The organism is Lentzea alba, from assembly GCF_011067745.1.
Classification (GTDB): Bacteria; Actinomycetota; Actinomycetes; order Mycobacteriales; family Pseudonocardiaceae; genus Lentzea; species Lentzea alba.
Map to the genome: position 1 here is coordinate 461287 of NZ_JAAMPJ010000007.1, position 57022 is coordinate 518308.

At 69.2% G+C, this 57022-nt stretch carries 56 protein-coding genes and 1 pseudogene (2 of these 57 running past the window's edge); 30 read left to right on the plus strand and 27 right to left on the minus strand.

Going from position 1 to position 57022, the window contains the following annotated elements:
• From G7043_RS26780 to G7043_RS26785, 3 genes are all read left to right on the plus strand, one after another.
• On the plus strand, positions 1 to 1074 hold the final stretch of the coding sequence (locus G7043_RS26780) for an ATP-binding protein (RefSeq protein ID WP_166050041.1). The gene continues 1257 nt to the left of window position 1, outside the view; 1074 of the gene's 2331 nt are visible here — the last part of the coding sequence; its start codon lies beyond the left edge, outside the window; the stop codon is at positions 1072 to 1074.
• Positions 1075 to 1146: 72 nt separating this feature from the next.
• Entirely contained in the window at positions 1147 to 1278 is a 132-nt protein-coding gene (locus tag G7043_RS49510; protein WP_278185854.1) for a hypothetical protein, read from the plus strand.
• 119 nt (positions 1279 to 1397) lie between these two features.
• A complete protein-coding gene (locus G7043_RS26785; protein ID WP_207311742.1) occupies positions 1398 to 2324 on the plus strand; it encodes an NADP-dependent oxidoreductase in 927 nt (308 codons plus the stop codon).
• Between the two features lie 7 nt (positions 2325 to 2331).
• On the opposite strand, the gene G7043_RS26790 is transcribed toward G7043_RS26785, so the two are convergent.
• The 3 genes from G7043_RS26790 to G7043_RS26800 are packed head-to-tail and all read right to left on the minus strand — an operon-like array spanning position 2332 to position 5747.
• A complete protein-coding gene (locus tag G7043_RS26790; protein ID WP_390828084.1) occupies positions 2332 to 2727 on the minus strand; it encodes a MerR family transcriptional regulator in 396 nt (131 codons plus the stop codon).
• A 49-nt stretch (positions 2728 to 2776) separates the two neighbouring features.
• Positions 2777 to 3454 carry a hypothetical protein gene (locus G7043_RS26795; RefSeq protein ID WP_166050043.1) on the minus strand — a complete coding sequence of 226 codons (678 nt, stop codon included), beginning with the start codon at positions 3452 to 3454 and terminating at the stop codon, positions 2777 to 2779.
• Positions 3455 to 3509: 55 nt separating this feature from the next.
• A complete protein-coding gene (locus tag G7043_RS26800) occupies positions 3510 to 5747 on the minus strand; it encodes a hypothetical protein (protein WP_166050045.1) in 2238 nt (745 codons plus the stop codon).
• Positions 5748 to 5911: 164 nt separating this feature from the next.
• Between G7043_RS26800 and G7043_RS26805 the strand changes: the two genes are divergently transcribed.
• Positions 5912 to 6112, plus strand: coding sequence for a hypothetical protein (locus tag G7043_RS26805; protein WP_166050047.1), 201 nt, complete (start codon positions 5912 to 5914; stop codon positions 6110 to 6112).
• A 14-nt stretch (positions 6113 to 6126) separates the two neighbouring features.
• Here G7043_RS26805 and G7043_RS26810 read toward each other — a convergent pair whose 3' ends face one another.
• The 8 genes from G7043_RS26810 to G7043_RS26845 are packed head-to-tail and all read right to left on the minus strand — an operon-like array spanning position 6127 to position 14791.
• Positions 6127 to 6774 (minus strand): class I SAM-dependent methyltransferase, encoded by a 648-nt coding sequence (locus tag G7043_RS26810; RefSeq protein ID WP_166050049.1) that lies wholly within the window; start codon positions 6772 to 6774, stop codon positions 6127 to 6129.
• Positions 6771 to 7985, minus strand: a complete 1215-nt coding sequence (locus tag G7043_RS26815; RefSeq protein WP_166050051.1) for a hypothetical protein — start codon at positions 7983 to 7985, stop codon at positions 6771 to 6773. The genes G7043_RS26810 and G7043_RS26815 overlap by 4 nt, the downstream gene beginning before the upstream one ends.
• Positions 7982 to 9160 (minus strand): glycosyltransferase family 4 protein, encoded by a 1179-nt coding sequence (locus tag G7043_RS26820; RefSeq protein WP_166050054.1) that lies wholly within the window; start codon positions 9158 to 9160, stop codon positions 7982 to 7984. Before G7043_RS26820 ends, G7043_RS26815 begins: the two co-directional genes overlap by 4 nt.
• On the minus strand, positions 9160 to 10095 hold the full coding sequence (locus G7043_RS26825) for a UbiA prenyltransferase family protein (RefSeq protein ID WP_166050056.1): 936 nt from the start codon (positions 10093 to 10095) through the stop codon (positions 9160 to 9162). The genes G7043_RS26820 and G7043_RS26825 overlap by 1 nt, the downstream gene beginning before the upstream one ends.
• Positions 10092 to 11228: a glycosyltransferase family 4 protein gene (locus G7043_RS26830; protein ID WP_207311743.1), complete on the minus strand. Its 1137-nt coding sequence runs from the start codon at positions 11226 to 11228 to the stop codon at positions 10092 to 10094. The genes G7043_RS26825 and G7043_RS26830 overlap by 4 nt, the downstream gene beginning before the upstream one ends.
• A 20-nt stretch (positions 11229 to 11248) precedes the next feature.
• Entirely contained in the window at positions 11249 to 12334 is a 1086-nt protein-coding gene (locus G7043_RS26835) for an endonuclease/exonuclease/phosphatase family protein (RefSeq protein WP_166050058.1), read from the minus strand.
• 1 nt (position 12335) lies between these two features.
• Positions 12336 to 13373: an NAD-dependent epimerase/dehydratase family protein gene (locus G7043_RS26840; protein ID WP_166050060.1), complete on the minus strand. Its 1038-nt coding sequence runs from the start codon at positions 13371 to 13373 to the stop codon at positions 12336 to 12338.
• Positions 13367 to 14791 (minus strand): aspartate aminotransferase family protein, encoded by a 1425-nt coding sequence (locus G7043_RS26845; RefSeq protein ID WP_207311744.1) that lies wholly within the window; start codon positions 14789 to 14791, stop codon positions 13367 to 13369. Before G7043_RS26845 ends, G7043_RS26840 begins: the two co-directional genes overlap by 7 nt.
• 119 nt (positions 14792 to 14910) lie before the next feature.
• Between G7043_RS26845 and G7043_RS26860 the strand changes: the two genes are divergently transcribed.
• A complete protein-coding gene (locus G7043_RS26860; protein WP_207311745.1) occupies positions 14911 to 17259 on the plus strand; it encodes an ATP-binding protein in 2349 nt (782 codons plus the stop codon).
• Positions 17260 to 17284: 25 nt separating this feature from the next.
• Positions 17285 to 18106 carry an SDR family NAD(P)-dependent oxidoreductase gene (locus G7043_RS26865; RefSeq protein ID WP_166050064.1) on the plus strand — a complete coding sequence of 274 codons (822 nt, stop codon included), beginning with the start codon at positions 17285 to 17287 and terminating at the stop codon, positions 18104 to 18106.
• 64 nt (positions 18107 to 18170) lie between these two features.
• Here G7043_RS26865 and G7043_RS26870 read toward each other — a convergent pair whose 3' ends face one another.
• The gene (locus G7043_RS26870) at positions 18171 to 18509 is read right to left on the minus strand and encodes a hypothetical protein (protein ID WP_166050066.1); all 339 of its coding nucleotides are present in this window, start codon (positions 18507 to 18509) and stop codon (positions 18171 to 18173) included.
• A 150-nt stretch (positions 18510 to 18659) separates the two neighbouring features.
• On the opposite strand from G7043_RS26870, the gene G7043_RS26875 reads away from it, so the two are divergent.
• On the plus strand, positions 18660 to 21455 hold the full coding sequence (locus tag G7043_RS26875) for an AfsR/SARP family transcriptional regulator (RefSeq protein WP_166050068.1): 2796 nt from the start codon (positions 18660 to 18662) through the stop codon (positions 21453 to 21455).
• On the opposite strand, the gene G7043_RS26880 is transcribed toward G7043_RS26875, so the two are convergent.
• Complete coding sequence (locus G7043_RS26880; protein WP_166050070.1) at positions 21445 to 22107, minus strand: hypothetical protein; 663 nt, start codon at positions 22105 to 22107, stop codon at positions 21445 to 21447. The two genes, G7043_RS26875 and G7043_RS26880, sit on opposite strands and share 11 nt — an antisense overlap.
• Positions 22108 to 22282: 175 nt before the next feature.
• Entirely contained in the window at positions 22283 to 24022 is a 1740-nt protein-coding gene (locus G7043_RS26885; protein ID WP_166050072.1) for an ABC transporter ATP-binding protein, read from the minus strand.
• Positions 24023 to 24310: 288 nt separating this feature from the next.
• On the opposite strand from G7043_RS26885, the pseudogene G7043_RS26890 reads away from it, so the two are divergent.
• Positions 24311 to 24523 (plus strand): annotated as a pseudogene (locus tag G7043_RS26890) (cbb3-type cytochrome c oxidase subunit I); the annotation flags it as partial.
• 25 nt (positions 24524 to 24548) lie between these two features.
• Complete coding sequence (locus G7043_RS26895; RefSeq protein ID WP_166050074.1) at positions 24549 to 25343, plus strand: PIG-L family deacetylase; 795 nt, start codon at positions 24549 to 24551, stop codon at positions 25341 to 25343.
• 111 nt (positions 25344 to 25454) lie between these two features.
• Here the strand turns inward: G7043_RS26895 and G7043_RS26900 are convergent, their stop codons facing one another.
• Positions 25455 to 25874 (minus strand): barstar family protein, encoded by a 420-nt coding sequence (locus G7043_RS26900; protein ID WP_166050076.1) that lies wholly within the window; start codon positions 25872 to 25874, stop codon positions 25455 to 25457.
• A 221-nt stretch (positions 25875 to 26095) separates the two neighbouring features.
• Here G7043_RS26900 and G7043_RS26905 point away from each other — a divergent pair, with 221 nt between their 5' ends.
• The gene (locus tag G7043_RS26905; protein WP_166050077.1) at positions 26096 to 26554 is read left to right on the plus strand and encodes an SMI1/KNR4 family protein; all 459 of its coding nucleotides are present in this window, start codon (positions 26096 to 26098) and stop codon (positions 26552 to 26554) included.
• Positions 26555 to 26748: 194 nt separating this feature from the next.
• On the opposite strand, the gene G7043_RS26910 is transcribed toward G7043_RS26905, so the two are convergent.
• The gene (locus G7043_RS26910; protein ID WP_166050079.1) at positions 26749 to 27177 is read right to left on the minus strand and encodes a hypothetical protein; all 429 of its coding nucleotides are present in this window, start codon (positions 27175 to 27177) and stop codon (positions 26749 to 26751) included.
• A gap of 250 nt (positions 27178 to 27427) precedes the next feature.
• Between G7043_RS26910 and G7043_RS26915 the strand changes: the two genes are divergently transcribed.
• Positions 27428 to 27793, plus strand: a complete 366-nt coding sequence (locus G7043_RS26915) for a hypothetical protein (protein WP_166050081.1) — start codon at positions 27428 to 27430, stop codon at positions 27791 to 27793.
• A gap of 336 nt (positions 27794 to 28129) precedes the next feature.
• Here G7043_RS26915 and G7043_RS26920 read toward each other — a convergent pair whose 3' ends face one another.
• Positions 28130 to 28657 carry a DUF4232 domain-containing protein gene (locus G7043_RS26920; protein WP_166050083.1) on the minus strand — a complete coding sequence of 176 codons (528 nt, stop codon included), beginning with the start codon at positions 28655 to 28657 and terminating at the stop codon, positions 28130 to 28132.
• A gap of 450 nt (positions 28658 to 29107) precedes the next feature.
• Here G7043_RS26920 and G7043_RS26925 point away from each other — a divergent pair, with 450 nt between their 5' ends.
• Positions 29108 to 29470: a hypothetical protein gene (locus tag G7043_RS26925; RefSeq protein ID WP_166050085.1), complete on the plus strand. Its 363-nt coding sequence runs from the start codon at positions 29108 to 29110 to the stop codon at positions 29468 to 29470.
• Positions 29471 to 29654: 184 nt separating this feature from the next.
• Here G7043_RS26925 and G7043_RS26930 read toward each other — a convergent pair whose 3' ends face one another.
• Complete coding sequence (locus G7043_RS26930) at positions 29655 to 29888, minus strand: hypothetical protein (protein ID WP_166050087.1); 234 nt, start codon at positions 29886 to 29888, stop codon at positions 29655 to 29657.
• A gap of 341 nt (positions 29889 to 30229) precedes the next feature.
• Between G7043_RS26930 and G7043_RS26935 the strand changes: the two genes are divergently transcribed.
• The 4 genes from G7043_RS26935 (at position 30230) to G7043_RS26950 (ending at position 33422) form a co-directional block, all read left to right on the plus strand.
• Positions 30230 to 31033 carry a hypothetical protein gene (locus G7043_RS26935; RefSeq protein ID WP_166050089.1) on the plus strand — a complete coding sequence of 268 codons (804 nt, stop codon included), beginning with the start codon at positions 30230 to 30232 and terminating at the stop codon, positions 31031 to 31033.
• 493 nt (positions 31034 to 31526) lie between these two features.
• Entirely contained in the window at positions 31527 to 32189 is a 663-nt protein-coding gene (locus G7043_RS26940; protein WP_166050091.1) for a TasA family protein, read from the plus strand.
• 58 nt (positions 32190 to 32247) lie between these two features.
• On the plus strand, positions 32248 to 32808 hold the full coding sequence (locus tag G7043_RS26945) for a hypothetical protein (protein ID WP_166050092.1): 561 nt from the start codon (positions 32248 to 32250) through the stop codon (positions 32806 to 32808).
• 8 nt (positions 32809 to 32816) lie between these two features.
• Entirely contained in the window at positions 32817 to 33422 is a 606-nt protein-coding gene (locus G7043_RS26950) for a signal peptidase I (protein WP_166050094.1), read from the plus strand.
• A gap of 49 nt (positions 33423 to 33471) precedes the next feature.
• Here G7043_RS26950 and G7043_RS26955 read toward each other — a convergent pair whose 3' ends face one another.
• Positions 33472 to 33987, minus strand: a complete 516-nt coding sequence (locus tag G7043_RS26955) for an IS110 family transposase (protein WP_313888083.1) — start codon at positions 33985 to 33987, stop codon at positions 33472 to 33474.
• An 863-nt stretch (positions 33988 to 34850) separates the two neighbouring features.
• On the opposite strand from G7043_RS26955, the gene G7043_RS26960 reads away from it, so the two are divergent.
• The 3 genes from G7043_RS26960 (at position 34851) to G7043_RS26970 (ending at position 37582) form a co-directional block, all read left to right on the plus strand.
• Complete coding sequence (locus G7043_RS26960) at positions 34851 to 35084, plus strand: hypothetical protein (protein ID WP_166050095.1); 234 nt, start codon at positions 34851 to 34853, stop codon at positions 35082 to 35084.
• A gap of 85 nt (positions 35085 to 35169) precedes the next feature.
• Positions 35170 to 36342 (plus strand): hypothetical protein, encoded by a 1173-nt coding sequence (locus G7043_RS26965; protein ID WP_166050098.1) that lies wholly within the window; start codon positions 35170 to 35172, stop codon positions 36340 to 36342.
• Complete coding sequence (locus G7043_RS26970; RefSeq protein ID WP_166050100.1) at positions 36335 to 37582, plus strand: aldo/keto reductase; 1248 nt, start codon at positions 36335 to 36337, stop codon at positions 37580 to 37582. The genes G7043_RS26965 and G7043_RS26970 overlap by 8 nt, the downstream gene beginning before the upstream one ends.
• 194 nt (positions 37583 to 37776) lie before the next feature.
• Here G7043_RS26970 and G7043_RS26975 read toward each other — a convergent pair whose 3' ends face one another.
• Positions 37777 to 38133, minus strand: a complete 357-nt coding sequence (locus G7043_RS26975) for an SCO4402 family protein (protein WP_313888084.1) — start codon at positions 38131 to 38133, stop codon at positions 37777 to 37779.
• A 177-nt stretch (positions 38134 to 38310) separates the two neighbouring features.
• Here G7043_RS26975 and G7043_RS26980 point away from each other — a divergent pair, with 177 nt between their 5' ends.
• Positions 38311 to 38883, plus strand: a complete 573-nt coding sequence (locus tag G7043_RS26980) for a DUF3885 domain-containing protein (RefSeq protein ID WP_207311802.1) — start codon at positions 38311 to 38313, stop codon at positions 38881 to 38883.
• A gap of 222 nt (positions 38884 to 39105) precedes the next feature.
• On the opposite strand, the gene G7043_RS26985 is transcribed toward G7043_RS26980, so the two are convergent.
• The 3 genes from G7043_RS26985 to G7043_RS26995 form a co-directional block, all read right to left on the minus strand.
• The gene (locus G7043_RS26985) at positions 39106 to 39747 is read right to left on the minus strand and encodes an FMN-dependent NADH-azoreductase (RefSeq protein WP_166050102.1); all 642 of its coding nucleotides are present in this window, start codon (positions 39745 to 39747) and stop codon (positions 39106 to 39108) included.
• 198 nt (positions 39748 to 39945) lie between these two features.
• On the minus strand, positions 39946 to 40383 hold the full coding sequence (locus G7043_RS26990; RefSeq protein WP_207311746.1) for a MarR family winged helix-turn-helix transcriptional regulator: 438 nt from the start codon (positions 40381 to 40383) through the stop codon (positions 39946 to 39948).
• A 177-nt stretch (positions 40384 to 40560) separates the two neighbouring features.
• The gene (locus G7043_RS26995; protein WP_166050104.1) at positions 40561 to 41091 is read right to left on the minus strand and encodes a hypothetical protein; all 531 of its coding nucleotides are present in this window, start codon (positions 41089 to 41091) and stop codon (positions 40561 to 40563) included.
• 167 nt (positions 41092 to 41258) lie between these two features.
• On the opposite strand from G7043_RS26995, the gene G7043_RS27000 reads away from it, so the two are divergent.
• Complete coding sequence (locus tag G7043_RS27000) at positions 41259 to 44159, plus strand: tetratricopeptide repeat protein (protein WP_207311747.1); 2901 nt, start codon at positions 41259 to 41261, stop codon at positions 44157 to 44159.
• Between the two features lie 148 nt (positions 44160 to 44307).
• Here the strand turns inward: G7043_RS27000 and G7043_RS27005 are convergent, their stop codons facing one another.
• Entirely contained in the window at positions 44308 to 46449 is a 2142-nt protein-coding gene (locus G7043_RS27005; RefSeq protein WP_166050108.1) for a DEAD/DEAH box helicase, read from the minus strand.
• 314 nt (positions 46450 to 46763) lie between these two features.
• On the opposite strand from G7043_RS27005, the gene G7043_RS27010 reads away from it, so the two are divergent.
• Complete coding sequence (locus G7043_RS27010; RefSeq protein WP_166050110.1) at positions 46764 to 48254, plus strand: non-reducing end alpha-L-arabinofuranosidase family hydrolase; 1491 nt, start codon at positions 46764 to 46766, stop codon at positions 48252 to 48254.
• Between the two features lie 46 nt (positions 48255 to 48300).
• Here G7043_RS27010 and G7043_RS49515 read toward each other — a convergent pair whose 3' ends face one another.
• Positions 48301 to 48432, minus strand: coding sequence for a hypothetical protein (locus tag G7043_RS49515; protein WP_278185855.1), 132 nt, complete (start codon positions 48430 to 48432; stop codon positions 48301 to 48303).
• Between the two features lie 53 nt (positions 48433 to 48485).
• Between G7043_RS49515 and G7043_RS27020 the strand changes: the two genes are divergently transcribed.
• Both G7043_RS27020 and G7043_RS27025 read left to right on the plus strand, forming a co-directional pair.
• The gene (locus G7043_RS27020) at positions 48486 to 48878 is read left to right on the plus strand and encodes a copper resistance protein CopC (RefSeq protein ID WP_166050112.1); all 393 of its coding nucleotides are present in this window, start codon (positions 48486 to 48488) and stop codon (positions 48876 to 48878) included.
• Between the two features lie 21 nt (positions 48879 to 48899).
• Complete coding sequence (locus tag G7043_RS27025) at positions 48900 to 49286, plus strand: hypothetical protein (RefSeq protein WP_166050114.1); 387 nt, start codon at positions 48900 to 48902, stop codon at positions 49284 to 49286.
• A 4-nt stretch (positions 49287 to 49290) separates the two neighbouring features.
• Here the strand turns inward: G7043_RS27025 and G7043_RS27030 are convergent, their stop codons facing one another.
• Positions 49291 to 50088, minus strand: a complete 798-nt coding sequence (locus G7043_RS27030) for an RES domain-containing protein (RefSeq protein ID WP_313888085.1) — start codon at positions 50086 to 50088, stop codon at positions 49291 to 49293.
• A 318-nt stretch (positions 50089 to 50406) separates the two neighbouring features.
• Here G7043_RS27030 and G7043_RS27035 point away from each other — a divergent pair, with 318 nt between their 5' ends.
• Entirely contained in the window at positions 50407 to 51030 is a 624-nt protein-coding gene (locus G7043_RS27035; protein ID WP_166050118.1) for a DedA family protein, read from the plus strand.
• Here G7043_RS27035 and G7043_RS27040 read toward each other — a convergent pair.
• Positions 51020 to 51928 carry a LysR family transcriptional regulator gene (locus G7043_RS27040; RefSeq protein WP_390828123.1) on the minus strand — a complete coding sequence of 303 codons (909 nt, stop codon included), beginning with the start codon at positions 51926 to 51928 and terminating at the stop codon, positions 51020 to 51022. The two genes, G7043_RS27035 and G7043_RS27040, sit on opposite strands and share 11 nt — an antisense overlap.
• Before the next feature lie 116 nt (positions 51929 to 52044).
• Here G7043_RS27040 and G7043_RS27045 point away from each other — a divergent pair, with 116 nt between their 5' ends.
• From G7043_RS27045 to G7043_RS27065, 5 genes are all read left to right on the plus strand, one after another.
• The gene (locus G7043_RS27045; protein WP_166050121.1) at positions 52045 to 53157 is read left to right on the plus strand and encodes an FAD-dependent oxidoreductase; all 1113 of its coding nucleotides are present in this window, start codon (positions 52045 to 52047) and stop codon (positions 53155 to 53157) included.
• Entirely contained in the window at positions 53154 to 54905 is a 1752-nt protein-coding gene (locus tag G7043_RS27050) for a CocE/NonD family hydrolase (RefSeq protein ID WP_166050124.1), read from the plus strand. The genes G7043_RS27045 and G7043_RS27050 overlap by 4 nt, the downstream gene beginning before the upstream one ends.
• Positions 54902 to 55387: a nuclear transport factor 2 family protein gene (locus G7043_RS27055; protein WP_166050126.1), complete on the plus strand. Its 486-nt coding sequence runs from the start codon at positions 54902 to 54904 to the stop codon at positions 55385 to 55387. The genes G7043_RS27050 and G7043_RS27055 overlap by 4 nt, the downstream gene beginning before the upstream one ends.
• Positions 55388 to 55407: 20 nt before the next feature.
• On the plus strand, positions 55408 to 55722 hold the full coding sequence (locus tag G7043_RS27060; protein WP_166050128.1) for an NIPSNAP family protein: 315 nt from the start codon (positions 55408 to 55410) through the stop codon (positions 55720 to 55722).
• Between the two features lie 194 nt (positions 55723 to 55916).
• Positions 55917 to 57022, plus strand: partial view of a KamA family radical SAM protein gene (locus G7043_RS27065; protein WP_166050130.1) — the 5' portion only. Its footprint extends 241 nt past the window's final position; 1106 of the gene's 1347 nt are visible here — the first part of the coding sequence; it begins with the start codon at positions 55917 to 55919; its stop codon lies off the right edge, out of view.

Below are 57022 nucleotides of genomic sequence, written 5' to 3' on the forward strand. Positions count from 1 at the left end.
GACATCAGCCACGCGGCCGCTGTTGCTCTCTGCGAGGACCCCGGCGCGCTCACCGAACTGGAGAGAGCTCATCTGGTGGAGCAGCATCGGCCGGGGCGCTACCGCATGCACGACCTCGTGTTGAAGTACGCGCGCGACGCCGAGCCCGATCCAGCGGGGACCAGGCGGCTGCTCGACTTCTACCTGCGGTCCGACCAACTCGACGACGAGGTCGACAACATCGTGGCGGCCGGGGACTTCGCCGCAGCACACGGCTGGCACGAGCACGCGTGGCGGCTCGCGAACGTGATCTGGTACTTCCGGTACGTCCGCGGCCACAGCACGAACTGGGTGCCGAACCTCGAACGCGCGCTGGCCGCCGCCCGGCAGACCGGGGACGCGCGAGGTGTGGCCACCACGGTGAAGAACCTCGGTGTGGCGCTGTACTGGAACATGCGGATCGAAGAAGCCGTACGGTGCTTCGAGGAAGCGTTGGACCTGTACGCCACGCTGGGCGACGAGCGATCGGTGAGCGGAACGCTGAACAACCTCGGCGCCGCGCACGCCCGGCTCGGCAAGGACACCGAGTCGATCGCTTACTACGAGCGGGCACTTCACTGCCTGGACTACCTGCCGGAGGCACGGGCCGGAGCGCTCGGCAACATGGCGCAGGTGCTCGCGCGCCAGGGCCGGATCGCCGAGGCGGAGGCGAACTGCTTGCGTGCGCTGGAACTGAACCGGAAGTGGGGCTCGGACGACATCGAGGGCCACATCGTGGGCAGCTTGGCGATCGCGCTGCGCGCCGCCGGCCGGTTCGACGAGGCGCTCGCCCGGCACCACCAGGCGCTCGGGTTGCTGCGCAGCGTGAACGACCGCGTGGGTGAGTGCGAGACGCTGAACGAACTCGGCGAAACGTTGCGCCGCATGGGTGATCCGGCTGCGGTAACGGCGCATCGACAAGCGCTGACGCTCGCCGAGACCATGGCCAACCCGTTCGAGATCGCCCGTGCCCGCGAGGGTGAGCAGCTGGCGGCGGCGAACGCGTTGAGTTCACCAGTTTCGCCGGACGTGGTCCCGCCGAACGGGTTTTCGTGACACGGCCGACGGGCAACGGCGGGCTGAACGTGGTGTTCGGCGACGGGGTGAGAGGGTCGAGGCTGCCGACAGGTGGACGGGCAGGACCGTCCGCTGCTTCTCCTGCCGAACGGTGTCCAGCAGCACTTCGCGCCGCTCGCGGTGGTGGGCGAAGGGCTGCGGGACCTGCGCCGGGTGTTCGCCCCGATCGCGAGACCGATCTGAGGACGCCTGACTCGGCCAGGGCAATGGAGTTGCCCGCGTCACAACAGGTGGAAGTTGACACCGGTGTCATCGAATAGCTTCGCGTCGTCCCCGAATCGACGGCGAAGGAGCGAAACACCATGGGCAAAGCGTTGGGGTACAAGGCTTTCGGCGATGCTGACGTGCAGGAGTTCTTCGAGCGGCCGGATCCCACCCCTGGGCCCTCCGAGGTCCTCGTACGAGTCGCGGCTGCCGGAGTCAACCCGCTCGATCACAAGCTGCGGTCCGGCCACGGCACCGCCCTGAACGGCCACGTGCCCTTCCCCCAGGTCCTCGGCATGGAGGCGGCCGGCACGGTGCTGGCCGTCGGTGACGAAGTGACCGGGCTGAGCGTCGGCGACCGGGTTGCCGGGTTCGCTCTCACCGGTGCGGGCACGTACGCGGAGACCACGCTGCTGCTCGGCGAGGCCACGGCTCGCATTCCGGACGCACTGCCGGAGACCTGGGCGGCGACCATCCCCGTCGCCGGCACCACCGCGCTGGACGTGCTCGACCAACTCGACCTGCCGGCCGGCGCGTCGCTGCTGGTGAACGGCATCGGCGGCGGCGTCGGTATCGCGCTGGCCCAGCTCGCGCGAGACCGCGGGCTGGTCGTGACCGGCACGGCCGGCCCGACCAAACGGGACCTCGTGACGGCGGCCGGCGCGACCTTCGTCGACTACACCGACGGCGACCTGACGCGCCGGCTCCGCGCGCTCGCTCCGGACGGCTTCGCGGCCGTGGCCGACAACGTGGGCGGCGAGTCCCTGCGTGCTGTCGCCGCGCTGGCGGCGCGGCCGGGGGCGATCATCTCCGTCGGGGACCCGTCCGTGACCGAACTGGGCGGCGAGATGGTGCGCCGCCGCCTCGACCGGGCGAACCTCGAACGCGCCGCCGAACTGATGACCACCGGTCGTCTGGATCCGCACATCACGCGGACGTACCCGCTCGAGCAGGCGGACCAGGCCTTGGCGCTCGTCGAATCAGGGCACGCCTCGGGCAAGCTCGTCATCGACCTGAGCCTCTGACCAGCGCTCAGGCGGCGCCGGCCTGGTGCCGGTACCGCGTGTTGATCTCGATCAGCTCGTCGAGGGCGGACCTGGCCTCGACGAGCCGGTCGATGTCGGCGGTCAGCCGGTCGCGTTCTCCGACCATCGTCGTGAAAGCGTCCTCCACCACCTCGCTGTCATCGGTGTCGACGCAGGGAAGCAACCGGGCGATCACCTTGCTGCTCAACCCGGCGTCGAACAACCTCCGGATCATCTCGACCCGCGCGACCTCCGCAGCCGTGTAGTGACGTTGCCCGCCGATCGACCGCGTGCTGTGCAACAGGCCCTGCTGCTCGTAGTACCGCAGCGACCGGGCGCTGACGCCGGTCAGCCGAGCCAGTTCACCGATCTTCATCGTCTCGGCATCAGGATTCGTGGTCACGAAACCAGCCTACGGGCGTGCTGGAGCAAGCAATGCTCTCGGCTGCGAGCTACACGTCAGCGCACCCGGACTCGCCGGGCAACAGCGGCCGGAACACCACGACGAACGACGTCGCGCCGATGCGGAACCGCGTCCCCTTCGGCACGTCGCGCGCGAGTCCCGACACCTGTGCGGCGTCCAGCACCACGCAGAGCCCAGGGTCGATCTGCACGTCCGGTGGCGCGAACGGCCACGGGCGCGCGTCCTTCGAAGAGTCCGGTGCCCACGCCACGGCGGCGATCTTCGTCGGCTGGTAGGGCGTCGCCGTGCCGTCCACGTGCAGCGTCGCGTGGAAGTCAGCCAGTTCGCCCTCCGGGTTCACGGCCCTGGTGACGAACCGGTGGCCGCCCGAGTTCAGCACGAACACCTGCGTGTACCCGTCGACCACGGAGTTGTTGCTGATGTCCTGGTCGCGGTTCAGCCCTGCGTCGTGGGCGTCCTCGTAGAACTCCACCGCCCTGTCGTGTCCTATTTGGACGATCTCGGCCGTCTGCAACGCACCTGCCGCCGGGCCCGGCCGGAGCACCGTGCCGTCGCCGTAGAGGCTGAACTCCGGCAGCTCGGCCGGCCGGGGACTGGGCATGCCGACCAGCTGCTTCGCCTGCAGCGCGAGCCCGTCCGGCAACGCCGGAGCGTTCGTTCCGCACCCGGCCAGCACGATCGCGCACATCGCCAAGTACCACCGCATCACGTTCCCCCTGTCCGGGGTTGCCCCAGGACGGGCCTGGAGCAACCCCTCATGGTCAGGAGACGGAAAGCGTGTAGGTTCCGTTGCCCGCCTTGTTCACCAGCACCACGCTGTAGCAGTCCAGTGCTGGTCCGGGCGCGGTGAACTCGACCTGTTCCGCCTCACCAGGGCCGTGGCCGGTCGACGACGCGGCGGCCTGGGCCCGTGATGCGATGACCGGACGACTGCCGTCCGACGACATGACGAACAGTTGCGCGTCCTGGCTCGCGTTGTCCGGCGTCGCGGTCACCGTGAACTTCGTGCCCGCCTCGACGCAGTGATCCCGGGCCACCACCACGTTGTCGTCGCCCATCGTGAACTTCTCCTCGGGGCGCAACAGGTTCGCGCCGTTCGCGAACTGGATCCGGTAGTCACCGGTCCCGTTCACGTGGGTCACCTCGGGGTAGAAGTCCCCGGCCGGACGGCCACCCTGGTTGGTGTCGATCGCGATGAAGTCCACCTCGCCCTGGCCCGCTACGCTCACGGCCAGCAGCTGACGCAGTTCCGGATCGTCGTAGAGACGCAGGTCGTAGTCCGCGTTGGCGGGCGGTCGGATCGCGACGACCGACCAGAACGCGACCGACGTGTCGACCCGGTACCGGTGCGGCTGGTTCTGCAACGGCGCGGGACGGGTCCGCGTCTGGTAGTCGCCCAGCGGCTCGCGGAACCCGTAGTCGATCGTGTTCTGGTACAGCGCGGCCAGCGGACCGGGGCCGACGTCGAAACCGGCCTGCCCGCGCTGGCGCCAGAACTCGGCGAAGGTCGACGAGCGGAAGCGCAGGAACGTCTGCCAGATCTCGGTGTACGGGTTCTCCGTGCGCGCGTCCCAGTGGGGCTCGTTGTGGGCGTCCGCGAGGTCGAGCAACGCACCCGCGACGCGACCTTCGACGCCGTCGCCGTTGGCCCAGTTCGGCTCGCCCCACGTCACGTTCTCCAGCTCGACGGTGAAACCGTCGCCGCGGTACTCGTGGTCGTTGAACACCGCCGCCTGGTACCAGTCGGGGAAGCCCTCGCTCCACGCGCAGCTGGCGCCGCTCTCCCCGTTGATGAAGTGCGGCGACGGGCAGTTGGCGTTCGGGAAGTTGTCGTTGTACACGTCGTCCATCACAGCGTGACCGAGCTCGTGCACGACGATGCTGCGGAAGTCCGGCGCGTTGGCGCGCAGGTGGACCTCGTCGCTGTTCGGGAGGTAGTGGTTGTTCGCCGGGTTGTAGTCCCAGCGCCAGTTGAAGTCGACGCGCCGGCAGTCGTGGTCGTCGGCGTCCCAGCAGTCGCTCGGCGTCCAGTCGGACGCGGAGTTGATCTGGTCGAAGGCTTCCACAGCCCGCATGTACCGCGGGTCGGTGGGTTGCTGGGCGCCGAACGGCAGGGTGCGTCCGTCACCGACGTCGTTCATCGTCGCGGTGCGGAAGTTGTACGGGTCGTCGTCGAACTCGACTCCCCAGGAACCGTTCTGCGCCACGAACTTCAGGTACACGTCGGCGCCACCGGAGAAGTCGTCGTTCGGGAAGCACAGCCGGAACGCGCCGTTGCCGTCGGTGAGCGCCACGCCGAGCAGATCGTCCGGACCGTTGTCGTCGTCCCACGCCTCGACCACGAAGTTCGCCGAGGTGCGGAACGTTCCGGTGTGATCCCGGTAGTTCCAGCTGCCGGTCGCGCACACCGGTGCGGCCTGCGCCCGTGGAGGGTCGTCGCTGTGCGGTTTCCGCTGCTGTGCCGCCGGGGCGACGGCCGGTGCCAGCCACGGCGTGGCCCGCGTCGATGCCACGCCGGCGGGAATCTGTTGCGTCGCACCGGTTTCCGCACGTGAGCCCAGGTAGGACGACTTGCCGTCGGCGCCGATCGTGGCGGCCGCGACGAACGTGTCCGAGTTCAGCTCGGGATTCACCGGCGCGACCGCGCGCACGCTGATCAGCAGCGTCCCGGTGGCCACGGCCTGGACGGCGCCCTGGAACCGCACCGTCTGACCTGCGGAGAGGTCCGTCGTGGTGGTGGCGCGGCCGACCTTCTCGAAGTCGGTCGGGACGGACGAGGCGACGTCCCTTGCGGACATCCCGTCCGGAACCGTGCTCCACCTGGCGATTCCCGGTACGTCGGCGTCGATCCGGACGCCTTTCAAGTCCACATCGGACGTCACTTCGAAACTGATCCGCGCGGTCTCACCGAGACTCGGCGCCCGGTCGAGTTCCGCTTTCGCATGCACACAACGGGTCTCGCACTTCGCCGGTGCTGCGACGGCCTGTGTGGCCGTCACACCGGCACCCACCAGAATTATTGCAGCACAAAGAGAACTTGCTAATCGCACGTATCCCCCTACAGCAACAGCACCAACGGCTTACGCCGAACTCCCCCGAGTTCCCCAGGGCGTGCCCCGGTGCGGCTCCCACCATAGCGCGCATCGCGGGGGATGATGGGGACATGACTGAACCGGACTACACCGAAGACGGCGTGCCGACGTTCGACTTCGTCCGCGACAAGATCGAGAACCGGAACCTCACCACCGAGGCCGCCGCCGAGCTGGCCGGTGATCCGCAGCACGTCCAGGACCAGTTCGAGCAGCGCGAGGAGGCAGGCCGCGACCGTCTGGAGGAGATCCGCAGGTCGTTGCGCGGCGAGTGACGCGAGCGAGGGAGTCAGCCGGTCCGCAGGCGCAGGCCCGTGTAGAGGCGCACGGCGGCGCCCAGGTTCGGCACCCTGATCTCGCGGTCGACCCGGAAGTGCTTGCGCAGGGCCGGTTGCAGGCGCTCGCGGCGGTCACCGTACTGGCTCGGGCCCTGCCGCGTGAGCAGGCGCAGAGGAACGTTCCAGAGCGCCCCGGTGCCCGGCGTGCACACGATCAGCGTGCCACCCGGACGAAGCACGCGGCGCATTTCCGCGCACGCCGCTTCGATGTCCGGGACGTATTCCAGGGTGCTCACCGACACCAGGCAGTCGAACGAAGCCGTGTCGTAGGGCAGGTTCTCCGCGCCGGCGGTGGCCAGGGTCGCGGTCACGTCGTGACGGGCCAGGTTGGCCTCCACCTCGGCGCGCATCGGGTGCGGGTCCACGCCGTGCAGGTCGTCGCAGTGGCGGGCCAGCTCCGGCAGGAAGACGCCGCTGCCGTAGCCGATGTCGAGCAGGCGCGGGAAGTTCGTGTCGGCCAGCAGTTCCACGATGATCCGGAACCGCAGCCGCTGCACGCCGCGCAGGACCGGGAGGTGGTTCCAGGTCGGGTGGTCCACCTCGCTGGTCGGAGTGAGGCCCTCCTTCGGCAGCAACGTCAGTGGGCGGCTGGGCTTCATCGGGTCCTCGTTTCGGTCGGGAGAACGGAAGACGTGTGCCGGACGACGGTCAGGAACCACCAGGCCAGCACGACGTTGCAGGTCGTGAAGGCGGCGATCATGCCTGTCGCGCCGGCGAACACGGCTCCCGCGGCCTGCAGGGCCAGGCCCGGGACGAAGGCCGCGGTCAGCGCGGCGCGGACGCGCTGCAGGCCCAGGGAGGGCTGGACGGTGAACACGCAGAACAGCACGACCACCAGGGCGTGGGCGGTGGCGCCGACGGCCGCCAGCACCAGGAGCGGCGCGCTCAGGTGGTCCAGTGCGTCGGCGGCGACCAGGCCCGCCACCACCAGTGCGGATGCGCCCGCCACCGACGCCGCCAGAGCGCGAGGGGCGTGGCGAAGGACCGCTCTCCGGCCGGCGGCCGGGTCCCGGCGGGCCAGCAGGGAGATCAGGACCGACGCCAGCGAGTCGGTGAACAGCACGCCGATCACGCGTCGGCAGCTGCCGATGTAGAGGGCGTAGACGGCCACCGCCGCCGGGCCCGCCGCTCGCACCAGGAGGATCACGTCGAACGCGAACAGCAGCGCCAGCAACGACTGACCGGTGCTGTAGGCCCAGCCCGCACGCAGAAAGGGCCGGGCCAGCGCGGGGTCAGGACGTCCTGGCGCGCATCGCCGTCTGATCAGCATGCCCACCGCGCAGACGGTGTTGCCCGCGGTGATCATGGCCGAGTACGTGCCCGGATCACCCTCTCCCACCACCGAGAGCACCGCGGTCAGGTAGGAGAGGCCGTACGCCAGGCGCCACGCCGAGGCGAGCAGTTGCCGGCCCCGGATGCGGAGCAACGACTCCGCCAGCGTCAGCAAAGCCGCCGACGCGCCGAGTCCCGCCGCGTGCCACAGCAACGACGGTGCCGAGACGACCAGAAGCACCGCGCAGTAGCAGAAAGCGGTCACCGCGGACGCGGCGACGACGAACGCCACCGCCGTCCCGGTCACCACGCGACCGTCCGAGCCGGTCGCCATCGCCCGGCTGGCGGACACGTGGACGCCCCAGAGCATCGGGATGCCGAGGACCACGCCGACCGCCTGCACCGCGACGAACTCCCCGAACACGCCGAAGCCGTCGTAGCGGGCGATCAGGAGGCTGGCGACGGTGACCAGCACGCTCGCGCAGGCCGACAGCCCCGCCGGCGCCCAGGAGCGGGTGCGCGACACCCCCGCGGTCATCGGCGCACCGCCTCGGCGTAGACCTGGAGCGTGCGGTCGGCAGCCGCTTCCCACGAGTGGTGCGCGAGGACGTACCGGCGGGCGCGGTCGCCCAGGTCCGGATCGTGGTCGGACAGCGCGCGCAGGACCGCGGCCGCGAGCTCGCCCGGTGAGGTCGTGGCGGTGCGCAGGCACGCGCCCTCCTCGCTGCCCACCACCGCCTCGTCGAACCCCGGTCCGACGACCGTCCGCGCCCGCAGCGCCATGGCCTCCAGGGCGACGAACCCGAACGGCTCGTAGGCCGAGGGGAACGCGCAGACGTCGGCGGCCACCAGGTGGTCGCGCAGCTCGTCGGTGTTGAGGTAACGGCCGAGCACGTGCACACGGTCCTGAAGACCCAGCCGGGCGACCAACGAGCGCAGGCGGTCGTCCTGACCGACCTCGGGCCAGCCCGACCCGGCCAGCACGAGGGTCGCGTCGGGAATCAGCCTGATCGCTTCCACCAGCTCCGCCACCCCCTTGTGCGCCGCGTACCTGCCCGCGAACACGACCAGACGCCGTCCGTCCGGCAGTCCGTAGCGCGCCCGCACCTCCTTCCGCACCACCTCGCGTTCGGCCTCGTCGGGGCACGGCATCCGCCACGCCTTGCCGGCGCCGTGCGACACCACCGCCACGTTCCCGGCCAGGTACGGCACGGCGGCCGCGGTGTCCTTCGAGGGCACCACCACCAGCCGCGCCCACCGGGCCATCCCCCTGGTCAGCAGCCGCCCGAGGAAGGCGACCGCGCCGCGACTGCCCTCCCCGCGGAAGATCTCCGCCGAGTGGACGTGGAAACACACCGGGAGCCGCAACACCAGCGCGGACACCACCCCGGCGGGCGCGCACATCCAGTCGTGCACCGCGACCACGTCAGGCCGCCGCCGCGCGACGTGCCGAACACCGGCGACGTTCAGCCGCGCCAAGGCGATCGTCATGCCCAGCCGTGTCCTCGGCAGTCCGCTGCGGCCGGTGGGCACGCGGCGCACCGTCACCCGTCCCTGCCTGGTCACCGGCGGCAGGCCTCGATGCCGTGAGGCCCCCACCAGGTCGACCTCGGCAGCACCCGACGCCAGCCCGCCGAGCAACCCCTCCACGTAAGTCCCGATGCCGCCCAACGGATCCGGCGGTGCACCGGTGGACACCATGACGACCCTCATCACAGCAACCTCCCCACCGCGAGGCAGCCGAGCCACATCGCGGCGTTGACCACCAGCGGCACGTCGGTGAGCACGTCCTGACTCGGCTCGCCGCCCCGCTGCCCCGCCAGCAGGTACGCGTACCGGCACAGCGCGAACACCACGAACGGCACAGTGACCACGGACAACACGGAGGCCTGCGGGTCCGGCCCGGACAGCACGAACATCTCGTAGCTCACCAAGGTCGCCGCCAGCAGCACGGCGACGAGCTGGTCCAGCAACGGCACCGAATAGCCGCTGAGCGCCGGCCGCTGCGCCACCGCCAGGCCGCGGACACCCGCCAGCTCGTGCCTGCGCTTGCCCAGCGACATCAGCAGGCAGGTGAAGTACACGCACAGGATCACCGCGGGGTTGAACGGCGCCGCCACCGCCAGACAGCCCGCGACGGCCCGCAGCACGAACCCCGCCGCGACCACGCTGACGTCGATGAGCGGGTAGTGCTTGAGCTTGAGGCAGTACGCCAGGTTGAGCACGACGTACCCGGCGACGGTCGCCTGCACCGGCAACGGCAGCTGCGCACCGCACCCCAGCAACGCCGCCAGGCATCCGACGCCGAGCAGCACCGCGCCCAGCGGCCTGACCTTTCCGCTGGCGACCGGCCGGTGGCGCTTGACGGGGTGCAGCCTGTCCTTCTCCCGGTCGAGCCAGTCGTTGAGGACGTACACCGCTGAGGAGGCCGCGATGAAGGTGACCGTTGTGGACAGTGCCAGGAGGACGTTCTGCCACAACGCCAACGGATCCACGACGAGGGGGACGATCAGGACGAAGACGTTCTTGACCCACTGCCGGGGCCGCAGCAGCACCAGCCAGGCGGGCAGCCTGGACGGGCGCGGCACAGCCACCGGTGTGGAGCGGACCTGTTCGGGCACAACAGGTCCGTCGCTGAGCCGCCTCATGACCGGCGACCGCTCAACAGCCGCAGGAACGCCTCTTCGTGCGCGTCCAGGGACGTCTCGCCGCCGAACAGCTTCGTCGCCGCCTCCTTGCCTGCCGCGCGGTCCTCGGCGGGCAGGGCGGCCATCTCCAGCAGCGCCGCCCGCAGCGCCACGGGGTCCCGCGGCGGCACGAGCCGGCCGAACCCGGTGGCTGTCACGGGGTGGTTCGCGCCGGGCAGGTCGGTGGCCACCGGCGGAACGCCCGTCATCATGGCCTCCACCTGCACGATCCCGAACGACTCGGCGATCGACGGCAACGCGAACACGTCGATGGAGGCGTAGAAGTCCCGCACCGCCTGGTCACGCAACAACCCGGTGAACCTGATCCGCGTGTCGCCCGCGGCCTCCCTCCGCAGCTCGGCGATGTTGCTGCCACCGGCCACGGTGCGATCGTCCCCGGCGATCAGCAACCGCGCCGCGGGGTCGTTGATCGACCGGAACGCGCGGATGAGGTGTTCGATGCCCTTCTCCACGGCGATCCGCCCCATGAACCCGATGTGCAGGCCTTCCCCGTCGCGCAGCACGGGCGCGCCGCCGGAGCGGTCCAGGCACGGCGACGGGATGGGCAGCAGGGCGCGGCGCCGGATGGTGGGCCAGATCCGCGATCCCCTCGCCTGCTCCTCGCTGTTGGTGATGACGAGATCCGCCTTGCGCAGCGCCACCTTGCACACCTGGTCGACCGACCACAGGCCGAAGCGGTTCACCAGGCCGTCGGGCAGGAACGCGTCGATGTGGTAGGTCACGACGAGCTTGGCCGGACCTCGAGCGGCGGCGACGAACGCGGCCTCGGGGTTGGGCAGGTGCAGGTGCAGGAGGTCGGAGCGGGCGGCGAGGCGCCCGGCCAGGATCGGCAGCGCCGGGCTGAGAAACCCGCGGCTGACCTTGGCGAGCACCGGCGCCCGGAACACGTGGACGCCGTTGAGGACCTCGTGGCGCGGCAACGCCGGATCGTGCCGGGCGCAGACCACCGCGACCCGCCACCCCCGGCGGGCGAGCCCCTCCGCGGTCAGGCGCGCCGACTCGGTCAGGCCGCTGACGTAGGGGGCGTAGTAGTCGAGCATCACCGTCACGTCGAACGTTCGTGCGTGCGGCACAGTGTTTCCCTTCTCAGGTCTCAAGACGTGGGCGGGACGGTGACCCTGATCTCCTGCGCGGCGTGGTCCGAGAACGCCTCCCCGCCGCCGAAGCGGTAGCCGGGCACGACCAGGTCACCGGAGGTGTAAAGCCAGTCCAGCCGCCACAACCGGGGCAACGGGTAGTCGGAGACGGGCCAGGAGGGCGTGGACGAGCCGCCGCCGTCGGGATCGTGCGAGCGGATTCCCGTTCCCAGCCCGGTGAGCTCCATCCAGGGCGAGTTGAAGTCACCGGCCACGACGACCGGGTTGCGGTTGCCCGCGAGGTCGGCGCGCAACCGATCGAGCTCGCGCAGCCGCCAGGTGCCCTGGTCGTGCAGGAACCGGTAGAACCGGGCGCTGAACGGGTCGTCGCCGATCCGGAACGGCACCGGCAGGTGCACGTTGTAGAACGAGATCGTGCGGCCGCCGGCCCGCACGTCGGTGCGCTGGGACTTGCGGCCCTGCCAGTACCAGCCGGTCTCGGTGCCGGGGTCGGGCTGGTGGTGCGTGGCGACGACGGGCAGCCGGGTGAGGGTCAGCAGCTCACCGTCGGCCGACACCTCGTAACCGGGGAACTCCGCGCGCAGCCGGGCGGTGTCGTCGATGCGGACCGGCCGGTCGTCGCCCTGCCAGTACAGGTACTCCTGCAGCAGGTAGACGTCCGCGTCCTGGCGGCGCAGGAACTCGTAGAAGGCGTCCTCGTCGTCGGACATCCGCCAGTAGTCGGTGGACCAGGCGAAGACCTTCACCTCGATCCCCCGCACCCCGGTCTCGCCCGTCCACGTCGGGACACCGCCCGCCAAGCAGGCCCCGGCCAGCAACAGGATCACCAGCGCGGCGGACAGCCTGCGCCGCACGGGTCGCGCGAACCACGCGACCGCGAGCAGCACCACCGGAACCGCCACCAACGCGACCGGTGGAGTGGCTTCGAAAAGCAGCCACACCCACCACTCCCCCACCAGCAGGACGTGCAGAACGAGGAACACCGCCCACGCCACCGCGGCGCTCACGAGGAGCCGCGTTCCCCAGCACCACCGACGCCCCTTCGAGTCCTCTGTGGACTCCGTCGTGGTCTCTGCTGTCATGTCAGAAGAACACCTTCGCCAGGCCCAGCACGCCCTGCCGCCACGGGTCGCGGCTCGTGCGCCCTCCCCCAGGTTCCGGGCCGTCCGGCCGCCGGGCACGCCACCACTCGTAGGTCTGCAGAATCGCGTCGCGGTTCGACATCCGGGGCCGGAACCCGAGCCGGTCGCGGGCCTTGTCGACGCTGACGAACGAGTCGGCGAGCAGCTTGTGCACCAGCCTGCCGTACACGGGCGAGAGACGCGTCCGTTCCAGACCGCGCAACACCGCCACCGCGGGTCCGCTGGGCACCGACACGACCCGCTTTCCGTACCCGGCCGCGTCCAGCACCGCCTGGAAGTCCGTGCGCAGCGTGCCGAACTCCGCGGCGCCGATGTTGTAGGTGTCGCACGCGATCGACTCCGGCGCCCGCAACACGGTCATGATCGCGTCCACCAGATCGTCCAGCGCGAGCATCTGGATGCGCACGTCGCCCTTGCCCAGCACGGGAAAGTTCCTGCCCTCCTCGGCCCACTGGAAGAGCATGTCGAACAGCCCCATCCGGCCCGGCCCCAGAAAGGTCTTGGGTCGCAGCACCGGCAGGCACATTCCCTCGGCCCTGAACCGTTCCGCCACCTCTTCGGCCGCCGCTTTGGCGCCGCTGTAGGTGTCCACGGGCTCGTGTGGATGTTCCTCGGGCGTCGGCACCAGACGCGGTAGCCCGTAGACGGCGGTCGAGGAGATGTGCACGATCCTCGCGACCGCCGCCGCGCGCGCCGCCTCCAGCACGGTCGTGGTGCCTTCGACCACAATGGACCTGATGTCGGCCGCCGGGTAGCTGGGCAGCGCGGAGGCGCAGTGCACCACCACGTCGGCCCCGCCGAACGCTTGAGCCAGGGCGCGCGGGTCGCGAATGTCGCCGGTGGTGGACGTCAGCCCCGGCCGTTCCGGCACCGGGCGCAGGTCGAACGCGTGGACCTCGTGCCCGTCTCGTACCAGCCGTTCCACCAGGTGCGAGCCCAGGACACCGGCCGCGCCGGTCACGGCCACGCGGGTCACCACGACGCCAACCGCTCGCGCACGAACCGGCCCAGCAGCCGGGTCATGCCCTCGTCGAGAGTGGCGTCGAGAGCGTCGAGGAACCGTTCCGCGTCTTCGGGTTCCGCGACCAGCGGCGGGCTGACCACCAGCGGGCTGCGGCCGTTGAGCGTGTTGTAGGTGTAGATGTCGTGCTTGCGGTACAAGGTGTCGATCACCGCCGCGGTCACGACCTTGGTGCGGATCAACGGGTCCTTGGCGAGGCCCGCGGGCAGCTTGGCGATCAGGTCGAGCACCTTCGGGCCGCCGGTGAGGAACACCCCGAACAACGCCCCCGCGCCGCGCACGTCCGCGACGCTGTCCGGGTGAGCCTTGCGGATGCGTTCCAGTCCGGGCGCGAGCACCGCCTCCAGCGCGCGGGCCCGTGCCGGGTAGTCGTCCTCGACCGCGATGGCGATGGCCTCGATGGCCGTCGCGGTCTCCTCGCCGAACCCGTAGTAGGTCGTGCTGGTGCTCTGCAGCATCGCGTCGGTCATGTTGTCGTAGGCCTTGCGGAACACCGGTTCGCGCGCCACGTAGGCCGAAACGGAGGACTTCCCGCCACCGAAGGACTTCGACGTGGTGACCACGTCCGGCACCAGGCCGTCGTACCGGGTGAAGTGGAACATGCTGCCCGTCTTGCCCCAGCCGGTGTAGATCTCGTCGAAGACCAGCACGATGTCCTCGGCGGTGCACAGCTTCCTCAGGCCGCGCAGGAACTCCTCGGAGCACCACCGCATCGTGGAGGCGCTGAAGGGTTCGACCAGCAGCGCGTAGACGTCGCTGCGGCCCTGGTCGTCGCGCGAGGCGTCGACCTCGCGGCGCACCGATTCGAGGTCGTCGTAGGTGAACGTGCCGATGCCGGGGATCGTCGGGAACGCGAAGTGGTTCTGCGCTCCGCCGGTGAGGCCGCCGGACCCGAGCAGCTTGCCGTGGAAGCTGTTGTCCGCGCGCAGGATCCGCTGCCTCCGGCCGCCGTGGTACTTGTAGGCCAGCTTGACCGCGCCCTCGACGGCCTCCGCGCCGGAGTTCGGCACGAACGAGCGGGAGAGGTCGCCGGGCAGCACCGCCGCGAGGTTGTGGCCCAGCGCGGCGAGGTAGGGCGAGAAGTAGGTCTTGTGCACCTCCATGCGCCGTCGTTCCTGGAACTTCCGCCGTGCGGCCAGGATGCGCGGGTGGTTGTGCCCGTGGTTGAGCACACCCACTCCGCCGGTGAAGTCCAGGATCCTGCGGCCGTCCCGGGTGTACACGTACGCGCCCTCGGCGTGGTCGACGAGGTCGCGGCCGAAGCCGAACGACGTCATCAACCGGACCTGGTTCTTGTTGACGTACTTGCGATAGAGCTCGTGCACCTGTCCCACGTCGAGACTCTCGGCCTCGTCGAGGCCGATCAGGTTCGTCACTTGTCCCCCCGAGCTGATGTCGCCCCTCACTTGCCGCTCCGGGACTAGACTCTGCCGGGGTCGCGATCTCAGGGGACAGGTCCGCGACCGGACATTGACCGGACACTCTGGGGGGCCTGATGTCCGACGACTCCGGCGGCCGAACGGCGCCGGGCGAGCTCGGCGCGCTGGTGCGCGACTGGCGCGCCAGGGCGTTGCTGACGCAGGAACAACTGGCCACGCGGGCAGGCCTGAACGTGCGGACGATCCGGCGGCTGGAGAACGGTGCGCTCCGGCGGCCGCGCAGTGCGTCGGTACGGCTGTTGATCGACGCGCTGAGGCTCGACGCGGTGGAGGCGGGGGCGCTGACCGCGATCGCACGAGGCCTGCCGGCACCAGCCGACGGCAAGCCCGCCGATCGGCCCGCGACCACTCGCCCGGCGTCCACGCCCGCCGCCGTCGCGGTCCGCCAGCTCCCGGCCGGCATCGCGGGTTTCACCGGCCGCGATGCTCTGTTGCGCCGGCTGGACGGCCTTCTCACCGACACCGGCGACGACGCCGCCACTCCCGTCGCCGCCATCACCGGGCCGGCCGGGGTCGGCAAGACCTCGCTCGCCGTGCACTGGGCACACCGGGCCGCGCCGCGCTTCCCGGACGGCCAGCTCTACGTGGACCTGCGCGGGTTCGATCCCAGCGGAACGGCGGTCGACCCGTCGGAGGCGCTGCGCGGCTTCCTGACCGCGCACGGCGTGGCGCCCGACCGCGTGCCCGCGGGCACCGAGGCGCAGGCAGCCCTGTACCGCAGCCGGTTGGCCGGGCGGCGCGTGCTCGTGCTGCTCGACAACGCCCGTGACGCCGACCAGGTGCGGCCGCTGCTGCCGGGCGACGGGGCGTGCACGGTGCTGGTCACCAGCCGGACGCCGCTGGCCGGGTTGATCGCCAACGAGGGCGCGCACGCGGTGATCGTGGACGTGCTGACCCCCGCGGAGGCGAAGCGGATGCTGGCGCGCCGGTTGGGTCAGCGCCGCACCTCCGCCGAACCCGCGGCGGTGGTGGAGATCGTGGAACTGTGTGCCCGCTTGCCGCTGGCGCTCGCGGTGGTGGCGGCGCGGGCGGCGATCCGCCCCGGTTTCCCGCTGGCGCGGTTCGTCACCGACCTGCGGACGACCCGCCTGGACGCGTTGTCCGGCGGAGACGCGCGGGCGGACCTGCGCAACGTGTTCTCGTGGTCGACGCGGGCGTTGAGCGCTCCCGCGGCCAGGCTGTTCCGGTTGCTGGGCACGCATCCCGGGCCGGACACCAGTGTCGCGGCGGCGGCCAGCCTGGCGGCCCTGCCGGTGCCGGAGGTGCGTGCGCTGCTGACCGAACTGGCCGACGCCCACCTGGTCCTGGAACACCACCCGGGCCGCTTCACCTTTCACGACCTCCTGCGTGCGCACGCCGAGGAGACCGCGCGGGAAGAGGAATCCGAGGCCGACCGGCGGGCGTCGACGTTGCGCATCCTCGACCACTACCTGCACACCGGGCACGCCGCCGCGACGCTGCTCAACCCGCAGCGCACGGAAGTGGTGCCCGCGCCGCCGCACCCCGGGGTGCTGGTGGAGGGCATCGCCGGTTACGCGGACGCCACGGCGTGGTTCACCGCGGAACACCGGGTCCTGCTCGCGGCCACCGAGCACGCCGCCCGGCACGGCGCGGACCGCCACGCCGCGGAGCTCACCTGGGTGGTGTCGGGTTTCCTGGAACGCCAAGGTCATTGGGACGACTGGATCCGCTGCCAGCTCGTGTCGCGGGCGGCCGCAGCCCGGCTGGGCGACCTGTCGCTGGAAGCCGCCGCGCACCGCAACCTGGGCCGGGCGCACTCGCGGCTGGGGCGCACGGCCGAAGGGCACCACCACTACCGGCAGGCGTTGGAGCTGTACCAACGGGCCGGTGATCTCGGTGGACAGGCCAGGACGCACACGAACCTGGCGCTGCTGCTGGAACAGTCGCGCAACTACGAGGAGGCCTTGAGCCACGCCCAACGGTCGTTGTCGATCCACCGGCTGGTGGCGGACAACGGAGTAGGTCACGCCAACGCCCTGAACACGGCCGGCTGGTGCTACGCGCTGGTCGGCGACTACCAGCAGACGCTGGTGCACTGCCAGGAAGCGATCGTGCTGCACCGCCGCATCCACGACCGCGACGGCGAGGCGGCCACGTGGGACACGCTCGGGTACGCGCACCACCATCTCGGCAACCACCGGCAGGCGGTGACGTGCTACGAGACGGCGATCCGGCTGTACCGCGAACTGGGTGACCACTACTACGAGTCGGTCAGCCTGCTGCACCTGGGCGACCTGCACGGCGAGTCCGGTGACTCGGCCGCCGCACGCGACCTCTGGCAGCAGGCACTCGACATCCTCACCGACCTGGACCACCCGGCCGCCGACGACGTCCGCTCACGTCTGCGCAACGGCACCGTCAAGCCGTCCGCGATGACGAGGTAGCCACCAGAGGCGCGATACTTCTTCCATGACAACAAAAGCGGGCGCGGTCGTGACCGGGGCCGGGCGCGGTGTGGGCAAGCTGGTGGCGCGGATGCTGGTCGAGCGCGGCTACACGGTGCTGGTCACCGACGTCGACGAAGCCACCGCGACCGCCACCGCCGCCGAGATCGGCGCGATCGCACGGGTGCTCGACGTGCGCGACGACGCGGCCGTGGCAGCGGCGCGCGACGACATCGTCGCCCGTGCGGGCCGGCTCGACGTCTGGGTCAACAACGCGGGGGTGCTGGTGACCGGGCCCGCGTGGGAGCAGGACGCCGCCACCCGCAGTCTGATGATCGAGGTCAACGCCCTCGGGACCATCAACGGCACAGTCGCCGCGATCGGGGCCATGCGCGACCACGGCGGCGGGCACGTCGTGAACATCGTGTCCCTCGCCGGCATCACGGCCGTCGCGGGCGAAGCGGTGTACGCCGCCTCCAAGCACGCGGCCATCGGCTTCAGCCTCAGCACCCTCGCCGATCTCCGGCTGGCGGGCGTCCAGGACATCGACATCTCGTGCGTCTGCCCGGACGGCATCTGGACGCCGATGCTCTACGACAAGCTCGACGATCCGGGAGCCGCGCTGTCGTTCTCCGGCACGTTGCTGCAGCCCGCCGACATCGCCGCCGCTGTCGCCGCAGTGCTCGACAAACCGAAGCCCGTCGTCACGATCCCGAAGTGGCGCGGAGCACTGGCCCGGCTCGGCGACACGTTCCCGCGCTTCGGGCTGCGCGCGATCCCGTTCATGGTGGCGCAGGGCCGCCGGACCCAGCGCAAGCTGGTGGCGCGCTCGCCTGGGACACGATGAGGAGCTGCGGCGAGTCGCCCGTGACCCCCCAGGAAACGCGATGGCCACGGGCGACTCGGATCGATCAGCTGACGAAACGGACGTCCGCCACGGGCGTGTAGCCGTAGGTGCCGGTGCTCAGGTACACCTTGAACCAGCTGCCGGTGGCGATGCACGGCGCCGGTCCGGTCATGTGCTGACCCTTCTTCTTGGTCCGCACGATCGGGTGCTGCGTGCCGGGACCGCTCCGGACGACGGTGTTCCGGATGGCCTCGTAGGTGCAGTCGGCCGCGACCGTCACATCGCCCGACGTCGCCGAAATGGCCGGCGTGGCCTGCGCGGCACCGACGGCGCCGAACGACAGGGCCGCCGCCATGGCCGCGACGCTGAGTCCGAGTCGTGCCAGTTTGCCGTTGGAACTCATGGGCTTCCTCCCCTGGATCCGATGACCGAGGTGGGGTGGTCATGCTTCCCGCCTCGGTGACGACAGTGCGCGGCCATTCGTGTGAACGCCTTGCGAAGGTTCTGCATTGCGCTGTTCAACGGGTTATTGGTGTGGGCGGGGGGATGCTCCATGACGGTGCAACTGGCTCTGCTGGGCGAGGTAACCGCTTACCTGGACGGGTGTCCGGTGGAGCTCGGACCGGCCAGACAGCGGTGCGTGCTGGCGGCGCTGGCCGTCGACGCGGGCCGGGTGGTGCCGGCGGACCGGCTGATGGAGCGGGTGTGGGGCGCGGACACGCCCCGGCGTGGGCGGGCGACCTTGCACAGCCACATCTCGCGGCTGCGCCAGGCACTGCCGGCGGCGGCCGACGTGGAGATCGTCCTGCGCTCCGGCGGCTACGTGCTCCTGATCGACCACCCCGATCAGGCGGTGGACCTGCTTCGGTTCCGGGATCTGCGGGCCCGCGCCCGCGCCGCCGACGAGGACACGCACGCGGTCAAGCTGCTGACCGAGGCGGTGACGTTGTGGCGTGGCGAGCCGTTGACCGGCTTGAGCGGGCAGTGGGTGGAGGCCGAGCGCGACCGGTTGCGGCAGGAGCAACTGGTCGCCGAGCAAGATCTGGTCGACGCCCGGCTGCGTGTCGGTGACGGCGAGGAGCTGGTGGCGGAGCTGTCGGCGCGCGCCGCGCGGTACCCGTTGGACGAACGGGTGGCCGGGCAGCACCTGCTCGCCCTGCACCGCGCCGGGCGGTCAGCCGACGCGTTGGAGGAGTACCGGCGGCTGCGGGACCGGCTGGTCGAGGAGCTGGGCACCGAACCCGGCGCCCAGCTGCGGGAGCTGCACCGGCGAATCCTGGCCGCGGACCCGACGCTGTTCGCGCGGCCCGACGGCAACGTGACCGCGCCGCTGGTGGTGCCCAGGCAGCTGCCTGCCGCGCCGGCCCACTTCACCGGCAGGGAAACCGATCTCACCGCGCTCACCGCCTCCCTGGACCTGGCCGGGCCGGACAGGACTGTCGTGATCTCCGCGATCGGCGGGGCCGGCGGCATCGGCAAGACGTGGCTGGCTCTCGCGTGGGCCCACCGGCACGCCGACCGGTTCCCCGACGGGCAGCTGTTCACCGACCTGCGCGGGTTCTCCCCGAACGAACAACCCGTCGCGCCCGACGCAGCGCTGTTCGGGTTCCTCTCGGCCTTGGGTGTCGACGCGAACCGCATACCTCAGGACCTGGACGCCAAAGCGGCGCTGTACCGCAGTCTGATGGCAGGACGACGGATGGTGGTGGTGCTGGACAACGCCGCCACCGCCGACCACGTCGTTCCACTGCTGCCGGGCGGCCCCGCCTGCGTCGTGCTGGTCACGAGCCGCACCAGGCTCGCCTCGCTGATCGACCGGCACTCCGCCCGCCACCTGCAACTGGACGTCCTGGACCGGGCCGAGGCACGTGCGCTGCTGGCCGCGCGTCTCGGCACCGACCGCGTCGAGGCCGAGCCGGCGGCCGTCGACGAGCTGGTCGAGTTGTGCGGGGGTTATCCGCTGGCCCTGTCGATCACCGCCCGCAACGCCGCCACCCGCCCGGCCATCGCGCTGGCCGAGGTCGCCGCCGAGCTGCGCGAGCTGGGACTGGAGATGCTCGACCACGACACCGATCCCGCCGCGAGCCTGCCCGCGGTGCTGTCGTGGTCCCTGCGCCGCCTCACCGAGGAACAGCGCACCCTGTTCGGGTTGCTGGGTGTTGCTCCCGGCCCGGACACCACCCCGCCCGCCGTGGCCGCTCTCACCGGTCTGTCGCAGGCTCGCGCCCGCAAAGTGCTGTCGGCACTGGAGGAAGCGTCCCTGATCGGCCGGCGGCCGGGCGGCCGGTACGCGATGCACGACCTGGTTCGCGCCTACGCCGCCACCACCGCCGACGAGGTGCCCGGCGACGTGCGGGAGGCCGCTCTGGTGCGGGTGATGGACTTCCACCTGCACACCGCCCACCTCGCCGACAGACTTCTGGACCCGCACCGCCCGCTCCTGGAACCCGGCCCGCCCGCGCCAGGCGTCCAGCCGTACCCGCTGCCCGACTGCGAGGTCGCCGGCGACTGGTTGAGGGCCGAGCACGCCACCCTCCTCGCCACCCAGCGCGCTGCCGCCGCGCTCGGCCGCCACGACGTCGTCTGGCACCTCGCCACAGCGCTGGACATCTTCCACGTCCGGCGCGGGCATCTGCACGACGCGCACGCCATGTGGCGGGTCGCGCTGAACTCAGCCGCACACCTGCCCGACCCCGCCACCCGCAGCCGTGCCCACCGGTGCCTCGCCTACTGGTGCGTCCGGCTGGGCCTGCACGAGGAAGCCGGCGCGCACCTCGAGCACGCCCTCGCCCTGGCCGTGCAGCACCGCGACCCCGCGGAACAGGCGCACACGCACCGGGCGCTCGGGTCCGCGCGAGGACAACGCGGGGACTTCCGGCAGGCGCTGAACCACGCCCGGCACGCCCTGGACCTCTACCGCTCGCTCGACCTGCCGGTGTGGGAAGCCGACGTCCTCAGCAGCGTCGGCTGGTACTCCGCGCGGCTGGGCGACTTCGACACCGCGCGCGAGCACTGCCGCGCCGCCATCACCTTGCAGCGCCGCCACCACGACACCGGCGGCGAGGCGGCGTCCGTCGACACCCTCGGACACATCGCCCACCACACCGGCGACCACCAGCTGGCCCTCGACCACTACTACGAGGCACTCGCCGTGCGCCGGTCACTCGGCCAGGCCTACCAGCTCGCGGACAACCTCGAAAGCCTCGGCCACCCCCACGTCGCCCTCGGACAGCACGACCAGGCCCGCGCGGTGTGGCGGGAAGCGCTGAAGCTCTACCGGGAACAGGGCCGCGACGCCGCCGCTCGGGTCCAACGGCAGCTCGACGAGCTCGACGAGATCAGCAGGTGACCTTGACGGTCGCGGCCGCCTGGAACGACACGTGCACGTGGTCCATGTGGTTGGCCGTGGGGCTGCCGCGGTCCTCCATCGGCGTGAAGCCGCTGCCGTCGTTGTAGCGCTGGCGCCAGATCACGTAGGTGACACCGAACGCCTTGCGGTTGGCCAGCACGTAGTCCGCCAGCTGGTTGCCGGTGGCGGTGTCGACCATGAAGTCCAGCGCCAGGCCGATGGGGTGCTCGCCGGAGCCGCCCCGGCCGGTGGCGCCGCCGATGTCGTCGACGCCGAACTTGCCCGCGACGTGGTGACCCACCTGCGCCACATGCGGTTTCACCCCGTCCAGGGTCGTCGGACAGGGCGGCGGAGGAGGCGGTGGAGGCGGCGTGGTGGTCTGGGGAGTCGTCGTGGTCACCGGAGGCGGCGTCGTGGTCGCCGGGGGCTGCGAGGACGACGGCGCGGTGCTGGAGGCGGAGACGGACGGCAGGTTCTGGCTGACCGGGGTCGAAGAGGCGGCCAGCAGAGCGGCCGCTCCGGTCGGATCGATCGGTTGGTCGGAACTGCGGACCACCCAGAAGGTCGCGGCCAGGCCAACCGTGAGGGTGGCGGCGACTGCGATGGGCAGCTTGCGGTTGGGCGTTTGGGGCGTTCTATGTCGGCCCGGCATTCGGGACACCTTGCGTCGGGGATGGGGCATGCTCACACGGCCCGCCACATTACGAAATGAACACGGCAACGTCACAGGCGAGTGTTCATGGTCACATCTCTGCTGGTGAGCGAACTGCTACAGAAAGTGACACCTGCAGTCCAGCTCGTTCCATTCCAAAGCGATACGCCGCAACTCATTCGCCGACGAGTAGCTGGGTGGCAGCGAAGTCGGCGTACATGGAATCACTCGCGACCAGTTCGTCGTGAGTGCCGGATGCACGCACTGTTCCGTTGTCCACGACCACGATCCGGTCGGCCTGGGTGACCGTGGACAGCCGGTGAGCCACCACGAGCACGGTCATCGTCTTGGCCGCGGTGGTGACCACGTCGCGGATGGCCATCTCGTTCGCGGCGTCGAGCTGTGAGGTGATCTCGTCGAGCAGCAGGAGGCGGGGACGGCGGATCAGCGCACGGGCGAGCGCCACCCGCTGCCGCTCGCCGCCGGACAGGAAGTTGCCGCGGTGCCCGACCGGCGTGTCCAGCCCTTCCGGAAGGCGCTCGACGAGCGAGTCCAGCCGGGTGTGCGCCACGGCGTCCCGGATCTCCTCCTCGGTGGCGTCCGGCCGGCCGTAGACCAGGTTGTCGCGCAACGTGCCCGACAACATCGGCGCGTCCTGTTCGACGTATCCGACACCGGCGCGCAGGCTCGCCAGGTCCCAGTCCGCGAGGTCGCGACCGTCCATCAGGATCCGGCCGGCCGACGGCTCGTGGAACCGCTCGATCAACGCGAAGAGCGTGGACTTCCCCGCACCCGAAGGACCGACGAACGCCGTCATGCCCGTCGCGGGAACGTCGACGCTGACACCGCGCAGAACCTCGGGCAGCTCCGGGCCGTAGCGGAAGCGGACGTCCTCGAAAACAAGCCGGGCCCCGTCCTTCGCCACAGCCTCCGCGTGGGCGGCTCCGGCAGGCTCGGACTGCATCTCCTCGACCTCGGACAGGCGGCGCACCGCGGCCAGCCCGACCGACAGCCTGCTGCCCGCGTGCAGCAACTGCCCGATCGGTTCGGTCAGGTAGAACAGGAACAGCAGAAAAGCCACCAGGGTGGACAACGAAATGGCTCCGGTCGCGACCCGTGCGCCACCGATGCCGAGCACGGCGAGGAAAGCCGCCTGGATCGCCAGGGTGTTGGACCCGTGCACCAGCGACTCCCAGCGCGCGGACCGGAGACCGGCACGCCACGCGTCCTCGGCACCCCGTTCGATCGCGGCGATCTCCCGGGCCTCCGCACCCGCCGCCTTCACCGTCCGGAACGCGCCGAGCGCCCGCTCCAGCCGCGCACCGGTGTCGCCGACCGCGGCCTGGGCCGCCCGAGACGCCTTCTCGATCATCGGCAGACCGGCGCCCGCGAACAGGCCGACCACGGCGAGCACGGCGACGGTGACGCCGAGCAGGGCGAGATCCATCACGCCCATCATGACGACCATCACCACGGTCGTGACCGCACCGGTCACCAGTCCGACGAGCGCGCTGGTGCACACCTCGCGCAGCAACGTCGTGTCGCTGGTGAAGCGGGACATCAGGTCGCCCGGCTCCGCGCGTTGCACGGCGGGCACCCGCAACGAGAGCAGCTTCCTGGTGAGCCGCTTGCGCGCCACCAGCACGACCGACTCCGCCGCGCGTTCGAGCAGGTAGTCACCGACCATCGCGATCGCGGCGGCGGCCAGCGCCAGGGCGACCAGCAGCGCCAGCAAGCCGGTGATCGCACCACCGGTGCCCAGCCGGTCCACCAGCGCCTTCGCCGCGAGCGGCTGGGCCGCCGCGGCGAGCCCGCCGAGCAGGGTGAGGGTCCCTCCGATTAGGACAGTGCGCCGATGAGGCCGGACGTACCCCAGCAGAGTTCTCCAGGCCGGGCGATCGATCGGGGTGCGCACGGGGACACGACTCCGTCTTCTGTGGTCGTTGAGCGGTCACCTCGATCTTCGGTCCGCGACGCCGCGCCGCGACACCGGCGAACCGGCTGGACGCCCCAGCCGGTCGGATGGTCCTGCCCCGTCGGTCGGGGGGCTGCCTGCCCCTGCGCCGGGAAGCAGCTATTTCCCCGGTGGGGTCACGGGTGGCCGGAACACGACCGAAGCAGATCCCCCACACCTGGAGCCGTTGTGACTCACAGCTCCACTCCCCGGTGATGATCAGCAGGGCCACGTCGACGACCGCGGCGCGTGCTGCTGTTGTTCTTCTCCGCCAGCACATTCATCATCGCCGTGCCCACCGGCATCAAGTTCTTCAACTGGATCGGCACGATGTGGAGGGGCCGGCTGACGTTCGAGACGCCCATGCTGTTCTCGATCGGCTTCATCGTGACGTTCCTGTTCGGCGGTTTGTCCGGCATCCCGCTCGCCTCACCACCACTCGACTTCCACGTCACCGACACCTCGTCCATCTGCTGGACTGGACGCCATGACCCGGACATTGCTCGCGGTGCACGCCCATCCCGACGACGAGTCGACGTCCACCGGAGGCATCCTCGCCCACTACGCCGCGTTCGGCACCCGAATCGTGCTCGTGACCTGCACGAACGGCGAACTCGGCGACGCACCGGACGGCGCCAAACCGTTCACCCCCGCGCATGATCCTTCGCGGGTCGCATCGCACCGACTGCTCGAACTGCAAGCGGCGTGCCGCGTCCTCGGCGTGACCGACGTCGAACTGCTCGGGTACCACGACTCGGGCATCGCGGCGTGGGAGAAACCTCGCGGCGCCTTCGTGGACGTGCCGGTGTCCGCGGCCGCCGACCAGGTGGCGAGGCTGATCGAGCACTACGAGCCGCAGGTCGTGGTGACCTACGACGCCGAGAACACCGCGCAACACCGCGACCACCTGCACGCCGCACGAGTCGCTGCAGCGGCGTTCGACCGGTCCGGGGTGGCGGCCAAGCTCTACTTCAAGGCACACGGCCGGACGTACTGGGAACGGCTGATCCGGGTGGCCGCGTCGGTCGGAATCCACCGGGACATGCCCACCGGGCTCGATGACGTCGACCGACGCATCACCACGACCATCGACACCCGCGCGGTCGCCGACCGGAAGCGCGCCGCGCTGCACTGCCACGCCTCCCAACTGGGCTCGTCGATCGCGGGCAGGCTGCCGCCGGCCGAGTTCGCCGAGGCGCTCGGCGTCGAGGACTTCGTCCGGGCACGGGACAGCACGGGATCACCCGTCCCGGAAACCGACCTCTTCGCCGGGCTCGGGTAGAACGGTCCTAAAGCCCGGCTCGGTCGAGCAGTGCGCGAGGACCTCGCTCGCCGTGCTGCGGAGTGGTTCACCCGGCCGAATAAGGGACGCCGGGCCGGCAAGCGCTGTTGATCAGACCAACTCGAGGAAGACGTTGTCTTCGGGCTCTTCGCCGCCGGGGCCGTGGTTGCGGATGATGTCGACGATCTCGTCGAACAGCGTCGGGCCCTCGCCACGCCGCGCCATGCTCATCCTGGCCTCGATGCCGGCACGGTTCGACGGGTGGCACGTGAGCAGAATCCGCTCCAGCCAAAGGGTTGTCGCCCCGTGCCCGAGCGCGGACCGGGACGACTCGGAGTTGAGCCACCTCAGAATCCATCCGTTCTCGGGTGTCCCGAAGCCGCCCCTGAGGATGTCGTTGAAGGCGTCCAGGTTCCCGCGCCACGTGTAGTGGCACAGCAACCGCGAGAACTCGCGGGCAAAGCCCTCGAAGTCGGCGATGCGGGCTCCATCGATGACCAGCACGGGAAGGTCATCGCTGTGGTTGGTCATGATCCAAGCATGTCATCATGTCCGCCGCCTACGCGCTCCTGCCGATGCGCGTGCGTGACGGCGCTGGTCGTGTCGGCCCAATGGGTCTGTCAGACGTACAGCGGCCATCTGCCGGGCCAGCACGCCAGACGCTTGTGCACCAACAAGAGCATGTCTCTGCGCACTGTGCTGGATCACCACCTGGGCCGGCCGCGACCCACGTCTGAGTAAGCTGGCCCGCCATGTGGCCTGGAGTGCCGGTGTCCGGAACCGGTGGCGTTGTCACGGCGGCTGATGTCGCCGCGTTCGCGGAGAAGCACGGGGCGCCGCTGCCGGACGCACTGGCCGAGCTCTATCTGCAGTCCGGGGTCGGCACGTTCGGTGGCTTCCTGCATTTCGAAGCGCCGCACGGCATGTGCACGCACCGGGAGCTCATCGAGGACCTGATCGACGAGGACGACGAAGAAGACCTGGCGCCGACCGCCGACGTCATCGTGTTCGCCCGCAGCGACAACAGAGACATGTGTGGCTGGCACGCCGCCGACCTCGCTGTCGGCAAGGACCGGGTCGTACGGCTCGACGGCTTCGACGAGGAACCGCTCGCCGACTCGACTCGCGGATTCCTCGACAGCTTGCCCACCACTGACTACTTCGGCTTCGGGGTCCTTCCCCCGACCTACGAACGCCACCATTGGCTCTAGCGGGACGAGCGCTCCGCCAACCTGCGTGCGGGCCAGCGGCAGGCCCGTTGTCGAGAGCGTCAAAGCCCGGTCATGCCGAATTGAGGATGTCGAAGTACGAACCTGTCGGTTCCGGAACGGGCCAAGTCAGCCTCTGGTATCGGCTGATCTTCGAGGACCAGCACGAACTCAGATACCTGGGATTGATCGGTTGGTCACGGGCGGTGCTTTTTGGCGCGTCGCCCAGAGCCGAAAAACGAGAATCGTGACCTGGCCGGGCTCGATGGACCGGAGAGGTTGATCGTACCGACAACACCCAGTTGGACCAGGTTGCCGTGCACGGCGCCGGTGTTGACGTTGCGCGCCCTCTTGGCCTGGGGGCCGAACAGCACCTCGGGCCAGAGAGCGTCGAGCAGGATGGAGAAAGCGCCACCACCGTCATAGGCGGCCTTGAGGCCGTTCGCCAGTTCCTCCGCGAGGTGGATCGTGCCGGACTCATTTCCCGCGCGAGCCGCATCCAGCGCATCGCCCAGGCCGGGCACCGCACGGACCGCTTCCTCCAGCTGCGTCAGAGCTGCGGAATCCGACTCCTCCACGGGACCGATGAGTGCTGCGGCAACGGACAACATCCACATGTCCACCATGGTCAATCCCCCCGAGAAATACTGCGCCGCAGATCGAACCGTTCGAGAACACTAACACTCAAATGGTCCAGACAGATGATCCTTCCAGCCTCCAGAGGATGCGCTGGTGGTCGGAGCTGATTCTACGATGCCGACGGCGCGACTGACCGGATGGCGCCGTGTAGAGCGTGCCGGGACGAACATCCGCACATGCCGCGGAGCGGTCGCCAAGCCCAGCCGGCCACGTGTGCTGGTATGAACAGCTGTGGACATGAGGCGGTTCGTCGCGCCGGTGGCAGTGGGTGTTGTCGTCGCGATCGTGTTCGGGGCCTGGGAGTTCACCACGCGGCACTCGGCGACTCCCGATGTCGTCGAGGGCTGGGCAATGCCGAACGCGCACGGGACAGCGATCTCGTTGCACGACAGCAACGACACCCGCGCCGGTGACGGCTACATCGTCACCGGCGCGTCGTGGGCCGGCCGGGACGGCCTGTGGCACGACGGCGCGGATGGGCCCACTTGCATCGGTACCGACACCGCCACGAAGACCCGCGTGCGGTTGGGCATCGTGGATGTGAAGCCCGGCGAAGAAGGGAACGGCGGGCCACGTGTGGTGTGGCTGCGCTGCCTCTCATAGGCCTCACCAGCCGCGCTCGGCACAGGCGTCGTTTGCCCACGATCAGCCCCAGAACGTCTGTCTATGCCGATGAGGGCGCGTCCCAAGTTCAAAAGTCACCGCCTGCCACTGCGGTTAGCAGCCGGTCGTCCAGCAGCCGGCTCCTCGCTTCCGGAGCCACTGCCGAACCGCGAGTGCCGCCGCGCGCACCTTGATGGCGTGTCTTCCGAACAGCACTGGGTTCGACCCACGACGGAGGTGGGCCGTGGCTCAGTATTGGCGTAGACCTCACGAAGAGGCAGCAGTGCCGGAAGAATTGACACGCCCGACACGACCCGCGCACCTGAACTCACACTGCTAGCGGTACCAGGCGCGAACGCCCATCCGTCCCGTGCTGCCGAGGTCGATGTGGATGCTCTGCTGCGGCGACACGGCGATCAACGGTTGCTGAACGGCACCCGGAGCGGTCGCCAGTTCGACGTGCTTGGCGACCTGCGGCGGCTCCAGCGACGTGTTCGTGTTCCGCCACACGAACGCGCTGCTGGCAGTCTCCCCCGGCTGCACGGTGATCGGCTGCGGCGGATCGTTGAAACCGTCGAGAATCGCGATGCCGCCGGTGCCTTCGAGGATCGCGACGTCCAGCGGCTGCCGCTCCACGTCGAACAGGCTCACCTGCGGATACCCGTTGAGCTGCAACGCTTCCGCACCGCAGTTGGCGACCTCGACGGACATCACGCGCAACCCCGACGCCGCCTCGGTGTAGTTCGAGGTGAACCGCACTCCCGCGGCGCAGCCGGGATCCTCCGACGCCTGCACGGCCGGGCCGCTCGCGACCAGACCGGCTAGAACAGCTGTTGCAGCAAGAACCTTGCCCCCATGTCTCATGCGCCCGAGCATGCCACCGGCTGGGCAGGTCGGTGAGAAACCTTCACAAGATCTCCACGATGATGATCGAGTCCATTGTGGAGTGATCGATCAGGCCGGCTGGTATCCGTGTTGGCGGTGGTCGTGGCGACCCCGGCCGCGATGGCGTCGCAGTACCTCACGCAGGAGTGGCAACGGCGCTGCGTGCGGGCACACCGGTGCGCGTGATGCTGGTGCGCATGACCGAACTGCCGCCAGAACTGGACTCGGCCGTGCGCTACGACCTGCGCGGCAGGTTCTGGTCCGAGGTCGGGCGCGCACTCTCAAGTAGCCGATGAGCGGGCGCCGAAGCAGGCGGGCACAGAGCAGAGGGAACGAGCGCGGTTGTCAGCTCGATATCGGTGCTGCGGGTTTCACATCTCCGTGCGAAGCGGCGTGGCGTTCCGCACCCACAGGGCGCACGCTTTGGGCATGACCACGCTTGGTGAGAGGTTCGCGAAGGCGCTCGCGGCCAAAGACGAGGCCGGGGTCCGCGCCGTCACTACGCCGGACCTGGACTTCCGTGCGATGACACCGCACCGGTTCTGGGAGGCACACAGCCACGATGACCTGCTTGAGGTCCTGTTCGCCAACTGGCTGGAGCCGAGCGACGAGGTGGTGGCACTGGTGTCCACTTCAACCGGTGAGGTGTCGGCGCGCCAGCACGTCGCGTACCGCCTGCACCTGCGCAACGCGGACGGTGACTCATTGATGGAACAACAGATGTACTACGACGTGGCCGGCGGCCGGATCAGCTGGGCGCGTGTGATGTGCTCGGGGTTCGTGCGCGTCTAACTCCTATGGCGTGCGCCCAGGCGTTCGGTGCCTGACCGCAAGTGCCGGTGCTGGGGCTGGTGCTGGTGCTGGTGCTGGTGCTGGTGCTGGTGGCGCACAGGACCAGAACTGCACTCGCTGCGGGCCGAACGTCCGCACATGCCGCGATGGTCGGTGTGCCTTGGGTCCGTCACCTCGAACTGGCTCAGGCTCGGTTCTCTTTGGTGAGGTCGTCGATGACCCATCGCAGGGCGCTTGCCGCGTTCGAGTGCCGCAGGCACCTCGGGTTCTGGCCCGACCTGAGCTCGCACTGCTCCCGCATCCGCCGGAACTCGTCGATCATCTCGCGTAACCGCTCCGTGTCCGTCAAGGCGCCAAGCCTGACCGAGGCGTTGTCCGCTTCCACCGCGTCCAGCAGGACCGTCAACCGCTCCGCCATCGACCAGGGCCCGACGACCTCAGCAGCGAGGTCCCCTCAGGACGGACGTCGACCAGCCGGCATCCCACCATGATCAACACGCCCTGTGTCGAGATCAAGACGCCACGCCGCACAACAAGCCCAGGCCAGACTCACCCGTGAATGGACAAGCCGTTGTGGGGACGAATATTCCGAAAGGAACGCTGTATTGAACATTTGTGACGCGGCTCAAAGGAGTGCCCTTTCGGCCTAGCGCGAACGTCTTCTGCCGCAAGGAAAGGCGGGTAGACTCGTGCGGTCTACGGACGCAGACATGACACGGGGGGGAAATGCTGGAGAGTAGTGCAGCCCAACCACGTGGCTTGGTCGTCGAGCGGCTCAATATCGTGGGAGAAGACCACGAGGAGAGCCGCGACCGCAGGATCCTCGAACGGCAGTTCAGCGCGGCGACGACGCTGAGTGCGAATTACTGGCAGGAGGCCGAATTCCTCGATCTGAACCAGGCTGTCGGTAGCCGGAAGCCTCGCAGCGGACCTGCCAGGAGCGCAGGCGCCGACCTGATGGAGTTCCGCGCCGTGCACGGTGCCGCACTGCTGCTCGGTGCGTACGAGAAGATGACGAAGAAGGCGCAGGAGGTGGTGGCGAACCCGACCGGCGCGGCGGTCCAAGGCTTCATCGACGTGCAGATCCCGGCGTTTGTCGCGATCCGGGACAACATCAACCGCCGGTGGCGGCCGTCCGAGACCGATGCCGTCAACCAGGCCGTGCAGGCGGTGTACGACACCGCCCAGCGGGTGTGCCAGTCGTATCTCAACGGTATCAACGGCGCCACAGCCGACAAGAAGCTCGCCAACACGAAGATCCTGGCTGACAACGCCACCATTCTCCGTTCCCTCGTGCCCCCGATGGCGAAGGTGGTCGGCTTTCCCGAGCCGCCTGACAACGACGCGGCCGTGCTGGCGAAGAACATGCGTGAGGAGCGCTCCAAGTTCATGGGGCTGGCCGCGGGCTTGTCGAAGGAAACCGGCGTCTGGAAAGTCGGCGAGCTGCACATCGTCGATCTGCTCAGCGGCGCGGTGAAGATCGATACGAGCCGGATCAACATTGTCACCCAGGACACCTTCAACGCAGAATTGAAGGCCTGGCAGGCTCGACTGACAAAATGATGACGATCTGCGGAGTGCGAAGCAAGTGAGAGCAAACATTCGCGATGCACGGTTCTGAACTGGGTTCAACAGCTCTGGGCGGCGACGTCCAGCTCGATTGCTCGGCTCGGGTTGCGGCGCCGGTCGGTAGCGCGACGCGAACGGCTTCCTCGGTGTCCTGAGCGAACGCCCCATTCCACCAGCGCACAACCTGCTTCGGTGGTGTAGCCGTGGCCCGTTCCCAGAACCGCGATCCACATCACGATCCCCTCGGGTGGTTCGACATTCAGTCTTGATGTGTCAACCACATTCCGAGCCCATCCCTGCTGATCGCGCCGCCGAGCACGGTCTGCAATCGATCGTCCACGGTGCGCTGTCTCCGTTCCGACCGTCGTCGCCCGATGAGGTGAACGCTGACTGCGGAGTGTCAGCAGCTCCGCCCAGCCGCCGCTAACCCTGGTGTACCGGCACTCCACCGATGGAGCGCAAGCGATCTACAGCACCGGGAGACGTCATGACCGCACGACACTCTGTCGACACCCGCACCACGAAGCGGCGCCGCGCCTGGCGGCCGTTGGCGATGGCCACCACCGGCGGGGCGGTGCTCGTCATGATGGGCGTCGGGGTCTGGGCCTCGCTGTCCGCCACCGTGTCCAACGTCGACCCTCAGCAAGTGAGCACGGGCACCCTCAAGCTCACCATGACGCCCAACGGCGCCGGGTTCAGCCAGTCGATCAGCAATCTCGCGCCCGGCGACGTGACCAACCGCTACGTCGACGTGGCCAACACCGGCACGCTGGACGGCCAGGCGCTGACCCTCGCGGTGACTGGCACCGGCAGCACGGCACTGATCACAGACGCCATTCGCGGTCTTGCGGTGACCGTGACCGAGTGCGTCGACGGTACCTGGACCTCGACCACCGGCGTCTGCTCCGGCACGGCCTCGGCACTGGTGTCCAACAAGCCGGTGTCCGCCTTCGGCACCGCGACGTCGCTGGTGTCGGGCGCGATCAATGCCGGCGAGGCGCGCAAACTCCAGGTCAGTGTCAAGCTCCCCAACCAGGACGAGACCACGGTCAACGGCGTCCAGCCTGCGAACACCATCCAAGGCCTGAGCACCCAGCTCACCTTCGCCTTCGCCGAAACCCAGCGCGCGGCTGTCACCAGCAACTCGTGATCCGTTGGATGGCGAGCACCCGCGCCACGCGATTGACACATCGTCCTGGAGATGACCAGTGGGCAGGTTCACGACCACGACGCGGCGGGCCCTGGCGCCCGCCGCGACCGTCGCCCTGGTGACGGCTGCGGTCGTGGCGGTGTTGCCGGCGGGGATCGCAGCCTCGGCGATCGCGGCGACCGGCAGCACGACGACCACCGCCGCGAGCGGAAGCTGGGCCGCGGTACTCGTCGACTCCGCCGGAACGGACTCGCTGGGCCAACCGATCTCCATGAGTTGGACCCTTTTCGGGTCGCCGGTCTACGTCTCCGTCCGCAACAACGGCTCACTGTCGCTGAGCGGCCAGACCTACACCCTCACCCGTTCGGGAGGTCTGGGCTCGTTCACCGCCACCGCCTGTATCGGCGCGACGTGGAACGCCAACGGCACCTGCTCCACCTCGAACACGCGCGTTCTCGACACCACTGCTTCGGGATCGACAGCCGTTTCCCTGGCGCTGGCCACCAACGAGTCTGTGTCGATCAAGGTGTCCGCGGGTGTCGCGGCCCTCACCACCGTGAACCTGTCAGTCGGCGTCGCGAGGTCGCAGGCCAGGATCCCGACGACCACGAATAACTGAGGTGCACCGTGACTACAGCTACTCCAACCCTGGCGGTGCACACCGCGCCATGTGACCGGCTTCGCCGGCGGTTCGGCGTGCGGCGAGTGCTGACCGGGACACTCATCGCGCTGACCACGCTCGTGGCCGCTGCGGCTGCTGTGGCGGCGGTGATGCTGCAGATCGCGTTTCTCCCGGTGCTCTCGCCCAGCATGTCCCCGATGTTCGAGGCGGGTGACCTGGCTATCACCAGAATGGTGGCGGTGAGTGAGATCCAGGTCGGGGACGTGGTGGTGCTACCCAGACCAGACGCCCCTGGACAACGTTACGTGCACCGAATCGTCGAGTTGACCAGGCAGCCGGACGGCCCCGTGGTACGCACCAAGGGCGACAACAACGACACCATCGACCCGTACCTGCTCCGGATCACATCATCGTCCGTTCCGCTGGTCGTCGGGAGCGTTCCCGACCTGGGCAGGTTCGCGCTTGCCAGCCAGCACATCTGGCCGCGGATCGGGCTGATCCTGCTCGTCGGCACGTGCACGCTGCTGGGGGCCAAACGGCTCATCTACCAATCCGGGCCGTCAACGCGCGAGTGCGACACCGAAGACCGTGAACGTACCGATGTGGTGTGAACGGGTCCTGCCTCCGACGCAGGGCCGCGCCGGCGGGCGTCTGTAGCCATCACAATTGGTGACTGAGGAATCTGTTCGCCTCGCGCAAGAGGTTCCTCTGGAAGCAGCTGCGCGGACCGGTATGCGTGGCGGTCTGCGTTCGCGCGCGACCGAGCTCGTCACGACGGTCGACCAGCATGCCCATCACGACCAGCTCGGGGTCGGCCTGGAGGCGGACCAGGTTCGGGGTCCGCAGCGCGACCAGAGCTACTGAGTGCGCGTCGACCGGGTCGGTCTTACGGCCGTTGCCGGTCCCGAACACCCGCACCTGCGCCGACAGCTTCGCCGGCACGTCCAGGACGGCCTCGCCGTCGTGGATCAGCCGGTAGGCGATATGGCGGCCGACGCCGTTGCAGCCCTCGACCGCCCACACCCGCTCACTGAACCGGCGCCCGGTTGCCAGCATCTCGGCATATCCGATCTGGTCTGTGCCGAACTCTCCGGCCGTGATCATGTTGCCCAGCTCGTTGATCACCTCGATTGTGGCCGACCGTTTGTGCGGATCCATTCCGATGATCACGGGCACCCGTTCTCCTTGCCTCGACACGGATATCAGCAAGGAAGGCACCGCTACTTCGAGCAGAACAGACCCCTTTTCAGCCACTCCTCGCGCGGTGCTCGGCGAGACGCATGCCATGAGAGAGCCACGCCAATGACACCGGCGGGCAGCCGCTGTGAGCGAGCGACTCGCCGAGCACCTGGACCAGAGTCTGGCCGGACCCGGTCCTGCCGCCAGTCTCAAGTAGCCGATGACAGGTTGGAAGGTCGGAGCCATCCCCTTGCTTTGCGCTGGTGAGCCCAAGTGCGCCGCCTCGTCGCGAGCGATCTCCGCTACTGGGTCACCGACTCGCACGTTAACGGGTTCCGGTTCGACCTCGTCGCCGCCCTCACGCGTCAGCGGATCTCGGTCGACCGGGTGGCAGTGACGACGACCGTTCCTGGAACTGCGGAGCCGAAGGGGCGACCGCAGACCCCGACGAGTCCGGCACGCCGTTCACCGACGGCACGTTCCTGTTGCTGCACAACAGCGCTTGCTGCTCAACAGCGGCTGGAGACCTGAGAAGTTCGTTCTGCCGGAGCCCCGCCGGGGTACGGGCTGGGTGCCTGTTCTCGACATGGACGAGGCGCCCGGAGAACCCCGGCGGTTGGTTCGACCTGCCTCATCGGCTCCCCGGAGTCTCCTGGTGCTGCACCGCACCGGATGACGTCGTCACCCTTTTCGGTGTCGTCACCCAGGTCAACGTCAGTGCACTGTGCACTGTCCGAAGTGTCTTCCCGGATGTGGTTGCCGAAAGGGTGATCCGCGCTTCGGGTCGTATCAACACACCAGTCGCAGCTCTCCATCTACCAAGCGCGTGAACATCACGCGCCAGCAGAGTGGAGGTATTCATGTCGGATGTGCGACGCCGCAAGGTCGAGCGGCTGACGTTGGACGAGTTCGCGAAGCGCGACGTGGCCCCTGGGTTCGCCGCCGTGCTGAAGCAGCTCAACGGCGGCTCGTTCATGGAGTGCCACAAACTGATCGCCGCTGAGACCGGGGTGTGGATCGACGAACTCGTGCCGGTCTTCCAGAAGCTCGACGCGGCCCTCGCGACACGATCGTTGCCGGACGCGGTGCGCTGACACGACACCATCGGACGAGCCGCCGGGCCCACGTCATCGACGGCGCGTGCCCGGCCGCTCGTCCCGGACGGATTGGCTGACCACAATGGACCTTCTGCTGAATATGCTGTCCGCCGAGCATCGACAGGGGCAGCAACGATTCGCCGAGGTGGCGCGGAGCCTCGTCCGCGTCGCGCGGCCGGAGCTCTTGCGTCGGATTCCCGATGAGGTGAGTCTGCTCGACCCACTGCTGGTCGCCTACTTCACCGAACCGGAGCCGACGGTGACGCTCGAACAGTTGCTGTACGGCCGAATGACACCCGAAACGCGTCCGGCACGGATCACCGTGCGCACCGACCCGGATGGTGCGGCCGAACTGCCGGGCATCGGCACGCTGCACACCGACCGCGGGTGCGCCTCACTCGTCTGGGAATTCGGGAGGGAACTGCGCGACCGATCAGGGCTCGTGAGCTACACCCTCGCCGAACAACGCCACCTTCCGGGAACGAGCATGGTGCTCGACGAACAGATCTCGCCGGTGCTTCACGGGTTCTTCGCCGCCAGTGGGGTCCGAGTACCGGTCATTCCCGATGCCGGCGCCGAGCGCGTGCGTGACGTGGTCAACGCTCTCGAGCTGCTGACCTCGATCTATCCGGAATACGACCGGGTGATCCGGCAGAGCACCAACCGGCTCGTGCTGTTCAGCAGCACCGCGCTCAACTCCTTCGCCACCCCCAGGGCGCACGGCTGCGTGTTCCTCGACACCGCGTACGGGCGCGGGTCGGTCTTCCACCTCGAAGACCTGCTGCACCAATGCGGCCACGTGGCCTTCACCGCGATGACGCTGGACACCGGTCGGGTGCTCGGTGTCGACAAGGACGCGCCCATCGGCGGGACCGACGACAGCGGCGAGCCGCGCACCGCCTACGTCGTCTTGCACGCCGTGGTCACGGAGCGACTCATGGCCGAGGGTCTGCTGCGCGCGATCACGTCCGACCTGCTCGGCCCGATGGCACAGCATGAAGCAGCGGGCCGGTTGGGTTACATCCTGATCCGCTACGCCGCGGACATGACCGATCTCGTCACGGCCGACATCCTCGCCGCGGACGGCATCCCGCTGGGCGCAAGACTGCTGGCCGACTTGAACCGGCTCGTCGCCGCCGCCCGTCCGCACGTGGCCGGTTTGGACCTGTCCGGGCAGCCGTACAACTTCGACACCGCGACCTTCCTCGCGCGCAACCCACGCCCAGCCCTCATCACCGGTGGCCGCTGTGCCTGACCTCCACGATCTCTCCGCGATCGGGTTCGGCACCTACCGCTGGACGGCGACACCCGAGCAGGTACACGCCCTGCATCTGGCACTGGAGGCCGGCTGCAATCTCGTCGACACGGCCGCGACCTACGGCGCCGGACTGACCGAGCGAGGACTCGGACGAGAACTCCACCGGCGCGACCGGGTCTTCGTGATCACCAAGGCCGGCTACCTCCACGACGGCGAGCTGGCACCCGGCGCGGTCATGCTCACCGATGGACGATCCGGCTACTCGATCCATCCCGACCTGCTGGCCCAGCGAATCGCCGAGTCCGCCCGCCACCTGCACCGGGACGTGCTCGACGGCTTCCTGCTGCACAACCCGGAGCATCTGCTCGCCATCAAGGGCGCCGCGGCATACCTGCGGGATGTGTCCCTGGCGTTCGAGTTCTGCGAACGAGCGGTCGACGAAGGCCGGATCCGCTTCTACGGCATCAGCTCCAACACACTGTCCCAGTCTGATCATCCACTCGGTCCGTCCGCATTGGACACTCTCGTGACGATCGCCCGATCCATCAACACCGATCACCACTTCCGCCTCGTGCAGTTCCCCCACAACCTGGCCGAGCGGCACGTCGCGCACGCCGACGCTCCCCTGTTCGCCGCGGCGGCGCGGCACGGGCTGCGCACCCTGGGGAACCGGCCGCTGTCCGCCAAGACCAAGACCGGCCCGGTGCGACTGCTGGATCCGCCGTCGCCACCACCACGCCCAGCCGCCGACGCCCTCGGTGACCTCGCCCGCACCGTCGACGACACCTTGACCGACACCGGTCTCCGGACCGCCGACACACCCCCGGCGCTCGCCACCGTCCTCAAACAGTGGCCCCAGGTACGCACCGTCGACGCCGTCGAGTTCATGGTCGAACAGGTCCTCACACCGCTCGTCACGCGGCTGCCGCGAACGCCACGCCTGACCACACTTCTCGCCGAAGTGCACACGGCCGCTCTCACCGAGGCTCGCCGCACGCAGGCGCTGGCCGGCGCGCGGGTTGTCGAGCAGACACAACTGGCCGGCCACCCCGGCGACCCGATGGCGCTACGAGTGTGCGAGACCTACCTGCGCGACGGTCTCGACCACGTGCTGCTCGGCATGCGAAACGCCGATCACGTCCACACCGTCGCACCCCTGCTCAACGGCAACCACCCCGCACGGCGGGCACGAGATGAACACCACCGACTGGCCGCTGTCGACACGACGCACCGCTGAACTCCTGGCCCGGCCGTCCACCGCCATGTCGCGAGGTGACGTCAGAGCTGAAGCATGACAGAGACGTTCCCGCCCACGCCGCGAGGACGAACGTCCGGACATGCCGCTGGTCGCTCCACCGCGGCGTGTGTGCCCACGAGTACAGGTTCCTTCACCATGTTCTCGACATGTTGCCGAGACCCGGCTGAGGGCGTTCACCCTGTCAGGCGGTTGAGCGCGTTCGCAGCGAGCCGCCGGACCTCGCACCAGCCACTGTCACCGAACCAGGTCGCATCCGAAGCCATGGTGCCTTGGCGCTCCGACACTGCGACGACTGCGGTTACGATCTCTCGGATCACGTCGGCCTCATGACCGTTGCGGAGAATCGTCCCGATCGACGTAGCCGGATCCACCAGATCCCACAGAGTGTCATCGACCAACCAGTGGACAGCGTTGGTGAGGTCGGGCCATCGCGTGTCTCGGCCCTCACCGTCCAGCGTCGGAGGCTCTGCGGCGAGTGTTCTGAGCGCGGAGAGCACGTCCTCACGTCGTCCAGGCCATGCGACATCCACCAGCACATGGTGTCAGACAGCAAGATTGTTCTACATACTGCTTCAGCACGCAGACGTCCGCACATGCCGCTGTGAGGTACGTGGCCTCGCGACGCGGATCCGACAACAAGCGAAGACTGCAGCTCTGCTGCCACAAATCTGATGAGCAGGCAACGGTCGGCGGGATAGCGTGTCCCAGTGCCCGACGAGGAACTGCTCCGCCGGTGGGAGGAACGCTGGCCGGACTGCCCGCCCATCGGCCACGAACTGCGCTGTGAGCGGGATCGGTGGGTGCGTTTCCACAGCCTGCCGGAGTCCAAGCGCTACCCGGGCACCGAGGACGAGTGGGCGATCGTGCTGGACCGCTACAACACGGTCCTCGACGAACTGTTCGCGGGCCTCGACGTCTACGTCGCCACCTCGGACTGGTCCGGTACCCCGGTGCCGCCCGAACGCCCGCACGAGCTGACGCAGTGGCACCCCGGGGCCCATCACTGGACCTCGATCCGCACGGACCCGGATCCGGACGATCCGATCTACACACACGTGTACGTCAGCCTGATCCCGTGGGAACGCGGCCGCATCGACGCACTGCTGCGCGCTGTCGCCGACGACGCCACTGCGGGAGTGCTGATCACCGATGCCGGTCTGCAACGGATCTACGCCCCCTACGACGGCGGCGCCGACGTCATCCTCACCACGAGCACCGAACGCGACCAACTGCGCTCGCGGCACACCGGCTGGCTTTCCGCGCACCCGTCGGGACTGTAGAAGAAGCGCTCCGATCCTTTCCTCTGCCGATGTCACTCGTGGCCCACGAGACCGAGCCAGGCACGGCGCCATCGGCTCGTGACAGGCGCCCCGTTCGATCTGCTCGTGCTCGACCGCGGCGGTCAGGGCAAGGGCGCGGAGCCACCGCTCGAGCCGGCCCCGCCGCAGCGTCCGCGGTCGCGACCTTCGTGGGCTGACGTCACGACCGGCACGCCGGACGAGTCAGGCCGCGCTCAGCTTGGCGGCCCGCAGCCCGTGCTCGGCAGCGTGCTCGTGGCCGGTCTTCAGCGACTCCTCGGCGAGCCCTCGCAGGGACGCCATCTCCGGGTTCCAGAACGCGTGGGTCAGCTCCGCCTCGGCGATGTGCAGGTCGAGGCCGAAGACGTCGGCCAGGATCGTGCGCAGGTAGGGCGTGGCGTGGTCCCAGCCCTCCTTCGGGGTGCCGGGGCCGTAACCGCCGCCGCGGCTCAGCACCAGGACGGCCGGCTTGCCCCTGAGCGGCCAGTCACCGTGCACGCCGAGCTGGGGGTGGTTCAGGATCAGGTCGAGCCAGGTCTTGACCTGAGCCGGGACGTTCCAGTTGTACATCGGCACCGCGAACAGGAACGCGTCGGCGTCGAGCAGTTCCTGGCCCAGGCGGTCGAGGAGGTCGCGCGCCTCGGCCGGTGCGGGTGCGGACGGGTTGACGACGGCGCCGGCGAGCGCGGTCCACGCATCCCCTGGCAGGGGCTGGATCCCGAGGTCGCGACGGGTCACGACGCCGCCGGGGTGCTCGGCGAGCCACGCCTGCTCTGCGGTGTCCGCGAGGGCGCGGCTCACCGATCCTTCGGTGCGGATGCTCGCGTCGAGACGGAACAGGTGCACGGTGCCATACCTCCGACTAGTTCTGCTGTGATGCAGATAGTATGTTCAGCAGAACATCTTCCGGCAAGACGATAGAGGTGTGGGTCACTTGCCATTGCGCAAGGCGACGAGAGGGCGACGAGCATGCGGAAAGCACGACGAGGGGCGTTGTCGCCCACAACGGCGCTGCGGCACTTGCCTGCAAGGAAGAGCGGGACCTCAGTCCCCGTGCGAGCCCCGGGCAGCGGTGAGCGCGACCTGCGCCAGGAGGTCTCGGAACTGGGCCCGCTGCTGTTCGCTCAACTCCACCAGCAGCTGTGATTCAGCGGCCGCGAGTTCGGTTCGGATGCGCAGCAACTGCGATCGACCTTCGTCCGTCAGGATCACGTGGCGAGCCCGCCGATCCTTCGGGTTCGGGCGTCGCAACAGCAGGCCGCGCCCTTCCAGGTCGTCGAGAAGGTAGGTCATCACCGTTCGGTCGAGACCGACCTGGCCCGCCAGTTCGAGTTGCGTGGGGGGCTTGTCCTCGGCTTCGGCCAACGCCATGAGCACCAGGTAGGCGCGTGATCCCCCGGGCAACGTCTCCGCGGCCTCGGCCGCGACGCGCCGCAACGCCATCGAGATCATGCGGATGGCCCAGGTCAAGTCGTTGTCCAAGGCAGTGCACTTGGCACTGTCGCTCGCTCGGCCGCGGGCTTGAGGGGGCACCGCATCACTCTAACAGCTTCCGGCGTCATGACAGATAGTCAGGTTTGCAGAACATTTTCGCCGAGCGGAGTCCACAACGGACAGACCCGCGCCCTCGGGGTGGGCGCGGGCCTGCACCGCACCACGTCAGCAGTTCACGCCGACGGGGGGCGTCTCGGTGTTGAAGGAGATCGACGGCGGGGAGTAGCCGGGTGGCGCGAAGAAGGTGTGGCGTCCGACGGTCACCCAGTACGCGAGGCGTCCCTGGCAGATGTCGTAGGCGGTCGACGTCAAGGGGCCCTGGACGTTGAAGTCGACGGCGAGCGAGCCGATGCCCGTCTGGACGTAGCCGTAGCCCTCCAGGTAGCGCCACAGCTCGGCCTGGGCCCGGATCTGGGCGACGGGCGCCGTGCAGGAGCTGCGCGACTTGCCCGTGACAGCACTCGGCGTGCCGCTGGAGTTGTGCGGATAGTCCGAGGTGCCGGTGCAGGTGATCACGTCCAGCGTGCCCAGGCCGGTGGACTTCGTGAACACGATCGGGGCGTTGCCCTTGCTGATGTCGGGCAGTCCGGCGCGGGTGTTCGCGGCCTGCGCCGACGCGGTGGGCGCGATCGCGAACGACGCCACCGCGATCAGTGCTGTTGCCAGCGCTGCCAAGAGTTTTCGATACCGGATCATCTGTGGAACACCTCCACTGGATCGGGAACCAACGCCGGACGCACGCTGCTCCGGCCGACTGGACGCAGATTGAACGGAAACTGAATTCGACCGCGTGTCAACAGGATTCGACCGTTGCCGCCGTCGAACGGCCTGTGCCAGCATGGCCGTGGCAGGGGAGGCTGTTGTTGCGCGTCCAGGTTCTCGGCCCGGTGCGGGCCTGGCACGACGGGCGGGAGATCGAACTCGGTCCGGTGGGGAGGCGCGCGGTGCTCGGCCTGCTCGCCCTGTCCGGCGGGCGGGTGGTGCCGCGGGCGGACCTGGTCGACGCGCTGTGGGGCGAGAATCCGCCGCCCAGTGCCGCCAACGTGATCCAGACGCACGTCAAGCACCTGCGCCGGCTGTTCGATCCCGAGCGGCACAGATATGAGCGCAGCACCAGCATTCCGTTCGTCGGCGGTGGTTATGCGTTGCGCCTCCCGGACGACGAGGTCGACGTGGACCGGTTCCGCGACCTCGTGTCGGCGGCCGGTAGGACGAGCGACGCGGAGGAGGTCGCTGGTCTGCTCGGCGCAGCGCTCGGTTTGTGGCAGGGGCGGCCGTTCGCCGACCACCCCGGACTGACCGGGCACGCGAAGGTCGTCGCGTTGCTGAGCGAACGGCGCAACGCGTTGCTCGCCTTCGCCGAGACGATGATCGGGCTGGGCCGGGCGGTGGAGTTGTTGCCACTGCTGGTGGAGCACGCGGCCGACTACCCGTTGGACGAAGCGGTACAGGCGTTTCTCGTACGCGCCTATGCGGCGGCTGGCCGACGGGCTGACGCGTTCGCCGTCTACGACAGCGCTAGGCGGGTGCTGCGGGAAGAACTCGCGATCGGTCCCGGAGCGGAACTCGTTGGTGCGCATGCAACGTTGCTCGACGAACCACCACCGGCGGCGGCCAGGCCTCATCGAGCCGGTCCGGTGCCGGCCCAGCTGCCTGCCAATGCACCCGGTTTCCTGGGCCGTGCCACGGAACTGGCCGTTCTCGACGGGTTGCTCGTCGAACGCGACCCGACGGCGACGCCGGTGATCGCGGTGTGCGGGACGGCCGGTGTGGGCAAGACGGCCCTGGCTGTCCATTGGGGACACCGGTTGCGCTCCGGGTTCCCGGACGGCCAGCTGTACGTGAACCTGCGCGGTTACGAGGCCGGGAAGCCGCTGGCCACCGCGGACGTGCTGGGCGGGTTCCTGGAGGCCCTGGGGGTCGCCGGGGCCACGATCCCGGTCGACGTGGACGCGCGGGCGGCCCGGTACCGGACCGAGGTGGCCGACCGGCGACTGTTGATCGTGCTGGACAACGCGGCGTCGGTCGAGCAGGTGCGGCTGCTGCTGCCCGGTGCGCCGTCGTGCGTGGTCGTGGTGACGAGCCGGGACAGCCTGGCGAGCCTGGTCGCGGTGCACGGCGCGCGGCGGCTGGACCTCAAGCCGTTGCGGCGGGGTGACGCGATCACACTGCTGCGCAAGCTGATCGGTGACCGGATGCGAGCCGAACCCGCCGCCGTGGCCGAGCTCGCCGAACAGTGCGTGTTCCTGCCGTTGCCGTTGCGGGTGGCCGCAGAGCTCGTGGTCAGCCGGCCGGAGACCGCGCTGGCCGAGCTGGTCGAGGAGCTCGGCGACCGGCAACGGCGGCTGCGGCTGCTCGACGGCGGCGGTGACGACCGGGCGGCGGTGCGCGAGGTGATTTCCTGGTCCTACAAGCACCTTCCGGCGCAGGCCGCGCGGCTGTTCCGGCTGCTGGGCGTGCATCCCGGCCGCGACTTCGACCTGGCCTGCGCCGCCGCGCTCGCCGACCTCGACCCCGACACCGCGGGCCGGCTGCTGGACGTGCTCGTCCGGGCGCACCTGGTCGACCGCGGGCCGACCGGGCGGTGCGGAATGCACGACCTGCTCCGCGCCTACGCCGTCGACCTGGTGCAGGGCGAGGCAGAGCGGTCCGCCGCGTTCGACCGGCTGCTGGACCACTACCTGACTTCCGCGGCCGCGGCGATGGACGCCGTCTACCCCACCGGCCGGGCGGCCGTGACCGCACCGGTGGCCGACCCGGCCCGGATGCGCGCGTGGCTCGACGCCGAACGGCTCAACCTGACCGACCTCTGCGCGTTCGCCGCCGGTCACGACCGTCCTGAGCAGGCGATGCGCCTGGCCGAGATGCTGTACCGCTACCTCGAAGCCGGGCACCACTCCGAGGCGCTCGTCGTGCACACCAACGGTTTGCGCGCGGCACGCCTGGTCGGCGACCGCGAGGGCGAGGCACGGGCGTTGACGAACCTGGGCGCCGTGCACCGCCTGCTCGGCCGCTACGGCCCCGCGGCAGCCCGCCTGCGCCAGTCGCTGCGCCTGCACCGCGACCGCTCCGACCGGGCCGGCGAGGCACGCGCGTTGTCACACCTCGGCATCGTCGAGGACCGGCTCGGTGACGTCGACGCCTCCGTCGGCTACCTCCAGCAGGCGCTCACCCGGTATCGCGAACTGGGCGACCGGCACGGCACGGCCTCGGCGCTGACCAACCTCGGCACCGTGCAGGGGCAGACGGGAGACCACGCTGGCGCCGCCGACACCCTGACCGCGGGCCGGAACCTGTTCCGCGAACTCGGCGACCGAGCCGGCGAGGCGACCGCCCTGACCAACCTGGCCGAGGCGTACACGTACCTGGGCCGCCACACCGCCGCCGCGGCACACCTGCACGAGGCGCTCGCCCACTTCCGCGACCTGGGTCACCGCTACGGGGAAGCCGCGGCACTGTCCACTTTGGGCCAGGTCCACGTCCACTTGGGCCACCCTGAGGAGGCGATCGGGCTGCACGAGGAGGCTCTGGAGATCTTCCGGGCGACCGGGCACCGGTACGGCGAGGCGAACACGCTGAACGGTCTGGCCGAGGCCCTGCGCGCGGCCGGCCGACCGGGAGCGGCTGCCGCCCATCGGGAGGCGTTGGCGATCGCGACCGAGACCGGCGACCAGGACGAGCAGTCCCGTGCGGCAGCTGGCATCGCGTTGTGCGGTGAGGACACGTCGGCTGGCCCGCGGGCAAGTTCTGCGTTCAGGTCCTAGGCAGGCCGCCAGAAGTTGTGTCCGTTACCCCGCCAGACCAGTGCCCACCCCTGCCCCGCCCTCATTTTCCCGGGCGGTTGGGCAGGGACGAGGTGCTTCTCGGCGCCGACCGGCACGGAGGTTTCGGACAGCACTTCCGGCCAGGTACTCAGAGGCCAAGGCGCTGCTGCTCGGCCTGCACCACTCGCTGCTCCACCGACACCGCGGAGTCCAGTGCGCTCGCGTGCGAGTGCTTCGTGTCGCTTTCGCGCGCGTAGTGGTCGAACAGCAGGGTCTTGTGGTCGCGGATCTCCTGCACCCGTGCGTCCACGCTGTCCTTGACCAGCAGCCGGTGCACGTGAACCTTGCGGACCTGGCCCATCCGGTGACAACGGGCGATCGCCTGGTCCTCGGTGCTCGGCTTCCACTGCGGTTCGGCGATGATCACCACGGACGCGGCCTGGATGTTGAGGCCCACACCGCCCGCCTCGATCTGGGCCACCAGCACCGCGTGGTCCTCGCTCGCCGTGAACGCGTCCACCAGTTGCTGACGGCCCTGCGCCGACGTCGCGCCGGTCAGGGGACCGAAGACTTCGACGTGGTCCGCGACCGTTTCCAGCACGTCGTGGAAGTAGGAGAACACCACGACCTTCCAGCCGTTGTCCCGCGACTCCTCGATGATCTCCAGCAGCCGCTCCAGCTTCGCCGAGCCGCGGGGCGTGCCCGGTGCGAAGGCGGCGCGGCGCATCGCCATCAGGTTCCCCTCGCGCACCGCGTCGAGGTACGCACGCCGGTCCTGCTTGCCGAACTCGACCCAGTCCTCCATCTCCAGCAGCTCCGGCAACTCCCCCAGCACGTCCTCCTGGTTGCGCCGCAGGTACACCGGTGCGACGACGCGGCGGAAGGCCTTCGCTCCCACCACGGCGTCGACGGCGCCCGTGCGGGCCGCGACGCCCGGCTGGAGATAGCCGACCAGGTTGCGGAACTCCTCGACGCGGTTCTCCATCGGCGTGCCGGTGAGCAGCACTGCCCGCTCCGCGCGCTGCACGATCGTGTTGACCGCCTGGGAACGTTGCGTGTCCGGGTTCTTCACGTAGTGCGCCTCGTCGACCACGACCAGCGCCGGGCGGAACCTTTTCGGCAGCACCAGTTTCGGCAACGTGCCGAACGTCGTCACGCCGACGCCGCCCTGCGCCAGCCACTCCCCGACCGCGCCGTCACGGCCCGCGCCGTGCATCCGGTGCGTCACGAGGTCGCTGTGCCTGGCGATCTCGTTGACCCAGTTGACGACGACGCTCGCCGGGCAGACCACCAGGAACCCGCGCCGCCCACCGGCGGCGAGGCTGGCCATCACCGCGATGGCCTCGATCGTCTTGCCCAGTCCCATTTCATCGCCGATGATGACGCGTTTGCGGGCCAGTGCGAACTTCGCTCCGAACACCTGGTAGCCGCGCAGCGACACCTTCAGCAGGCTGGTGTCCAGGGTGGTCGCATCGACCTCGTGCTCGATGTCGGCCGGGACGAAACCCTTGGCAGCACTGCGATCCGGCATCGCGTCCGCACCGGCGAGGTCGGCGAGGAGCGTGTTGTAGGCAGCCGCGTCGAGCTCGTAGTCGCGCCACAACGCGCGGTGATCCAGGTCCGGCACGCGCAGCTGCTTGCCCACCGCGCGCAACGCCGCCACGTCGCGACTGGCCAGCAGGGCCTCGAGCCGGTCGAGCGCGTCGATGGCGGCCTGCCGGTTCTTCCGCAACGAGAAGAACATCCGCACCCGGCTCCAGGCACGGGACGCGGCGCGCACGTCGGCGTCGACCCTGCCCAGCACGTCTCCGAGCGGCTCGCGCAGCGGACCGACGAGCTGATTGGCCCTGCGCAGCTTGGACATCAGCTGCAGCAGCTCGGTCTGGGCGCGGTCTGGGCGGTCGGGGTTCAGCCGGACCGTCGTGTCGCGCGCGACGCCGTCGACGACGGCGCGGGCGACCCGCACGATCTGCTCGGCGGACTGCCGGCCGACTCCGGGCACGCCGTCGAGCTGTTCCGGGCGCGCCTCGGCGACGTCGGCGACGGTCCGGTACCCGGCGGCCTTCAGCTTGCTCAGCCGCAGGTTCGCCTTCGTGTCGCGGAGCTTGTCCACCGGCATGGCGCGAAGCTGGTCGGCCACCAGCGAGTTCCGGACCTCCTGGTACTGCGCGGCGGCGAGCGCGAGCAGCCGATCCGGTTCCGCGCGCACCCCTGCCGCCTCGGCGCGGAACGCCTTCGCGGCGGCCAGCACCGCGCGAGCATGCCTACCGACCTTCGACGAGTCGTCCACCCGTGTCCTTCCGTCAGGCGGCCAGAGGTTACCTCGACAGAGATCATTTTGTCGATCAACGGAATGCAACTCGTTCCCGAGATACCACCACGAAAAGAAACGCAAGCACCGATCTAAATCGTGAACTTCATCCAGCACACTGCCGATTCGACGATTTCGCTGTCGAATGCCGTTCGACAACGTCGCAGGTCAAACCCCATACGCTAAAACATTTAGCACTTGAACACACGGGGAGAATCTGGCAGCTTCACAAGGACGGATGTTAACGCTAACACTCCGCGGCCCGACTTCGAAGGAGAATCATCGTGGATTCGATGGGCCAAGTCCCGCCGAGCAGACCACGCCGGTCGGCGCGCCGTCGTCGGGCGTCCGCGCTGAGCACTGTGCTCGCGACCGTCCTCGCGGCCGCCGCGGTGGTCGCGATCGACACCGGTGCGGCGTCGGCGGCGACCGTCGACACCAACGCGTGGTACGTGTTGGTCAATCGCAACAGCGGCAAGGCGATGGACGTCGCGGGCGCTTCCTCCGCCGACGGCGCGGTGGTCCAGCAGTGGTCCCGTCACGACGGCGCCAACCAGCAGTGGCAGTTCGTGGATTCCGGCGGCGGCTACTACCGCTTGAAGTCCAAGGGTTCCGGCAAGGTCGTCGACGTGAACAACTGGTCGACCGCCGACGGCGGGAAGATCCAGCAGTGGACCGATCTCAACGGCACCAACCAGCAGTTCCGGCTCGCCGACTCCGACGGCGGCCACGTCAGGCTGATCAACCGCAACAGCGGCAAGGCCGCCGAGGTGACCGGCCAGTCGACCGCGGACGGGGCGGCCGTCGTGCAGTACAGCGATCGCAACGGCTCCAACCAGCAGTGGCAACTCGTCCGCGTCGGTGACACCGGCGGTTCCTGCCGGCTCCCGTCGACCTACCGCTGGTCGTCGACCGGCGTGCTGGCGAACCCGAAGGCGGGCTGGGTCTCGCTCAAGGACTTCAGCACCGTCGTCCACAACGGCAAGCACCTGGTGTACGGCTCGACGGTCGACTCGGCCGGGCAGAACTACGGCTCGATGAACTTCGGACCGTTCACCAACTGGTCGGACATGGCCTCCGCCCCGCAGAACACGATGAACATCGGCACCGTCGCGCCCACGTTGCTCTACTTCGCGCCGAAGAACATCTGGGTGCTCGCCTACCAGTGGGGCCCGACCACGTTCAGCTACCGCACCAGCAGCGACCCCACCAACGCCAACGGGTGGTCGTCCCCGCAACCGCTCTTCACCGGCAACATCCCCGGCGGCGGCGCGCTCGACCAGACGCTCATCGCCGACGGCACGAACATGTACATGTTCTTCGCCGGTGACAACGGCAACATCTACCGCGCCAGCATGCCGATCGGGAACTTCCCGGGCAACTTCGGCACGTCGTACACGACGATCATGACCGACACGAGGGAGAGGCTGTTCGAGGCGGTCGAGGTCTACAAGGTCAAGGACCAGAACCAGTACCTCATGCTCGTCGAGGCCATGGGCGCGAACGGACGCTACTTCCGCTCGTTCACCTCCCCCACCCTCAACGGCTCCTGGACCCCGCAGGCCGACACCGAGAGCAACCCGTTCGCCGGCAAGGCGAACAGCGGCGCCACCTGGACCAACGACATCAGCCACGGCGACCTGGTGCGCACCAACCCCGACCAGACCAAGACCATCGACCCCTGCAACCTCCAGCTCCTCTACCAGGGACGCAGCCCCAGCTCGAACGGGCTCCCGTACAACTCGCTGCCCTGGCGGCCGGCAGTGCTGACCCTGCAGCGCTGATCACCTGACACAGGGCCGTCTTCGGCCTGGCCGGCGCCCTCACCGCTCATCGGGTGAGGGCGCCGGCCTGGGTGAAGGGGTCCCACCCCGGATCGGTGTGCACGTCGAGTTCGAGGTAGTCGGCGACTTCCTCGGCGACTTCGGCGCCGTGCAGGTGCCGGATCAGGGCCGCCGTCATGTCCATTCCCGCGGCCACGCCGGAGGAGGTCCACCGGTTGCGGTCTTCCACCCGTGAGCGGCCCGGACGGTACGAAGTGGACGGTCGGTGCGGCCGCCGTCGCCGGTGCCGTCGTCACCGCTCCGGTGACCGCGACCGGTCCGGCCGGCACGTACACCATCACCTGGAAAGTCGTCTCCGGCGACGGCGACCCGGTCAGCGGCACGATCGACTTCTCCCTCAGCGCGCCCGCAACCACAACCACAACCACGACCACGACCACCACCGTGCCGACGACCACGGTCGTCGCCGCCACTTCCAGTGCCGCACCTGCCGCTCAGGCCGAGAGCGACAACGGTGGCGTGCCGATCTGGGTCACCCTCGCGCCAGCCTCGCGAGGCCAAGCGGTGGTAAATTGGTGGTATCCGAATCGCCTCACGGGTGGTAAGGTCGGTGTCCGTCGGTAAGGTCGCAGGTGAGGAGCCTCCATGTCGTCCACCCGTTTGTTGTGGGCCGAGGCTCACCGCGTCACCATCCGGCTCAACATCCACGAGATCGTCAGCCAGCTCAACGCCCACCTCGGCGCCACGCTGGTGGCGACGTTGGCCGGCGTGAGCGACCGGAAGCTGCCGTACCGGTGGGCCAAGCCCGACGGCCCCGTACCGGGAGATTCGGCGCTGCAGCGGTTGCAGACGGCCCACCGGATCTGGCACGTCCTCAGCACGAACGAGCCTGAGCAGGTCGTGCGCGCGTGGTTCATCGGCGCGAACCCGTTGCTCGACGAGACGCCGCCGGTGATGGCGTTGCGCGAGGGCGATCTGCGCGGCACGGCCAAGGCCGCCGAGTCCTTCATCGACGGCACCTGGCACGGGTGAGTTCTCACCAGACCTTCAGGCCCAGTTGGTTCGCGGCCCAGATCAGCTGACGATCATTCGCGTCGACGGGGAGTGTCACCCCTCGCCACGCATAGCGCCTCACGGCCTGCTCGATTCCCTCGCCGTGCTTCACGGGCACCCACACCGCCCAGCAGGCGAGGTTGGCACCGTGCTTCGAGAGGTAGCGCAGGCCACGCGGACGGGACCCGTTCGCCAACTTCCGCGTGGCCAGCCAGGCAGCGGCCGCGCACGTCAGCTGGCGCCCGCTGCCCAACAGGTCCGACAGGTCGATCCGGTTCGAGCAGTAGCGCGTCGGCGACCAGTCGCGCACGAACCGCCTCAGCACGCCGAGGTTCTCCGCTTCCCCCAAGTCCACGCAGTAGTCGTCGTTCTCCAGCACGACCTCGGCCAACCGGCGTGCCTCGCGCCATTCAGCAGGCACATGGCCCGGCGACATGTGGAACATCGTGTTCCAGTCAGCCGCCACCGGGTCGTCGTTCTCGTCGAGATCCGGGAAGATCTTGTGCAGCGCCAGCGCGTCGGTTCGCAACTCCGCGTAGGCCAGCGATTCCACGTAAGCGGCGCGTGGTTCGGCCGCACCGTACAAGGTGGCATGCCCGGTAACGTCGAATCTTCCCCATGACTTGTCCGCTTCACCGGACCTCATCGGCGGATTGAGCGGCGATCCATATCTCTTGTTGAACACCCGCCACAGCCTCGTTCTGGCTGCTGGAACGAGAACGAGACCGGTGTCAGGGCAGCGCCACCGGCCACCTGGCAGGCCTATGAGCTCTGCAGTCACAAGCTTCCTCCACCCCCTGCTTTGTGTTCATCTTTCCGGGATGCCCGGAGCCGTGTTTCCGGCTCCATCCAGGTTCACCTGTTCAGACCACGACCAGCGGTGATCACCCGTGGCGAGGCCTGGTGGGGTGCCACGCCGACCGGCCCGATTGCGCGAGAGTGAACTCACCGTTGCGGAGAACGCACTTGTCGTCGCATTGATCTCTGCCTAGGTTCGAAAGAGAGATCCCGGCGATCGCCATTGTCATCAATTCATGCGTGTTTTCCTGCCGTCGTCCGCGCCCGTCGGGCCTCACGACCATTCCCGAAAGGATTCTTCGTGATCGACTGGCTCCGGCTCGCCGAGTCGCTCATCTCCTCCCCGTGGTTGTACGCCGTGCTGATCGCGGTGTCCTTTTTGGACTCCTTCCTGCCGCTGATCCCGAGCGAACCCGTCGTGATCGTCGCAGGGGTGTACGCCGCGACCGGGCAGACCGACCTCGTGCTCGTCATCGCCGCCACGACGCTCGGCGCCTTCCTCGGCGACCTCGTCCCCTACACAGCGGGACGGCTGTTCGGAACGCGCCTGCTCAAGCGGCTCCCGCCCGGCACCAGACGCCGGGCCGCGCACGACTGGTTCAGCCGCGAGCTCGACGCCCGCGGCGGCTTCATCCTGGTGACCACGCGGTTCATCCCGGTCGGCCGTTACCTGGCCACCCTGTCCACCGGGCTCGTCGGTTTCCCGCTGGGCAAGTACATGATGTTCGTCGCGTGCGCCACCGCGAGCTGGAGCACCTACACCGCGCTCACCGGATACCTCGGCGGCGTTCTGTTCCAGGAGAACACACTCGTGGCGATCGCCGTCGGCGTCGGGCTCGCGTTCGTGGTGACAGGGTTCATCGAGGTCGTGCGTCGCGTGCGCCACCGCAGGAATCCCGCGGTAGAGGCAGCGGTCACCGACTGACGCCCTCGGCTGCGGTGGCCATGATGTGACGGGCGCGCTCGCGCAGCAGTTGATGCGTGCGGTCGTGGTGGTTGCGCGGATGCCACGCCATGCCGACCGTCACCGAAGGCAGGGCGACGGGGATCGGGAACGTGCGCAGTCCCAAGGTGTCCAGCATCCGCCGCGCCAGCCTGGCCGGGGCGATGCAGACGACGTCGGTCTCGGAGGCGAGGAAGAGCGCGCTCGCGAACGTCGGCACGACGGCCGCCACGCGCCTGCTCAGCCCCAGCTCCGCCAGTTGCTCGTCGATCGGCCCGTGTGCTCGGCCGCGCCGCGACACGACGATGTGGTCGGCGGCGGCGAACCGTTGCGGCGTCACGGTTTTCACCTTCGCGAGCGGGTGGCCGGGCCGCACCGCGCCGATCAGCGTCTCGGTGACCAGCTCCTCCGAGTGGATCTCCGAGTCTCCGGGGCGGATGTTGCCGATCTCCAGGTCCACCAGTCCTTCGCGCAGGGCCGGGGTGTCCTCGAGGTTCTCCGGTCGCAGGCGCAGCGAGATGCCGGGCGCCTGCTCCCTCAGGTCGTCGATGAGCGACGGGATGAACGTCGTCGACAGCATGTCGGTGACCTGCAGGTCGAACCTGCGCACCGCGGTGCGCGGATCGGCCGAAGTGGACGGTGCGAACAGCGCTCGTGCCCGCGAGGCGATCGCATGCACCTCACCACGCAGTTCCAGGGCCCGCGGGGTGGGCACGAGATCGCGCCCCGCGCGCACGAGCAGCGGGTCGTCGAAGGCCCTCCGCAACCGGGCCAGGGCTCGGCTCATCGCCGGTGCCGAGGTGTGCAGCCGCGCCGCCGCCTTGGTCACGCTGTTCTCGGCGAGCAGCGCGTCCAACGCCTCGATCAGGTTCAGATCGATGTAGTCCACTCGCGGATTATCACATTCGAAAGGCTCGCGTACCAGAGTTGCACTGGTCGCAATCGACAATCGCTCCTACTGTCGATCACAAGAGAAAATCGTTGGAGGACAAGGACATGACGCGGGTTGTGGTGATCGGTGCCGGGATCGTGGGACTGACGACGGGTATCGCCCTGCGCCGGGCAGGGTTCGACGTGGTGATCTGCGAGCAGGCGCCGGAGATCCGGGCCGCCGGTGCCGGGCTGGGGCTCTGGGCCAACGCCCTGGCGGTGTTCGACGAGCTCGGCCTCGGCGAACAGGTGCGCGCCATCGGCAAACCCAGCGAGATGTACTTCCACGACCCCGCCGGGAGATTGCTCGAGACGGAGTTCGGTGTCGAGGACCACCAGTACCTGCTGGTGCACCGCGCGAAGCTGACGGACCTGCTCGCCGACGCCGCCGGACGCGAGAACATCCGCCTCCGCACGGGGTTCCGCGAGTACGAGGAACACACCGCTGGCGTCACCGTCCGGTTGAGCGACGGCAGCAGCGAGGAAGCGGACGTGCTCGTCGGAGCGGACGGGGTGTACTCCGCGGTACGTGCACAACTGGTGCCGGGCGCTGCGGCACAGGAACACCGCGGCCACCAGGTGTGGCGCGCGGTCGTCCCGGACGCCGGCAGCACGCTGCCCGGCAACCGTCTGATCCTGGGCACCAACGGATGCCGCGGCGGGTACGTGCGCACCCACGACGGCAGCGCCTACTGGCTGGTGAACCAGTTCAAGTCACCGCCGCTGACGGGCACCCGCAAGCAGCAGGCGCTGGAACGCGCGCACCACCTGGAGGAAGGCACGGGCGGACTGCTGGCCGAGCTGATCGCGGCGACGCCCGAGGAGCTGATCCTGCACAACCAGATCATGCTCGTACCGCCGCTACCGCACTGGGTTTCCGCACGGGTCGCGCTGGCCGGGGACGCGGCGCACGCGATGTCGCCGCACATCACCGCCGGCGCGACGCTGGGCATCGAGGACGCCGCACTGCTCGGCCGGCTGCTCGGCTCCACCGACGACGTGCCCGCCGCGCTGGAGGCCTACCAGGCCGACCAGATCCCGCGGTACACCCGCGTCGCGGACCTGTCCGCCGCGGTCGAGCACTCCCCCACGCCGCAGGAGTTCGCCCGGCACTACGCCGCGTTCAGCCACTGGATGATCACGCCGCGGAACGCCGAGCAGAACCGGGTGGGGGCATGAGGTTCTCCATCGACGTGGACCTGGCCGTGCCGATGCGCGACGGCATCGCTCTCGCCACCAACGTGTGGCGACCCGAGGGTCCGGGGCCGTTCCCCGTGCTGCTGCTCCGCACCCCGTACGGCAAGGACGACGCCGGGACGTACGGCAACCCGAAGCTGCCGGACGTGTTCGCCTTCGCGGCAGCCGGATACGCGGTGGTGGCGCAGGACGTCCGCGGCACCTCCCGATCGCCCGGGACGTTCGAACCGGGCACCCACGAGGGCCGTGACGGTGCCGACACCCTGGCCTGGCTGGCCGAACAGCCGTGGTGTGACGGCAACATCGGCATGTGGGGCGGGTCCTACATGGGCTTCACGCAATGGCTCGCGGCCGCGCACACCGCACCGGCGTTGCGTGCGATCGCGCCCGCGATGAGCTCCGCCGACCTGTACCGCGCACCGTGGTACTCCCCCGGCGGCGCGTTGTCCCAGGACACGGTGCTCACCTGGAGCACGCTGTCAGCGCTGCGCAACCTGCGCCGAGACGGTGCCGATCCTGCCGGCGCCGCGATGCTCATGTCCAGTTTGGACGATCCACACCTGCTGCACGACCCGCTGCCACTCGCCGAGCGAAACGCCGTGACAGACAACCTTCCGTGGTTCGGCGAGGTGCTCGGCCATCCCGAACGCGACGCGTTCTGGCAGGAGGTCGCCGCGATCGACCGCTGTGGCGGCATCACGGTGCCGGCGTTCCAGATCGGCGGCTGGTACGACGTGTTCGTCGGCGAAACCGTCCGGTCGTACGTCATGATGCGCCACCACGGTGGCAGCGACGCGGCCCGCGACGGCCAGCGCCTCGTCATCGGTCCCTGGGCCCATTCCGACGGCGCCGACCTCGGCACGTTCCCGGACCGGTCGTTCGGCCTCGCGGGCAGCATCAAGGCCACCGACGTCACCGGCGAGCACCTGAAGTTCTTCGACCGCTGGGTACGCGGCCGGACGGACACCCCCGACGACACCCACCGCGTCCGCCTCTTCGTCATGGGCGTCGACCGGTGGCGCGACGAAGTGGACTGGCCCCTGCCGGACACCCGCTACACCGACCTCTTCCTCTACGGCCACGGGCGCGCCAACACGGCCGCGGGAGACGGAGTCCTGACGCGCGAGCCCGTGCCGGCCGAGGCCACGGACACGTTCCTCTACGACCCGCGCCGCCCGGTTCCGAGCCTGGGCGGCACCGTGCTGGGCGGCCACTCCGGTCCGGCCGATCAGGCGGTGGTCGAACAGCGCGAGGACGTGCTCTGCTTCACCACCGCCGTGCTGACACACCCGGTCGAGGTGACCGGCCACGTCACCCTCGTGCTGCACGTCTCCAGCTCGGCCCCGGACACCGACTTCACCGGCAAACTCGTCGACGTGCACCCCGACGGCAGGGCGATCCTGCTGTGCGAGGGCATTCAGCGCGTCCGCTACCGCGACTCGCTCACCGACCCGGCGTTCATGGAGCCCGGCGAGGTGTACGAGCTGACCGTCGACGTGGGCGTGACCTCGAACGTCTTCCTGCCAGGACACCGCATCCGGCTCGAGGTCTCCAGCAGCAACTTCCCCCGCTACGACCGCAACACCAACACCGGCGGGACGATCGCCACCGACACCGCGGACGACCTGACCGTCGCGATCAACCGGGTCCACCACGGACCCGCACACCCCAGCCGCCTGGTGCTGCCGCTGATCGAACGCCCCACCCTCCAAACGGAGGTGCGGACGTGACCACACTGGAAGAACTGGCCGATCGCGCGGCCATCGCCGATGTCGTCACCGGCCTCGCCCACGCCCAGGACGACCGGAACTGGGCCGTGCTGCGCCGGCTGCTGGCCGACGAGGTGCTGCTGGACCTCTCGACCCACCACTTCGGCAAGCCGCCGGCCTCCCTGCCGGCCGCCGACCTGGTGGAGCTGGCGAGCAGCACGCTCACCGGTTTCGACTGCACCCACCACGCCGCCTCCAACCTGGACGTGCGCCTGTCGGGCGGCGAAGCCGAGTGCCGCGCGCACGTGGTCGCCTACCACCACGTTCCCGCGGATCCCGGCGTCGTCGACCACTGCACCATGCGCGGGTACTGGCAGCTCAAGCTCAGCAAACGCGACGACCGCTGGCTGATCACCCACTGGGCCGTGCAACGCACCTGTCCGTGGGAAGGCTCTCCGGCCGTCTACGCACTCGCCGCCGAACGCGCCACCTCCACATCCTGACTGCCGACAAGGAAAACTCGATGTTCTACGAGATCCGCACCGAACACGCCCGTGCCGGCCTCGGCCCCGAACTGGCTCTGTACATGGACAAGACCGTCATCCCACTGCACCAGGAGAGGGGCATGACCGTGGTCGGCTCCTTCACCGCGGCAGGCGACGAGGACACGTTCGTCTGGATCAGGCGCTTCGACGACGCCGCAGATCGCGAACGCGTTCTGGACGCCGTCCACAGCGACCCTCGCTGCGCGACCATCGCCGGCACGGTGTCGGCGCTGCTGAGCCGGCCCGAGTCCACGGTCCGGCTGGAACCGACGCCCACGTCCGGCCTCCGTTGACGCAGACTCGCTCGACAGCGGTAAAAGTACGGTAAATCCACACTTAGTCCGCAGTTCGTGAACTCTTGACTCAACCAGGGGGTGGACGGCAGGCTCTCGCCCGATGCCGGTTGAGGCCGACAACAGGGGGAGTTCACGTTGGGGCAAGCGGTTACCGCGGTCGACGGCGTTCAGGCGACGGTGCGGTCCGCTCGGTGACGGGCCAGCCGCACGAGTACGTGCGTCGTGAACTGGTGGAGCCGGACTGGCGGCGGTTCCCCGGCTGGGCGCACGTGACCGAGGCGCAGTGGCGCGACGCCCAGTGGCAGCGGGTCAACTGCGTGAAGAACGCCAAACAGCTCGGGCTGGTCGCCGGCGGGTTGCTGACGGACCGGTTCTACGACGATCTCGCCGCGGACCAGGAGACGTTCGCGACGATGTCGATGCTGTTGCCGCCACACGTGCTCAACACGATGGCGGTGGAAGCGCGGCTCACCCCGGAGGCGTTCACCGAGGCGTTCCTGGCCGACCCGGTGCGCCGGTACATGCTGCCGGTCGCCTCGGACCGGGATCCGCGCTGGCCGTCGCACCCTCATTCGCAGCGCGACTCGTTGCACGAGGCCGAGATGTGGGTCGTCGAGGGCCTGACCCACCGCTATCCCACGAAGGTGCTGGCCGAACTGGTCTCCACCTGCCCGCAGTACTGCGGGCACTGCACCCGCATGGACCTGGTCGGCAACTCGACGCCGTTGATCGACAAGCACAAGCTCCTGCTGAAGCCGGTCGACCGGCAAGATCAGATCATCGACTACCTGAAGCGAACTCCCGGCGTCCGCGACGTCGTCGTCTCCGGTGGTGACGTGGCGAACGTGCCGTGGCCGCAGCTGGAATCGTTCCTGGTACGGCTGCTGGAGATCGAGACGGTCCGGGACATCCGCCTGGCCACGAAGGCGCTGGCCGCACTCCCGCAGCACTGGTTGCAGCCGCGCGTGGTCGAGGGCCTGCAACGCGTTGCCCGCACGGCCTTGCAGCGGGGCGTCAACCTGGCGATCCACACGCACGTCAACCACGTCCAGTCGGTCACGCCGCTGGTGGCGGAAGCGACGCGGACGGCGCTGGCGGCAGGCGTCCGGGACGTGCGCAACCAGGGCGTGCTGATGCGGGGCGTTAACGCCACCCCCGCCGACCTGCTGGATCTTTGCTTTGCCCTGCAAGGGGAAGCGAACATCCTCCCCTACTACTTCTACCTGTGCGACATGATCCCCAACGCCGAGCACTGGCGGGTGGCCGTCTGGGAGGCGCAGGAGCTGCAGCACGCGAT

Coding starts and splice junctions, on each gene's coding strand:
- G7043_RS27010 (WP_166050110.1), top strand. CDS start 46,764: ATGGGCCAAGTCCCGCCGAGCAGACCACGCCGGTCGGCGCGCCGTCGT.
- G7043_RS26995 (WP_166050104.1), bottom strand. CDS start 41,091: ATGATCCGGTATCGAAAACTCTTGGCAGCGCTGGCAACAGCACTGATC.
- G7043_RS26815 (WP_166050051.1), bottom strand. CDS start 7,985: ATGACCGCGGGGGTGTCGCGCACCCGCTCCTGGGCGCCGGCGGGGCTG.
- G7043_RS26835 (WP_166050058.1), bottom strand. CDS start 12,334: ATGACAGCAGAGACCACGACGGAGTCCACAGAGGACTCGAAGGGGCGT.
- G7043_RS26865 (WP_166050064.1), top strand. CDS start 17,285: ATGACAACAAAAGCGGGCGCGGTCGTGACCGGGGCCGGGCGCGGTGTG.
- G7043_RS27025 (WP_166050114.1), top strand. CDS start 48,900: ATGTCGTCCACCCGTTTGTTGTGGGCCGAGGCTCACCGCGTCACCATC.
- G7043_RS27050 (WP_166050124.1), top strand. CDS start 53,154: ATGAGGTTCTCCATCGACGTGGACCTGGCCGTGCCGATGCGCGACGGC.
- G7043_RS26880 (WP_166050070.1), bottom strand. CDS start 22,107: ATGCCGGGCCGACATAGAACGCCCCAAACGCCCAACCGCAAGCTGCCC.
- G7043_RS27060 (WP_166050128.1), top strand. CDS start 55,408: ATGTTCTACGAGATCCGCACCGAACACGCCCGTGCCGGCCTCGGCCCC.
- G7043_RS26965 (WP_166050098.1), top strand. CDS start 35,170: ATGGACCTTCTGCTGAATATGCTGTCCGCCGAGCATCGACAGGGGCAG.
- G7043_RS26805 (WP_166050047.1), top strand. CDS start 5,912: ATGACTGAACCGGACTACACCGAAGACGGCGTGCCGACGTTCGACTTC.
- G7043_RS26920 (WP_166050083.1), bottom strand. CDS start 28,657: ATGAGACATGGGGGCAAGGTTCTTGCTGCAACAGCTGTTCTAGCCGGT.
- G7043_RS26870 (WP_166050066.1), bottom strand. CDS start 18,509: ATGAGTTCCAACGGCAAACTGGCACGACTCGGACTCAGCGTCGCGGCC.
- G7043_RS27045 (WP_166050121.1), top strand. CDS start 52,045: ATGACGCGGGTTGTGGTGATCGGTGCCGGGATCGTGGGACTGACGACG.
- G7043_RS26960 (WP_166050095.1), top strand. CDS start 34,851: ATGTCGGATGTGCGACGCCGCAAGGTCGAGCGGCTGACGTTGGACGAG.
- G7043_RS26810 (WP_166050049.1), bottom strand. CDS start 6,774: ATGAAGCCCAGCCGCCCACTGACGTTGCTGCCGAAGGAGGGCCTCACT.
- G7043_RS26930 (WP_166050087.1), bottom strand. CDS start 29,888: ATGGCGGAGCGGTTGACGGTCCTGCTGGACGCGGTGGAAGCGGACAAC.
- G7043_RS26905 (WP_166050077.1), top strand. CDS start 26,096: ATGTGGCCTGGAGTGCCGGTGTCCGGAACCGGTGGCGTTGTCACGGCG.
- G7043_RS26925 (WP_166050085.1), top strand. CDS start 29,108: ATGACCACGCTTGGTGAGAGGTTCGCGAAGGCGCTCGCGGCCAAAGAC.
- G7043_RS26860 (WP_207311745.1), top strand. CDS start 14,911: ATGTCCGACGACTCCGGCGGCCGAACGGCGCCGGGCGAGCTCGGCGCG.
- G7043_RS26785 (WP_207311742.1), top strand. CDS start 1,398: ATGGGCAAAGCGTTGGGGTACAAGGCTTTCGGCGATGCTGACGTGCAG.
- G7043_RS26910 (WP_166050079.1), bottom strand. CDS start 27,177: ATGGTGGACATGTGGATGTTGTCCGTTGCCGCAGCACTCATCGGTCCC.
- G7043_RS26820 (WP_166050054.1), bottom strand. CDS start 9,160: ATGAGGGTCGTCATGGTGTCCACCGGTGCACCGCCGGATCCGTTGGGC.
- G7043_RS26915 (WP_166050081.1), top strand. CDS start 27,428: ATGAGGCGGTTCGTCGCGCCGGTGGCAGTGGGTGTTGTCGTCGCGATC.
- G7043_RS49515 (WP_278185855.1), bottom strand. CDS start 48,432: ATGACGGCGGCCCTGATCCGGCACCTGCACGGCGCCGAAGTCGCCGAG.
- G7043_RS26900 (WP_166050076.1), bottom strand. CDS start 25,874: ATGACCAACCACAGCGATGACCTTCCCGTGCTGGTCATCGATGGAGCC.
- G7043_RS26825 (WP_166050056.1), bottom strand. CDS start 10,095: ATGAGGCGGCTCAGCGACGGACCTGTTGTGCCCGAACAGGTCCGCTCC.
- G7043_RS26795 (WP_166050043.1), bottom strand. CDS start 3,454: ATGCGGTGGTACTTGGCGATGTGCGCGATCGTGCTGGCCGGGTGCGGA.
- G7043_RS26940 (WP_166050091.1), top strand. CDS start 31,527: ATGACCGCACGACACTCTGTCGACACCCGCACCACGAAGCGGCGCCGC.
- G7043_RS26875 (WP_166050068.1), top strand. CDS start 18,660: ATGACGGTGCAACTGGCTCTGCTGGGCGAGGTAACCGCTTACCTGGAC.
- G7043_RS26895 (WP_166050074.1), top strand. CDS start 24,549: ATGACCCGGACATTGCTCGCGGTGCACGCCCATCCCGACGACGAGTCG.